The 55,653-nt window shown below is 69.5% G+C and carries 52 protein-coding genes, 1 tRNA gene and 1 pseudogene (1 of these 54 only partly in view); 23 read left to right on the plus strand and 31 right to left on the minus strand.

The genetic code is table 11. The annotated features are described in order from the left end of the window. The 9 genes from infB to pnp all read left to right on the plus strand — a co-directional run. The coding region (infB, locus tag VEB62_RS13910) for a translation initiation factor IF-2 (protein ID WP_324800868.1) at positions 1-2,527 on the plus strand (2,527 nt) is incomplete at its 5' end. Between the two features lie 68 nt (positions 2,528-2,595). After that, entirely contained in the window at positions 2,596-3,114 is a 519-nt protein-coding gene (locus VEB62_RS13915; RefSeq protein WP_324800870.1) for a hypothetical protein, read from the plus strand. 39 nt (positions 3,115-3,153) lie between these two features. Then, positions 3,154-3,828, plus strand: coding sequence for a hypothetical protein (locus VEB62_RS13920; RefSeq protein WP_324800873.1), 675 nt, complete (start codon positions 3,154-3,156; stop codon positions 3,826-3,828). Next, a complete protein-coding gene (locus VEB62_RS13925) occupies positions 3,825-4,544 on the plus strand; it encodes a DUF2459 domain-containing protein (RefSeq protein ID WP_324800876.1) in 720 nt (239 codons plus the stop codon). Before VEB62_RS13920 ends, VEB62_RS13925 begins: the two co-directional genes overlap by 4 nt. Positions 4,545-4,654: 110 nt before the next feature. After that, positions 4,655-5,113 (plus strand): 30S ribosome-binding factor RbfA, encoded by a 459-nt coding sequence (rbfA, locus tag VEB62_RS13930; protein WP_324800880.1) that lies wholly within the window; start codon positions 4,655-4,657, stop codon positions 5,111-5,113. Next, positions 5,110-5,595 carry a hypothetical protein gene (locus VEB62_RS13935; RefSeq protein WP_324800883.1) on the plus strand — a complete coding sequence of 162 codons (486 nt, stop codon included), beginning with the start codon at positions 5,110-5,112 and terminating at the stop codon, positions 5,593-5,595. The genes rbfA and VEB62_RS13935 overlap by 4 nt, the downstream gene beginning before the upstream one ends. Continuing rightward, positions 5,595-6,527 carry a tRNA pseudouridine(55) synthase TruB gene (gene truB / locus VEB62_RS13940; RefSeq protein ID WP_324800885.1) on the plus strand — a complete coding sequence of 311 codons (933 nt, stop codon included), beginning with the start codon at positions 5,595-5,597 and terminating at the stop codon, positions 6,525-6,527. Before VEB62_RS13935 ends, truB begins: the two co-directional genes overlap by 1 nt. Before the next feature lie 11 nt (positions 6,528-6,538). After that, positions 6,539-6,808 carry a 30S ribosomal protein S15 gene (rpsO, locus tag VEB62_RS13945; protein ID WP_298744151.1) on the plus strand — a complete coding sequence of 90 codons (270 nt, stop codon included), beginning with the start codon at positions 6,539-6,541 and terminating at the stop codon, positions 6,806-6,808. A 250-nt stretch (positions 6,809-7,058) separates the two neighbouring features. Then, positions 7,059-9,287: a polyribonucleotide nucleotidyltransferase gene (gene pnp / locus VEB62_RS13950; protein ID WP_324800888.1), complete on the plus strand. Its 2,229-nt coding sequence runs from the start codon at positions 7,059-7,061 to the stop codon at positions 9,285-9,287. 56 nt (positions 9,288-9,343) lie between these two features. Here pnp and VEB62_RS13955 read toward each other — a convergent pair whose 3' ends face one another. From VEB62_RS13955 to VEB62_RS13965, 3 genes are all read right to left on the minus strand, one after another. Beyond that, positions 9,344-10,690, minus strand: a complete 1,347-nt coding sequence (locus tag VEB62_RS13955; RefSeq protein ID WP_324800893.1) for an amidohydrolase family protein — start codon at positions 10,688-10,690, stop codon at positions 9,344-9,346. Between the two features lie 63 nt (positions 10,691-10,753). After that, positions 10,754-11,308 carry an ActR/PrrA/RegA family redox response regulator transcription factor gene (locus VEB62_RS13960; protein WP_324800896.1) on the minus strand — a complete coding sequence of 185 codons (555 nt, stop codon included), beginning with the start codon at positions 11,306-11,308 and terminating at the stop codon, positions 10,754-10,756. 69 nt (positions 11,309-11,377) lie between these two features. Next, positions 11,378-12,886 carry an ActS/PrrB/RegB family redox-sensitive histidine kinase gene (locus VEB62_RS13965; protein ID WP_324800900.1) on the minus strand — a complete coding sequence of 503 codons (1,509 nt, stop codon included), beginning with the start codon at positions 12,884-12,886 and terminating at the stop codon, positions 11,378-11,380. A gap of 53 nt (positions 12,887-12,939) precedes the next feature. Between VEB62_RS13965 and VEB62_RS13970 the strand changes: the two genes are divergently transcribed. The 3 genes from VEB62_RS13970 to VEB62_RS13980 all read left to right on the plus strand — a co-directional run bounded on the left by VEB62_RS13970 (position 12,940) and on the right by VEB62_RS13980 (position 15,651). Continuing rightward, positions 12,940-13,563, plus strand: a complete 624-nt coding sequence (locus VEB62_RS13970; protein WP_324800902.1) for an SCO family protein — start codon at positions 12,940-12,942, stop codon at positions 13,561-13,563. Positions 13,564-13,688: 125 nt separating this feature from the next. Beyond that, on the plus strand, positions 13,689-14,969 hold the full coding sequence (locus VEB62_RS13975) for a polyhydroxyalkanoate depolymerase (protein WP_324800904.1): 1,281 nt from the start codon (positions 13,689-13,691) through the stop codon (positions 14,967-14,969). Further along, complete coding sequence (locus tag VEB62_RS13980; protein WP_324800907.1) at positions 14,935-15,651, plus strand: M48 family metallopeptidase; 717 nt, start codon at positions 14,935-14,937, stop codon at positions 15,649-15,651. Before VEB62_RS13975 ends, VEB62_RS13980 begins: the two co-directional genes overlap by 35 nt. 186 nt (positions 15,652-15,837) lie before the next feature. Here VEB62_RS13980 and VEB62_RS13985 read toward each other — a convergent pair whose 3' ends face one another. Both VEB62_RS13985 and VEB62_RS13990 read right to left on the minus strand, forming a co-directional pair. Then, entirely contained in the window at positions 15,838-17,964 is a 2,127-nt protein-coding gene (locus VEB62_RS13985; RefSeq protein WP_324800910.1) for a transglycosylase domain-containing protein, read from the minus strand. Positions 17,965-18,081: 117 nt separating this feature from the next. Then, positions 18,082-19,035, minus strand: coding sequence for an alpha/beta fold hydrolase (locus VEB62_RS13990; protein ID WP_324800913.1), 954 nt, complete (start codon positions 19,033-19,035; stop codon positions 18,082-18,084). Between the two features lie 124 nt (positions 19,036-19,159). Here VEB62_RS13990 and VEB62_RS13995 point away from each other — a divergent pair, with 124 nt between their 5' ends. Both VEB62_RS13995 and VEB62_RS14000 read left to right on the plus strand, forming a co-directional pair. Beyond that, entirely contained in the window at positions 19,160-20,278 is a 1,119-nt protein-coding gene (locus VEB62_RS13995; protein ID WP_324800915.1) for a Rieske 2Fe-2S domain-containing protein, read from the plus strand. A 285-nt stretch (positions 20,279-20,563) separates the two neighbouring features. Then, complete coding sequence (locus tag VEB62_RS14000) at positions 20,564-22,474, plus strand: S8 family serine peptidase (RefSeq protein WP_324800918.1); 1,911 nt, start codon at positions 20,564-20,566, stop codon at positions 22,472-22,474. 70 nt (positions 22,475-22,544) lie between these two features. Here VEB62_RS14000 and VEB62_RS14005 read toward each other — a convergent pair whose 3' ends face one another. Both VEB62_RS14005 and VEB62_RS14010 read right to left on the minus strand, forming a co-directional pair. Continuing rightward, positions 22,545-23,210: a TetR/AcrR family transcriptional regulator gene (locus VEB62_RS14005; protein WP_324800921.1), complete on the minus strand. Its 666-nt coding sequence runs from the start codon at positions 23,208-23,210 to the stop codon at positions 22,545-22,547. 212 nt (positions 23,211-23,422) lie between these two features. Beyond that, positions 23,423-25,246 (minus strand): cation:proton antiporter domain-containing protein, encoded by a 1,824-nt coding sequence (locus tag VEB62_RS14010; RefSeq protein ID WP_324800923.1) that lies wholly within the window; start codon positions 25,244-25,246, stop codon positions 23,423-23,425. A 153-nt stretch (positions 25,247-25,399) separates the two neighbouring features. Here VEB62_RS14010 and VEB62_RS14015 point away from each other — a divergent pair, with 153 nt between their 5' ends. Further along, positions 25,400-27,541, plus strand: coding sequence for a M13 family metallopeptidase (locus tag VEB62_RS14015; protein WP_324800928.1), 2,142 nt, complete (start codon positions 25,400-25,402; stop codon positions 27,539-27,541). A 452-nt stretch (positions 27,542-27,993) separates the two neighbouring features. On the opposite strand, the gene hisS is transcribed toward VEB62_RS14015, so the two are convergent. The 5 genes from hisS to VEB62_RS14040 form a co-directional block, all read right to left on the minus strand. Next, the gene (hisS, locus tag VEB62_RS14020) at positions 27,994-29,499 is read right to left on the minus strand and encodes a histidine--tRNA ligase (protein WP_324800930.1); all 1,506 of its coding nucleotides are present in this window, start codon (positions 29,497-29,499) and stop codon (positions 27,994-27,996) included. 57 nt (positions 29,500-29,556) lie between these two features. Next, on the minus strand, positions 29,557-30,831 hold the full coding sequence (locus VEB62_RS14025; RefSeq protein WP_324800932.1) for a DUF418 domain-containing protein: 1,275 nt from the start codon (positions 30,829-30,831) through the stop codon (positions 29,557-29,559). Positions 30,832-30,921: 90 nt separating this feature from the next. After that, entirely contained in the window at positions 30,922-31,491 is a 570-nt protein-coding gene (locus VEB62_RS14030; RefSeq protein WP_324800934.1) for a phthalate transporter, read from the minus strand. After that, the gene (locus tag VEB62_RS14035; RefSeq protein ID WP_324800937.1) at positions 31,488-32,366 is read right to left on the minus strand and encodes a 3-hydroxybutyryl-CoA dehydrogenase; all 879 of its coding nucleotides are present in this window, start codon (positions 32,364-32,366) and stop codon (positions 31,488-31,490) included. The genes VEB62_RS14030 and VEB62_RS14035 overlap by 4 nt, the downstream gene beginning before the upstream one ends. 127 nt (positions 32,367-32,493) lie before the next feature. Beyond that, positions 32,494-32,799 carry a YggT family protein gene (locus VEB62_RS14040; RefSeq protein WP_324800940.1) on the minus strand — a complete coding sequence of 102 codons (306 nt, stop codon included), beginning with the start codon at positions 32,797-32,799 and terminating at the stop codon, positions 32,494-32,496. Positions 32,800-32,951: 152 nt separating this feature from the next. On the opposite strand from VEB62_RS14040, the gene VEB62_RS14045 reads away from it, so the two are divergent. From VEB62_RS14045 to VEB62_RS14055, 3 genes are all read left to right on the plus strand, one after another. Further along, a tRNA-Ala gene (locus tag VEB62_RS14045) sits at positions 32,952-33,027 on the plus strand. Between the two features lie 149 nt (positions 33,028-33,176). After that, on the plus strand, positions 33,177-33,434 hold the full coding sequence (locus VEB62_RS14050; RefSeq protein ID WP_324800943.1) for a GIY-YIG nuclease family protein: 258 nt from the start codon (positions 33,177-33,179) through the stop codon (positions 33,432-33,434). Positions 33,435-33,524: 90 nt separating this feature from the next. Next, entirely contained in the window at positions 33,525-33,992 is a 468-nt protein-coding gene (locus VEB62_RS14055; protein ID WP_324800946.1) for a peptidase S1, read from the plus strand. 98 nt (positions 33,993-34,090) lie between these two features. On the opposite strand, the gene VEB62_RS14060 is transcribed toward VEB62_RS14055, so the two are convergent. The 5 genes from VEB62_RS14060 to chvI form a co-directional block, all read right to left on the minus strand. Further along, positions 34,091-34,390, minus strand: coding sequence for an HPr family phosphocarrier protein (locus VEB62_RS14060; RefSeq protein ID WP_324800949.1), 300 nt, complete (start codon positions 34,388-34,390; stop codon positions 34,091-34,093). Next, positions 34,387-34,791 carry a PTS sugar transporter subunit IIA gene (locus tag VEB62_RS14065; RefSeq protein ID WP_291837378.1) on the minus strand — a complete coding sequence of 135 codons (405 nt, stop codon included), beginning with the start codon at positions 34,789-34,791 and terminating at the stop codon, positions 34,387-34,389. Before VEB62_RS14065 ends, VEB62_RS14060 begins: the two co-directional genes overlap by 4 nt. A gap of 88 nt (positions 34,792-34,879) precedes the next feature. Continuing rightward, positions 34,880-35,311, minus strand: a complete 432-nt coding sequence (locus VEB62_RS14070) for an HPr kinase/phosphorylase (RefSeq protein ID WP_324800955.1) — start codon at positions 35,309-35,311, stop codon at positions 34,880-34,882. A gap of 13 nt (positions 35,312-35,324) precedes the next feature. Beyond that, positions 35,325-36,971 carry a two-component sensor histidine kinase ChvG gene (chvG, locus tag VEB62_RS14075; protein WP_324800958.1) on the minus strand — a complete coding sequence of 549 codons (1,647 nt, stop codon included), beginning with the start codon at positions 36,969-36,971 and terminating at the stop codon, positions 35,325-35,327. Next, positions 36,940-37,644, minus strand: a complete 705-nt coding sequence (gene chvI, locus VEB62_RS14080) for a two-component response regulator ChvI (protein WP_324800961.1) — start codon at positions 37,642-37,644, stop codon at positions 36,940-36,942. Before chvI ends, chvG begins: the two co-directional genes overlap by 32 nt. 174 nt (positions 37,645-37,818) lie before the next feature. Between chvI and VEB62_RS14085 the strand changes: the two genes are divergently transcribed. Next, positions 37,819-39,537: a hypothetical protein gene (locus tag VEB62_RS14085; RefSeq protein ID WP_324800964.1), complete on the plus strand. Its 1,719-nt coding sequence runs from the start codon at positions 37,819-37,821 to the stop codon at positions 39,535-39,537. 47 nt (positions 39,538-39,584) lie between these two features. On the opposite strand, the gene VEB62_RS14090 is transcribed toward VEB62_RS14085, so the two are convergent. The 3 genes from VEB62_RS14090 to VEB62_RS14100 form a co-directional block, all read right to left on the minus strand. Continuing rightward, positions 39,585-39,923, minus strand: coding sequence for a TFIIB-type zinc ribbon-containing protein (locus tag VEB62_RS14090; RefSeq protein WP_324800966.1), 339 nt, complete (start codon positions 39,921-39,923; stop codon positions 39,585-39,587). Between the two features lie 68 nt (positions 39,924-39,991). Beyond that, positions 39,992-41,179, minus strand: a complete 1,188-nt coding sequence (locus VEB62_RS14095) for a BaiN/RdsA family NAD(P)/FAD-dependent oxidoreductase (RefSeq protein WP_324800969.1) — start codon at positions 41,177-41,179, stop codon at positions 39,992-39,994. A 59-nt stretch (positions 41,180-41,238) separates the two neighbouring features. Beyond that, the gene (locus VEB62_RS14100) at positions 41,239-42,033 is read right to left on the minus strand and encodes a hypothetical protein (protein WP_324800972.1); all 795 of its coding nucleotides are present in this window, start codon (positions 42,031-42,033) and stop codon (positions 41,239-41,241) included. Between the two features lie 426 nt (positions 42,034-42,459). Here VEB62_RS14100 and VEB62_RS14105 point away from each other — a divergent pair, with 426 nt between their 5' ends. The 3 genes from VEB62_RS14105 (at position 42,460) to VEB62_RS14115 (ending at position 46,230) form a co-directional block, all read left to right on the plus strand. Then, positions 42,460-42,702 carry a hypothetical protein gene (locus tag VEB62_RS14105; RefSeq protein WP_324800975.1) on the plus strand — a complete coding sequence of 81 codons (243 nt, stop codon included), beginning with the start codon at positions 42,460-42,462 and terminating at the stop codon, positions 42,700-42,702. Between the two features lie 98 nt (positions 42,703-42,800). Next, positions 42,801-43,880 carry an AAA family ATPase gene (locus tag VEB62_RS14110; protein WP_324800978.1) on the plus strand — a complete coding sequence of 360 codons (1,080 nt, stop codon included), beginning with the start codon at positions 42,801-42,803 and terminating at the stop codon, positions 43,878-43,880. A 97-nt stretch (positions 43,881-43,977) separates the two neighbouring features. Next, positions 43,978-46,230, plus strand: coding sequence for a S8 family peptidase (locus VEB62_RS14115; RefSeq protein ID WP_324800981.1), 2,253 nt, complete (start codon positions 43,978-43,980; stop codon positions 46,228-46,230). Positions 46,231-46,236: 6 nt separating this feature from the next. On the opposite strand, the pseudogene VEB62_RS16740 reads toward VEB62_RS14115, so the two are convergent. The 5 genes and pseudogenes from VEB62_RS16740 to VEB62_RS14135 form a co-directional block, all read right to left on the minus strand. Continuing rightward, positions 46,237-46,411, minus strand: a pseudogene (locus VEB62_RS16740) (DNA polymerase); the annotation flags it as partial. Positions 46,412-46,433: 22 nt separating this feature from the next. After that, positions 46,434-47,219, minus strand: coding sequence for an energy transducer TonB (locus VEB62_RS14120; RefSeq protein WP_324800982.1), 786 nt, complete (start codon positions 47,217-47,219; stop codon positions 46,434-46,436). Positions 47,220-47,285: 66 nt separating this feature from the next. After that, a complete protein-coding gene (gene polA, locus VEB62_RS14125) occupies positions 47,286-50,192 on the minus strand; it encodes a DNA polymerase I (protein ID WP_324800985.1) in 2,907 nt (968 codons plus the stop codon). Positions 50,193-50,237: 45 nt separating this feature from the next. Further along, positions 50,238-50,684: a hypothetical protein gene (locus VEB62_RS14130; protein ID WP_324800989.1), complete on the minus strand. Its 447-nt coding sequence runs from the start codon at positions 50,682-50,684 to the stop codon at positions 50,238-50,240. Positions 50,685-50,693: 9 nt separating this feature from the next. Then, positions 50,694-52,358 carry a thiamine pyrophosphate-dependent enzyme gene (locus VEB62_RS14135; RefSeq protein WP_324800992.1) on the minus strand — a complete coding sequence of 555 codons (1,665 nt, stop codon included), beginning with the start codon at positions 52,356-52,358 and terminating at the stop codon, positions 50,694-50,696. Positions 52,359-52,454: 96 nt separating this feature from the next. On the opposite strand from VEB62_RS14135, the gene VEB62_RS14140 reads away from it, so the two are divergent. Beyond that, positions 52,455-52,592 carry an entericidin A/B family lipoprotein gene (locus VEB62_RS14140; protein ID WP_324800995.1) on the plus strand — a complete coding sequence of 46 codons (138 nt, stop codon included), beginning with the start codon at positions 52,455-52,457 and terminating at the stop codon, positions 52,590-52,592. A gap of 51 nt (positions 52,593-52,643) precedes the next feature. Here the strand turns inward: VEB62_RS14140 and truA are convergent, their stop codons facing one another. The 6 genes from truA to VEB62_RS14170 form a co-directional block, all read right to left on the minus strand. Further along, entirely contained in the window at positions 52,644-53,381 is a 738-nt protein-coding gene (gene truA / locus VEB62_RS14145; RefSeq protein WP_324800998.1) for a tRNA pseudouridine(38-40) synthase TruA, read from the minus strand. Beyond that, entirely contained in the window at positions 53,381-54,307 is a 927-nt protein-coding gene (fmt, locus tag VEB62_RS14150) for a methionyl-tRNA formyltransferase (protein WP_324801001.1), read from the minus strand. The genes truA and fmt overlap by 1 nt, the downstream gene beginning before the upstream one ends. A 68-nt stretch (positions 54,308-54,375) precedes the next feature. Further along, entirely contained in the window at positions 54,376-54,603 is a 228-nt protein-coding gene (locus VEB62_RS14155) for a hypothetical protein (RefSeq protein WP_324801004.1), read from the minus strand. Beyond that, positions 54,603-55,190, minus strand: coding sequence for a peptide deformylase (def, locus tag VEB62_RS14160; RefSeq protein WP_324801215.1), 588 nt, complete (start codon positions 55,188-55,190; stop codon positions 54,603-54,605). Before def ends, VEB62_RS14155 begins: the two co-directional genes overlap by 1 nt. A 59-nt stretch (positions 55,191-55,249) precedes the next feature. Then, positions 55,250-55,522 carry a hypothetical protein gene (locus VEB62_RS14165; RefSeq protein WP_324801007.1) on the minus strand — a complete coding sequence of 91 codons (273 nt, stop codon included), beginning with the start codon at positions 55,520-55,522 and terminating at the stop codon, positions 55,250-55,252. Between the two features lie 99 nt (positions 55,523-55,621). After that, positions 55,622-55,653, minus strand: partial view of a sterol desaturase family protein gene (locus VEB62_RS14170; protein WP_324801010.1) — the 3' end only. It continues 790 nt past the right edge of the window; only the last 32 of its 822 coding nucleotides appear in the window; its start codon lies beyond the right edge, outside the window; its stop codon occupies positions 55,622-55,624.

Consider the following 55,653-nt stretch of genomic DNA (forward strand, 5'->3'; position numbering starts at 1 on the left):
CGCCCGCGCCGCCGCCGAGGCCGCCCGCGCCGAAGCCGCCAAGCTGACCGCCGCCGCTCCGGCCAAGGCCCCGGTGAAGTCCGCCGCTCCGACCGCTCCGGTCAAGGCTCCGGAGCCGGCTCCGGCTCCGACCCCCGCCCCGACCGAGGCCGTCGCGCCGCCGGCCGCCCCGCCCCGCCCCGCCCCGCCGGCCCGGCCGGTGGTCAATTTCGGCCAGCGCGCGCCCAAGCCCGGCGCTCCGGCCCGGCCCGCCGCCGAACGCCCGGCCTTCGGGGGCCGCTCGGCCCGCGAGACCGCCATGGGCGGCGGCGAGCGCAACTACGCCGAACGGCCGCAGGCTCCGGCCCGCCCGCAGGGCGGCGCCGCCCGTCCGGCCGAACCGGTCCGCTATTCGGCCCTGAACCCGCGTCCGGCGCCCGGCGCCGCCCGTCCGGGTCCGCGCACCGGCCCCGGCGGCCGTCCGGCCCCGAACGCGCCGCCCGCGACGCCCGATGTCGCCCGTCCCGTCCGCGCCGGCTTCGGCCGCCCCGCGGGCAGCAAGGTCGAGGAGGAGCGCGACAAGCGCTTCTCGGACGCCGGACCCGGCAAGGCCGTCAGCCGCACGCGCGGCGAGCCCAAGCGCCGCGAAGGCCGCCTGACCATCCAGGCCGTGGCCGGCGGCGACGAGGACGCCGCCGAGCGGATGCGCTCGCTGGCCTCGGTCCGCCGGGCCCGCGAACGCGAGAAGGAAAAGCGCAAGGGCGGCTCGACCGACGCGCCGAACCGGCCGCGCGAGGTCGTCATTCCCGACGTCATCACCGTGCAGGAACTGTCCAACCGGATGGCCGTGCGCGGCGTCGACATCATCAAATTCCTGATGCGTCAGGGCCTGATGATGAAGATCAACGACGTCATCGACACCGACACCGCCGAACTGGTCGCCGATGAGTTCGGCATGGCCGTGCGCCGCGTTTCGGAATCCGACATCGAGACGGGCTTCCTGTCCGACGCCGTCGACGACGAGGCGACCACGCCGCGCGCGCCGGTGGTGGCCATCATGGGCCACGTCGACCACGGCAAGACCTCGCTGCTCGACGCCCTCCGCACCACCGACGTGGCGGCGGGCGAGGCCGGCGGCATCACCCAGCACATCGGCGCCTATCAGGTGAAGATGGCCGACGGTCAGGCCGTGACCTTCCTCGACACGCCCGGCCACGCCGCGTTCAGCGCGATGCGGACGCGGGGCGCCCACGTCACCGACATCGTCATCCTGGTGGTGGCGGCCGACGACGGGGTCATGCCGCAGACGATCGAGAGCATCCAGCACGCCAAGGCGGCCGGCGCCCCGATCATCGTGGCGGTCAACAAGATCGACAAGCCGGACGCCGATCCGCAGAAGGTCGTCAACGAGCTGCTGCAGTACGAGATCATCGGCGAGGCCCTGGGCGGCGACACCCAGATCGTCGAGGTTTCGGCCAAGGCGCGCACCAACCTGGACGGCCTGCTCGAGGCCATCCTGCTGCAGGCCGAGGTCATGGACCTGAAGGCCGATCCCGAGCGGTCGGCCGAGGGCGTGGTCATCGAGGCCAAGCTGGACAAGGGCCGCGGCCCGGTCGCCACGGTCCTGGTCAAGCGCGGCACCCTGAAGCGCGGCGACATCGTCGTGGCCGGCTCGGCCTGGGGCAAGGTTCGCGCCCTGCTGAACGAACGCAACGAGCAGCTGACCGAAGCGGGTCCCTCCGTTCCCGTCGAGATTCTCGGCCTGGACGAGGCGCCGAGCCCCGGCGAGCCGCTCGCCGTCGTGGAATCGGAAGCCCGCGCCCGCGAGCTGACCGAGTACCGCGCCCGCGTGAAGCGCGAGAAGGCCACCGGCGGCATCAACCAGGTCTCGCTGGTCGACATGATGTCCAAGCTGCAGTCCAAGAAGGTCTCGGAACTGCCGGTCATCATCAAGGCCGACGTGCAGGGATCGGCGGAAGCCATCGTCGGCTCGCTGGACAAGATGGGCAACGAGGAGGTCCGCGCGCGCACCGTCATGTCGGGCGCCGGCGGCATCACCGAGAGCGACGTGCAGCTGGCCAAGTCGGCCGGCGCGCCGATCCTCGGCTTCAATGTCCGCGCCTCGAAACAGGCCCGCGACCTCGCCGAGCGCGAGGGCGTGGAGATCCGCTACTATTCGATCATCTACGACCTGCTCGACGACATGAAGGGCGTGCTCTCGGGCATGCTGGCGCCGCTGCAGCGGGAAACCTTCCTGGGCAACGCCCAGGTGCTGCAGGTGTTCGACATCTCCAAGACCGGCAAGATCGCCGGCTGCCGTGTGTCGGAAGGCGTGGTCCGCAAGGGCGCCAAGGTCCGCATCATCCGCGACGACGTGGTGGTGCTGGAGCTGGGCACGCTCACGACCCTCAAGCGCTTCAAGGACGAGGTCAACGAGGTCCCGTCGGGCCAGGAGTGCGGCATGCATTTCCAGGGTTTCCAGGACATCAAGGCCGGCGACTACATCGAGTGCTTCACGGTCGAAGAGATCAAACGCACCCTCGAGTAGGACGGGCATTGGGGACGGCGGCGCCCACGCGCCGCCGTTTCGCCTCATCCTTCACGGATCAACGCTCCATGCGCAGCCTCGTGACCGCCACCCTTGTCATCGCCGCCCTCGCCGCCGCCGGCCCGGCCGCGGCCGAGACGCGCTATCTGGCCTACGACGCCGCGGACCGGGTCACCCAGGCCCTGACGCGCGGCGTGACGCTGGAAGCTGACCGCGGCCTGTTCGGCGCCATCAGCGTGCGGCGGATCATCTCCACCTCCCAGCGCGGCGCGGCCGACATCCGCCGCGGCGGCCCCGACGCGGTGCGCCGCGCCCTTCCGGCGGGCTCCACCGAGAGCGCGGTCTACCATATCGCGCCGGAAGGCGACGGCCGCGGCCTGACCCGCGCCCTGTGTCCGGCGGCGGACGAGGCCTGGCTGGTGCTGGGCCGGGTCAGCCTGGGTCGGCCCCTGACCCTGCACGCCGTCGGCCGATGGTCGGACGGCGCCTACCGTCACTGTGTCCAGCTGTCCTATGCCTGGCGCGGCGAGTGGGCGATGCCGCCCGCGCAAGGTCCCGACGACTCCGGCGCCCCTGTCGGGCGATAGGCGTTCACCTCGCCGCCGACCCCCGCTAGGGTTGCAGCCATGACCGTCGCCACGGCTCCCTCCCAGACCGCGATGAAGCGCCTCGCCGGCGTGCTCTCGTTCGTCTGCCTGGTGCTGTTCCTGCTGGCCATCGAGCAGAAGCACACGGTGGCCGCCTGGCAGGCCGTCCGCTACGACGCCGCGCCCGCGGCGCAGAGGCTCGCGGACTGGGTCGGCCGCCTGCCCTCGGGCGGCGCCGACGGTCTGGACGGTCTCAAGGCGGCGGTCGCGGGCGACGACCGGCCGCTCGCCGCCGAACCCGGCTCCACCGCCATACTGAGGGGCGAATATGGTCCGGCCGACGACGCGACCCGCGCGGCCGCCGGCGCCCTCACCCTTGTTCGCGCCGAGCTGCGCTTCGAGACCGGCGAACGCCTGCGCACCCGCCCGCTGCGCATCGTCTCCGGCGGGGAGGCCTTCGCGCCCGGCCAGACCTTCGCGGCGCGGCTGAACGCCCCCGCCGACGCCCAGATCGAACTGCGCGAGGTGGTCGCGCCGGCGCGAGGGCGGACGATCCCGCCATCGGCCCTGTGCGGCGGCGAGCCGGCGGGGGTCGCGGCCCTGCTGCACCGCCGTGACCGCGTCGACCTGATGCTGTTCCGCGCCGGACGCCCGGTCGGACCCGACGCGCCGCCGACCGCCCTGTGCGGCGTGTGGCGCTTCACGGCCCGATGAAACGCCCGGGGAAACGCAAGGACCGCACCGGCGCGGGCCTGTTCGCAGCCGCGGCCCTGGTCGGTCTGATCGCCGCGCTGTGGACCTGGACCGCGCCGGGGAACGCCGCCCGCTGGCGGGCCGCGCCGGACGCTCCCGGCGTCGAATTGCACCTGCTCGACAACGGCTTCCACACCGACCTCGCCGTCCCGCGCGCGGCCCTGGAGGCGCGCCCGGGTCCGCTGGCCGAGGCGGTGCGCGCCCTGCCGGCCGGCGACTGGATCCTGATCGGCTGGGGCGACGCCAAATTCTATGTCGACCAGAGCCCGATGGAGAGCCGGCTGCCGGACGGGGCGCGGGCCTTCTTCCGGCCGGGCAATGCGTCCGTGATCATGCTCGACCCCGCCCAGCGCGATCCGGGGGGCCTGTTCTCTGAGGATGGCCGCCGCACCTTCCGCATCACCCCGGCGGGGTTCGAGGCCATGGCCGGGCGCATCGAGGCGTCGCTCGACCTGTCGACCGGCGCGCCGCGCGTCGCCGCCGCCCGCGCCGGGGACGACGCCCGCTTCTTCGCCAGCCGCGAGCATTTCTCGATCGGCCATCTGTGCAACCACTGGACGGCCGGCGTGCTCAACGCGGCGGGCCTGCCGGTGCGCCCGTTCCGCTCGATCACCTCGTCCGAGCTCATGGCCGCAGTCGGCCGGGCCGAACTGGACACCGCGCCTTCCGGGGACTAGACCCCGCGATCACTTTTTCTGGCGCGATCGGAAGGCTCTGCCTTCCCGACCCGACGCGCCTTTCGCTTTTTCGAGCCGGGTCCGAGCCCCGGCGGGCGACGGAGACATCCATGAGCAGCCGCAAACCCAATCCGAAGGCCGGAACCGTCAGCCAGCGCCAGCTGCGCGCCTCCGAGATGATCCGCCACGCGCTGGTCGAGGTCATGCGCGAGAACGAAATCCGCGATCCGGCCCTGACCGGCGTCTCGATCACCGTCACCGAGGTGCGCCTGTCGCCCGACCTCAAGCACGCCACCTGCTTCGTCGAGCCGCTGGGCGCCGGGGTGGATACGACCGACGTCGGCGGCCAGGTCGACGCCATCGTCAAGGCGCTGAACGCCCACGCCAAATTCCTGCGCGGCGCGCTGGGGCGGCATATCGACATGCGCTTCACGCCCGACCTGCGCTTCCGCCACGACGTCAGTTTCGAGGCCGCCGAACGGCTCAACCGCCTGCTCGACGATCCGCGCGTTCAGGCCGACGTCCATGTGTCGCCGTCCGAGGACGACGACGCGGACGAAACAGCGTGAAGGCCGCAGTTTTCGTCATTCTCGCGATCGCCGGGCTGGCCGGCTGCGCGACGGCTTCGCAGAATGGGAACGCCGGAGCCGTCGCCGACCTGCGTGATCCCGGCGTGGACATTCTAGCGGCGGACGGTGTTTGGGACGGCGGCCCCGATGGCCGGATGATCGTGAGCGGCGACCGTGTAACGGTCGAATCCGGGTGCGGAGACCTGCTGCTGCGGCCCGCGGAAGGACCGGCGCCGATCGCGGACGGGCCCGGCCGGACGTATCGCCTGGTCGTCGAGGCGTTCTCGCCCGCCGACGATCCCGACGGCCCGTGTGAGGAAGCCCAGCCGGGTGTCCATGTCGCCCTTGTCGTGCTGAGCCTTGCCCTGCATCCCGCGTTCGACTCCCCGGGAGGCTTGGTGATGCGGGTCTCGCCGATGACCGAAAGGAGCCAGGTGCTGCCTTGGCACCTCGCGATGATGTCCCTGCGGCGGATGGACTGATGGCCCGCCGCAAGAAGGGCGACATCGTCAACGGGTGGGTCTGCCTCGACAAGCCGCTGGAGATGGGCTCGACCGACGCCGTGTCGAAGGTCCGCCGGCTGTTCAACGCCCAGAAGGCGGGCCACGCCGGGACGCTGGATCCGCTGGCCTCGGGCATCCTGCCCATCGCCCTGGGTGAGGCGACCAAGACCGTGGCCTTCATGATGGACGCCGAGAAGGTCTACCGCTTCACCGTCAACTGGGGCGTCTCGACCGACAGCCTCGACCGCGAGGGCGAGATTACGGCCCGGTCCGACGTGCGGCCGTCCGTCGAGGCGGTGCGCGCGGCGCTGACGGCTTTTGTCGGCGAGATCGATCAGGTTCCGCCGCAGTACTCGGCCATCAAGGTCGACGGCCAGCGCGCCTATGATTTGGCCCGCGAGGGCGCCGAGTTCGAACTGGCCTCGCGCCGGGTGACCATCCACGACGCGGTTGTCAGCGACAGCCCGGACGCCGACCACGTCGAGCTCACGATCCGGACCGGCAAGGGCGTCTATGTGCGCTCGCTGGCCCGCGATCTGGCGACGGCCCTCGGGGCGGAGGGGCATGTTTCGGCCCTGCGCCGCGAGCGGGTCGGACCGTTCTCGACGGAAAACGCCGTGTCGCTGGATTTCCTGACCGATCTGGTGCATAGGGACGCCGCCTCGGAAGGCTTGCTTCCCGTCGCGACCGCCCTGGACGACATCCCGGAGCTGGCCGTGACGGATCAAGACGCCTTCTCGCTTCGGCAGGGACGGCCGATCGTACTGCTCCCCAGACAGGTCGAAACGTTGAAGAGCCGCCTTCGGGAGGGCTCCAGAACCGTTTCAGCCTTTCAGGGCCAGACGCTCGTCGCTCTCGGTCAGTTGCGGGCCGGCCGGCTAGAACCCGACCGCGTATTTAACCTCCAGTAGGAGCTCCCCCGATGTCGATTACTGCTGAACGCAAGCACGAAGTCATCGCCGACAACGCCCGCACCGAGGGCGACACCGGTTCGGCCGAGGTCCAGGTCGCGATCCTCTCGGAACGCATCGCCAACCTCACCGAGCACTTCAAGACCCACAAGAAGGACAACCACTCGCGCCGCGGCCTGCTCAAGATGGTCTCGCAGCGTCGTCGTCTTCTTGACCACCTGTCGAAGGTCGATCGCGAGCGCTACACGGCGCTGATCACCAAGCTGAACCTGCGCCGCTAAGGACGCCGGGGACGAGCGGAAGAGCTTTTCGAGGCGCGGGCCATGTCCGCGCCTCGTTCCGCATCCAGAACCAACCCGCGCGCCTCGGGTTTTCAGGCGCATGACGCGAGGGCTGAACACCGGTCCTCAACCACTCCCGGGTCTTCCACGATGGCGTGGCGGCCCATGGACCGAAGGACTGAACGCCCGACGCTCCACCCACTGATGGGACCCCGCGCGGAATCCGCCCGCGGGATACGAAAGACGAAACATGTTCGATATCAAACGCAAGACGATCGAGTGGGCCGGACGCCCGCTGACGCTGGAGACGGGCCGCATCGCCCGTCAGGCCGACGGCGCCGTGCTGGCGACCTACGGCGAGACCGTGGTTCTGGCCACCGTCGTCTACGGCCGCGCGCCCAAGCCGGGCCTGGATTTCTTCCCGCTGACCGTCAACTACCAGGAAAAGACCTTCGCCGCCGGCAAGATCCCGGGCGGCTATTTCAAGCGTGAAGGCCGTCCGACCGAGAAGGAGACCCTGGTCTCCCGCCTGATCGACCGTCCGATCCGCCCGTTGTTCGTCAAGGGCTTCAAGAACGAGACCCAGGTCGTCGTCACCGTCCTCCAGCATGACATGGAGAACGATCCGGACGTGCTGGGCATGATCGCCGCCTCGGCCGCCCTGACCATCTCCGGCGTGCCCTTCATGGGCCCGATCGGCTCGGCCCGCGTCGGCTACATCGACGGCGAGTACGTGCTGAACCCGACCCTCGACCAGATGCCGGACAGCCAGCTCGATCTCGTCGTCGCCGGCACCCAGGACGCCCTGATGATGGTCGAATCCGAGGCCAAGGAGCTGTCGGAAGAGATCATGCTGAACGCCCTGATGTTCGCGCATCGCGGCATGCAGCCGGTGATCGACGCGATCATCGACCTGGCCGAGCACGCCGCCAAGGAGCCGTTCGACTTCCAGCCGGACGACGTCTCGGACATCGTCGCCTCGATCCAGAAGCTGGTCGGCGAGGACATCAAGGCCGCCTACACCCACGTGGGCAAGTACGACCGCCGCTCGGGCGTCGACGTGGCCAAAAAGAAGGCCGCCGAGACCTTGGTGAAGACCGACGAGAACCCGGACGGCGTCGACGCCTCCAAATTCTCCACGGCCTTCAAGGAATGCGAAGCCCACGTCCTGCGCCGCGACATCATCGACAACGGCCACCGCGTCGACGGCCGCGCCCTCGACAAGGTCCGGGACATCGTCTCGGAAGTCGGCATCTTCCCGCGCACCCACGGTTCGGCCCTGTTCACCCGGGGTGAAACCCAGGCCATCGTCGTCGCCACGCTCGGCACCGGCGAGGACGAGCAGTACGTCGACGCGCTGAGCGGGACGTACAAGGAGAAGTTCCTCCTGCACTACAACTTCCCTCCCTATTCGGTCGGCGAGACCGGCCGGATGGGCGGCGCGGGCCGTCGGGAAATCGGTCACGGCAAGCTGGCGTGGCGGGCGATCCGTCCGATGCTGCCGTCGTCGGAAGAATTCCCCTACACCATCCGTCTGGTGTCCGAGATCACCGAGTCCAACGGCTCCTCGTCGATGGCCACGGTCTGCGGTTCGTCGCTGGCCCTGATGGACGCCGGCGTGCCCCTCAAGCGTCCCGTCTCCGGCATCGCCATGGGCCTGATCCTCGAGCCGTCGGGCGAGTTCGCCATCCTGTCCGACATCCTCGGTGACGAGGATCACCTCGGGGACATGGACTTCAAGGTGGCCGGCACGCGCGAAGGCATCACCAGCCTGCAGATGGACATCAAGGTCGCCGGCATCACCGAAGAGATCATGCGCAAGGCGATCGCCCAGGCCTCGGCCGGCCGCCTGCACATCCTCGACGAGATGGACAAGGCCATCGACGGCGCCCGCACCGAGCTGGGCGAGTACGCGCCCAAGATCGAGCAGATCAAGGTTCCGACCGACAAGATCCGCGACATCATCGGCACGGGCGGCAAGATCATCCGCGAGATCGTCGAAAAGACCGGCGCCAAGATCAACATCGAGGACGACGGCACGGTGAAGATCGCCGCCTCCGAGCAGGAGAAGATCGACGCCGCCAAAAACTGGATTTCGTCGATCGTGTCCGAGCCCGAGCCCGGCATGATCTACTCCGGCAAGGTCGTGAAGGTCGTCGATTTCGGCGCCTTCGTGAACTTCTTCGGCGCCAAGGACGGTCTGGTCCACGTGTCGCAGATCAGCCAGGAGCGCGTCGCCAATCCCGCCGATGTCCTGACCGAAGGCCAGGAAGTGAAGGTCAAGTTCCTGGGCATGGACGACCGCGGCAAGACCAAGCTGTCGATGAAGGTCGTCGATCAGGAAACCGGTGAGGACCTGACCGACAAGATCAACGCAGAGCGCGCCGAGCGCGGCGAGCCCCCGATGTCGGAAGACACCGGCGGCCGTCCCAAGCGCGAAGGCGGCGGCGATCGTGACCGCGGGCGCAGCCGTCGCTGAGACGCGGCGTCATCGCTGAACTGAAGGAGGCCCCGGTGGAAACGCCGGGGCCTTTGTCATGGCTCTCGATCGTCGCGATAGATGCGGCCGTCGCGCATGACGAAATGGACGGCCTTCAGGGTCGTGACGTCCGTCAGCGGATCGCCCGAGACAGCGATCAGGTCGGCCCGCTTGCCCGGCTCCAGCGAGCCGATCTCCTGCGACAGGCCCAGCAGATCGGCGGCGTTGACGGTGGCCGCTTCGATAGCCGTGGCCGGCGTCATGCCGTGCTGGACCATCAGCTCGAATTCGTCGGCGTTCCGGCCGTGCTTCGACACTCCGGCGTCGGTCCCGAACGCGATTCGCACGCCGGCGGGGACCGCGCGCTGCAGCGACTGTCCGGTGATCGAGATGCGCCACTGGATCTTGGGCAGGACCTCCGGTGAATAGGCGTTGGGGTCCGCGGCCAACCGTTCGCGATAGCCGTTCACCGTCGACAGCGTCGGCACATAGTAGGCGCCGGAGCGGCGGAACAGGTCGATGGTCTCATCGTCGAAGATGGTGCCGTGTTCGATCGAATCCGCGCCGAGGCGCAGGGCCAGATTGATCCCGTCGGCCCCATGCGCGTGGACGGCGACCTTCTTGCCGTACAGGTGCGCGGTGTCGATCAGCGCGCGCGCCTCGTCCTCGAACATCTGGGCGCCGAGACCCGCGCCGATGCGGCTGTTCACTCCGCCGGTGGTGGCGATCTTGATGACGTCGGCGCCCCGGCCGATCTGAAGCCTCACCGCCTCGCGGCAGCTGGCGACATCGTTGCAGACATTGTCGTGATCGGCGTGTTCGCGCAGATCGTCGCTCAGCCCCAGTCGGCCGTCCATATGGCCCGAGGTCGTCGATATGGACGTCGCCGCGTCGATGATGCGCGGTCCGGGCAGCGTATGGGCCGCCGTCGCGTCGCGCAGCGCCAGGGTGACTCCGCCGTCGTCGCCGAGGTTCCTGACGGTGGTGAAGCCGGCCATCAGGGTCTTTCGGGCGTTGTCGGCGGCGCGATAGGCGTGGGTGGGCAGATTCTCCGTCAGACCGGAAACCAGTCCGGCCTGCCCGCCGAGATCCGAAACCAGATGCACGTGGCTGTCGATGAGACCGGGCAGGACGAACTGATCGCGCAGATCGACGACGCGTGCGCCGGCCACCGCGTCGGCGCCTACGAAACCGTCGCGGATTTCGACCACACGGCCGTCGCGGATCACCACCGTAGAGGGACCCCGCGCCGCGCGACCCGGACGGTCCAGCAGGCGGCCGGCCTGAACAAGGGTGGTTTCGCCGGTCGCCGACGCGGCCGGCGCGGGCGTCTGGCTCCACGCCGACGGCGACCCGGCCAGAACCCCGGCGGCGACGGTGGCCGCGATCATGGATGTCTTCATCGGTACACTCCCTGCCCGCAAACCGTTAGAGCGCGGCGGGAGAGAACTGGCAAATCCGCCGTCCTACCGCGGCGCCCGCTTGGCCAGGATCCGCTGCAGCGTCCGCCGGTGCATGCCCAGCCGGCGCGCCGTCTCCGAGACGTTATGGTCGCACAGTTCGTAGACGCGCTGGATATGCTCCCAGCGCACGCGGTCGGCGCTCATCGGATTGTCGGGCGGCTCGGGGGCCTCGCCGGTGGCCAGCAGGGCCTTGACCACGTCGTCGGCGTCGGCGGGCTTCTGCAGATAGTCGACCGCGCCGGCCTTGACCGCCGCCACGGCGGTGGCGATGGCGCCGTAGCCGGTCAGCATGACGATGCGGGCGTCCTCGCGCCGCTCGCGGATCGCCTCGACCACCTTCAGCCCGTTGCCGTCCTCGAGCCGCATGTCCAGCACGGCGAAGGCGGGGACGGAGGCGCGCAGAGCCTCGCGGGCCTCGGCCACCGAGCCGGCCGTGGTGACCTCGAAGCCGCGGCTCTCCAGGGCCCGCCCGAGCCGGGTTCGCAGGGCGTTGTCGTCGTCGAGCAGCAGGAGGGTCTTGTCCTCGAGGGCGGCGATCCGGTCTTCGCTGTCGGGCATCATCGTTCTCCTGGACTCCAAGTCGGTAACCCCGGGGCTGCGGTCAAGGTTCAGCGGCGGGGTGCGACATCACGACGGCGGAACCTCAAGGGCGGGGCGCGGCCAGCGCACGGCGACGCGCGCGCCCCTGGGATGGCTCTTCTGCGGCTGGCCCTTCTGGGGGGCGGGCCCGCCGTCGCCCGCGCCGACCGACACCTTGCCGCCGGTCCGCTCCAGCAGGGTGCGAGCGATGAAGAAGCCCAGGCCCATGCCGCCCTGGCTGGGGGCGATGGTCTCCGGGGCCGGGCCCGCCTTGCCGGCCTTCCTGCCCTTGCGCCCGGGCGCGGCGGCGGCGACCGAGGCGGCGAGCTGGGCGGCCAGCGCCCGCCGCGCCTTGCCGTGAGGCCGGCTGGTCACATAGGGCTCGCCCAGCCGGGGCAGGATGTCGGGCGGGATGCCGGGGCCGTCGTCGACGACCTCGATCTCGATGAAGCCGGCGTCGACCAGGGCCTGCACCCGCACCCGGCTGTTGGCGAAGTCGGCGGCGTTCTCGACCAGGGTCGACAGGCCGTGCACCACCTCGGGCAGGCGGCGCACGCGCGGCGCGGCCTCTCCGGACGCGGTCCGAACCGCCACCTCGAACGCCAGGTCGAAGCCCCGGTGCGGCTCGACCACCTCCTCCAGCAGGGCCTTCAGTCCGACATCGGCGAAGACGGAATCGCCCTCCTCCGGCTGTTGCGACAGCTGCTTGAGAATGTCCCGGCAGCGTTCGGCCTGCTGCAGGATCAGGGCCGCGTCCTCGGCAGCCGCGCCGTCCCTGGCCGAGGCGCGCAGCAGTTCTCGCGCCACCACCTGGATCGTCGCCAGCGGCGTGCCCAGTTCGTGCGCCGCCGCCGCCGCCAGCCCGCCCAGCGCCGCCAGCCGCTGCTCGCGCTGCAGCACGTCCTGGGTGGTGGCCAGGGCCAGTTCCAGCTTTTCGGCGTCCGCCGCCACCCGCCAGGCGTAGGCGGCGGTGAAGACCACGCCGGTGATCAGGGCCAGACCGACGCCGAAGCGATACAGCGGCGGCAAGTCGAGCTCCGTCCCCGCCTGCCACGGCAGGGGCATGGAGAAGAAGAACAGGCCGACGGTCGCCGCCAGCACCAGCAGCCCCATCAGCGCCGCCTGCCGCCCGGGCAGGGAGGCGGCGGCCACCGTCACCGGCGCGACCAGCAGCAGGCAGAACGGGTTCTGCAGTCCGCCGGTCAGGGCCAGCAGGGCCGACAGCTGCAGGATGTCGAAGCCCAGATGGGCCGCCGTCAGCGCCCCGTCCGGCGCCGAGCCGTCGCTGCGTTTGAGCCGCGCCGTGGCGTTCAGGTTCATCGCCACGCTGGCGGCGATACAGGCCAGACAGCCCCACAGCGGCAGGTCGAAATGGAACCAGCCGACGGCCACGGCGACCGTGGCGCTCTGCCCGGCGATGGCCATCCAGCGCAGGATGACCAGCGTCCGCAGCGACAGGCCCCGGCTGCGGCGCGGCAGGTTGCGCCAACCGGCGAAGCGGCCGCCCCCGTCGATGACGGCGGACTGCGACGACAGGGGGTCTTGGGTCGGGCTCACGGCTCTTCTATAGACCAGCCGCGCCCGCAAGGCGCGTCTTGCCGGGGGTCGTGATGCCGCGCCGTTCCATCCTGCTGTTCGCCGGCGCCTGCGCCGCCATCGCCGCCGCCCTGCTGGTGGTGACCCTGGTCATCGTCAGTCGCCCGGCGGGTGGGTTGCAGCCGGGCGAGGTCGTCTCGACCGGTCAGGCCGACGTCGGCGGCCCCTTCCAGTTGGTCGACCAGGAGGGCCGGCCCGTCGACCAGACGATGCTGGAGGGCAAGTGGTCGCTGGTCTTCTTCGGCTTCACCTACTGCCCCGACTTCTGCCCGACCACGCTGCAGGCGCTCGATGCGACGAAACAGCGACTGGGCGACAGGGGGAAGGACCTGCAGATCGTCTTCATCAGCGTCGATCCGGAGCGCGACACGCCCCAGGCGCTGAAGGACTATCTGTCCTCCGACGGCTTCCCCGAGGGCGTCATCGGCCTGACCGGCACGCCGGCGCGGATCCGGGCGGCCGCCGACGCCTACAAGGCCTACTATGCGAAATCCGGCGAGGGCGAGGACTACACCATGAACCACTCGCTGACGGTCTATCTGATGGGTCCCGACGGCCGGTTCCGCACCGCCGTCGCCGAGGAGCTCGGTCCCGAGACGTCGGCCCGGGTGATCGAACAGGCGATGGCGCGCGGCTGAGGCCGCCGGCGGTCCGGGCGACAACCTGGGCCGTTCACGACAAACTGATCAGCGATAATCCTTTTGCAGTGCGGCGCATTCTATGGTGCCCTGCCATATAAGGCGGGGGCCGTCTCAGGACACGCATGCTGTATTCGCTTCACGAGCTCGCCTACGCATCGGCGACGCCGTTCCGGTTCGGGGCCCAGATGGCCCGCCAGTTCTGGAGTTCTCCGCTCAATCCCGCCGCCGACACCGCCATCGGGCGCACGGCCTATGCCTCGGCCGAGCTGTTCGAGAGCGTCACCCGCCGCTACGGCAAGCCGGCCTGGGGCCTTGAGGTCATCAATATCGACAACCGGCCGGTCCGCACCACCGAACAGGTGGTCTGGTCCTCGCCGTGGTGCCGGCTGGTGCGGTTCGCCCGGCACGTCGGCGACCTGAAGCGCATTGGCAGGTCGGCCGCCGCCCCGGCGGTGCTGATCGTCGCCCCCCTGTCGGGCCATTACGCCACCCTGCTGCGCGGCACGGTCGAGGGTTTCCTCCAGGACCACGACGTCTACGTCACCGACTGGTCCAACGCCCGGCAGGTGCCGATGCTGGAGGGGCGGTTCGACTTTTTCGACTACATCGACCACGTCCGGACCATGCTGGGCGTCATCGGCCCGCGCGCCCATGTGGTCGGGGTCTGCCAGCCCGGCCCCCCGGTGCTCGCCGCCTGCGCCCTGATGGCCGAGGACGGGGATCCCAACCGCCCGGCCTCGATGACCTTCATGGGCTCGCCGATCGACGCCCGCCTGTCGCCGACGGTGACCAACCAGCTGGCGGAAGAAAAGCCCTTCACCTGGTTCAGGTCGAACATGATCCACACCGTGCCCTGGCCCTATCCGGGCTTCGGGCGGCGGGTCTATCCGGGCTTCGTGCAGCTCTACAGCTTCATGTCGATGAACGAGGAGCGCCACGTCGACGCCCACCGCGAGTATTTCCAGGACCTGGTCGACGGCGACGGCGACGGCGTCGAGAAGCACGAGCAGTTCTACGACGAGTACCTGTCGGTGCTGGACCTGAGCGAGGAATTCTACCTCCAGACCATCGACATCGTGTTCCAGCAGCATCTGCTGCCGCGCGGCCTGCTCGAGCATCGCGGCCGCAAGGTCGATCTGACGAGGATCACGGACATCGGCCTGATGACGGTCGAGGGGGCCAAGGACGACATCTCGGGCGTCGGCCAGACCCAGGCGGCGCATACGCTGTGCACCGGCCTGCCGGACGAGCGACGCATGCTGTACGTCCACCCCGAGGTCGGCCATTACGGCGTCTTCAACGGCCGCCGCTTCCGCGACGACATCTATCCGCGCGTGCGCGACTTCATCGCCCTGAACGAGGCCCTGAGTGCAGTACCGGAACGGCCAGCGGCTGCCGCCTGACGCCGTCGGCGTCCCGGCGCGGCTGTCGGTCAACCCCCGCGCCCGGCGGCTGTCGATCCGCATCGACGGCCGCGCCGGCGAGGCGGTGCTGGTCGCCCCCTCGGAACGCAAGCTGGGCGACGTCGTCGCCTTCGCCCGCAGCAAGGCCGGCTGGATGCGCCAGCGGCTGGCCGAGCGGCCGCAGGGGTCGCCGCTTCAGCCCGGCGGGACCGTGGCCCTGTTCGGTCGCCCGACCCGTCTGGCCGCCACCGGCGGGGCCGGGGCCGCGCGCCTGACCGAGGACGCCGAGGGACCGCTGATCGTCTCGGGCGGCGAGGGCGAGGCCTTCGCGCGGCGGGTCGAAAACCTGTTCAAACGGGTGGCGAGGGAAACGCTTCAGGCGCGCACCGATTTCCATCTCCGCGCCCTTGGCCTTCGTCCCGTGAAGATGTCGATCGCCGATCCGAAGTCGCGCTGGGGCTCGTGCAGCCCGCACAACCGGACCATCCGCTACAGCTGGCGGGTGATCATGGCCCCGCCGCCGGTGATCGACTATCTGGCCGCCCACGAGGTCGCCCACCTGGTCCACGCCGACCACAGCCCGGCCTACTGGTCGGTGGTCCAGCGCCTGATCGGCGACCACCGCCCGCCCAGGAAATGGCTGAGGGACAACGGGCCCGCGCTGCACGCGGTGGGCCGGTAGGGTCCACCACCAGTTCGCGACGATTTTGGCCACGCGCCGAGCACAAAACGCGGTGCAGTTCGGCCAGTTCGACCATGCAATTTGCTGCAGAAACCGCCGAAATCTGCAGTCGACAGCTGACGGTGGAGCGGCAGGTCCTCTTTTCGCCCCGCGTCATCCTCGGTCAAGCCCGAGGATGGCGCCTGGTCAGAAGAACAGCGGGTCGGCCTTCTCCGGCGGCGGGGCCGGCTGGGGCTGCGGCTGCGGCGCGGGGGGATCCCGCTGCGGCTGCGGCTGGGTCGGGCGCAGCACCGGCTGGTCAGTGCGGTTGGGCGCGATCGGGCGCTGCGCCGGCTGCGGCTCGAGCAGCCCCTCGTCCAGCGGATCGACGCCGGTGTCGCCCGGCGGATTGTCGCCGAACAGGTCGCCGATGCGGCCGATCAGGCTCTCGACCGGGCTGGGCGGCTGCCAGCCCTCGGGCATGGCCGGGCCGTTGGGAATGGCCGGGGCGTTCAGGCGCGGCAGGGCCGCCTCCATGAAGCCGCGCCAGATGGCCGCCGGGGACGAGCCGCCGGTGACGCCGCGCATCGCGCTGTTGTCGTCCTTGCCGACCCAGACGGCGGTGACGAAGCCGCCAGTGTAGCCCACGAACCATGCGTCCTTGTAGTCCGACGTGGTGCCGGTCTTGCCCGCCACGTCGCGGCCCGCGATGGCCGCCGACCGCCCGGTGCCCGAGGTCATGACCCCGCGCAGCATCTGGTTCATATAGTAGAGGAACGGGTTCGAGATCGCCTGCACCGGTCCGGCCTCGCGGCTGGCGCGCTGGTAGATGATCCGGCCCTGCGGCGTGCGGATGCGGCTGATGCCATAGGCGCTGACGCGCTTTCCGCCGTTGGCGAAGGCGTCATAGGCCTGGGCCATCTCCAGCGGCGAGACCTCGACCGCGCCCAGCGCCATGGACGGGTCCAGCCCGATGCGCGAGGTGATGCCGAGGCGGCGCGCCGTGCGGGCGACGTTGTCGCGGCCGACCTGGTCGGCCATGCCCGCCGCTATGGTGTTGGTCGACTGGGCCACGGCCTGGGCCATGGTCATCTCGCCGCGGAAATCGCCGGTGTAGTTGCGGGGCGACCAGTTGCCGATGCGGATCGGCTGGTCGTTGACCAGGGTCTGGGGGGTGTAGCCGCTTTCCAGCGCGGTCAGATAGACGAAGGGCTTCCACGCCGAACCGGCCTGGCGGCGCGCGTCGACCGCCCGGTTGAACTGGCTGTCGGCGTAGGACGCGCCGCCGATCATGGCCCGGACCCGGCCCTCGCCGTCCAGCGCCACCAGCGCCGCTTGCTGCACGCCCTTGGACCGGTCGCGGTCGAGGATGCGGCGCACCGCCCGCTCCGCCGAGGTCTGCAGCGTCAGGTCCAGCGTCGTCTCGACGATCATGTCCTCGGTCGGCTCCCCGACCAGTTCGCGGATCTGCTTGTCCAGCCAGTCGACGAAATACTGCGCGTGCTGGCTGGCCAGCGTCCGCGACACCCGGACCGGCTCGGTCACCGCCTGGGCCCGCTGGGCCGGGGTGATCACCCCGGCGTCGACCATTTCGTTCAACACCACGGTCGCCCGGGTCGCGGCCCGCTCGCTCTCGGACACCGGCGAATAGCGCGACGGGGCCTTGAGCAGCCCGGCCAGCAGCGCCGCCTCGCCGACGGTCAGCTGTTTGGCGCTCTTGTCGAAATAGCGCTGCGACGCGGCCTCGATGCCATAGGCCCCGGCGCCGAAATAGACCCGGTTCAGATAGAGGGCGAGAATCTCCTTCTTGGAGAATTTCATCTCCAGCCAGACCGCCAGCATCAACTCCTGGACCTTGCGCTTCAGGTTCTGGTCCGGGCTCAGGAACAGGTTCTTGGCCAGCTGCTGGGTCAGGGTCGAGCCGCCCTGCACCACGCGTCCGGCGCGCATGTTGGCGGCGATGGCGCGGCTCATGCCGATCGGGTCGAAACCGGGATGGTGGTAGAAGCGCCGGTCCTCGATGGCGATGAAGGCCGCCGGAACGTAGTCGGGCAGGGCGTCCAGGTCCGCCGGCGGCGCCTGCTGGGTGCCGCGCACCGCGATCAGGGCCCCGTTGCGGTCGAGGTAGGTGATCGAGGGCTGGCGATCGACATTGTACAGGGTCGAGGTGTCGGGCAGGTCGCGGGCGAAGACGGCGAAGAAGACCACCAGGAAGATGACGCCCCAGATGGCCAGAACCGACCCCCAGTAGATCAGGCGCTGCACACGCGTACGCACCGGCTTCGGCTGCCCGTCGCCGCCGCCGCGCCCAAAGCTGAAGCCGGAACCCGCCATCAAAACCTCATCTGTCCGGTCCCGGTCTTAGCGGTTCGCCGGACGCACGCAAACGCCCCTCACGTCGTCACGGGACCGTGAGGGACGTTTCCGCCGAAACGATGACGCTTGAACGTCCTATTCTAAAAACGCGTTCACCTCGGCGGCGAATACGGCGGGCTGGTCCAGCATGATGAAGTGGGCGCTGTCGTCGATCCGCTTCAGCGTGGCGGCGGGCAAGCCGGCGAACGAGGCGCGATAGATGCCGTCGGTGATCTCGGCGGTCATCCGCGGGTCGTTGAATTTGACGTAGAGCACGGTGGTCGGCGCGGTGATGTTGGTCAGCTCGGGCCGCAGGTCCGTGACGATCAGTTCGCGGAACGCCGCCGCCGAGACCTTCTGGTCGCTGGTCCGGCTGTCTTCCAGCGGTCCGGCGCGCAGGGATTCGGTGTTGATCATGGCGGTGATCTGGGCGTCCGCCTGCTGCTGGTATTGGTCGCGCGGCGAGTTGGCCATGCCCTGATGGATCATGTCGGCCACGGGCGTGACGCTTTCGGCGGTCGGAGTCGTGCCCGGCTGGGCGAACATCGCGCCCATGAACGGCACCATGTCGACGACCATCAGCCTGCCGACGCTGTCCGGATGGCGGGCGGCCAGCATCATGCCGATCGTGCCGCCCATGGAGTGACCGATCACCGCCGGCTTCTCCAGGCCCTGCTCGCGGATATAGCGGGCGATGTCTTCGGCCACGGGCGCGGAGACGGGACCCTCGGCATTGTCCTCGGCCGGCGCGCCGGAGAAGCCCTGTACGTGGATGCGATGGACGCGGTAGCGGCCCTTCAACTCATCCGTCAGCGCATCGAACACCTCGGGCGAGGACGACAGGCCGGGGATCAGGATGACGTCGCCGACCGGGTGCTCGGGGCCGTCGACGCGGACATGGAAGCGGCCGGACTCGAAGTCGGCGTGCCGGTGGCCGTGACCGGCGGGCTGGGCGTGGGCGGCATGGTTGTCCTGGGCCAGGGCGGGGGCGGCAAGGACGGGGCTGATCAGGGCGGCGGCGGCCAGCAGGGCCGTCAGGGCGGATTTCATCGGGGTTGTCTCTCCATGAGCGTCGCGGATGGATAGGCTATTCACTTTATGACGTAAAGCACTTTTCATGATGCTCAACCCGATGGCTGGCGGCGACCCGGAAGCCCGGCCTAGAATAGCAGGCATGACGCCCCCCGATACCGCTCCCGTCGCAGCGCCCGAGACCCGTTCCGCCCCGCCACTCGCCTTCGGCAAGGGGTTCGTGCTCGACACCTGGTATTTCGTCGCCCTGTCGCGCGACGTGAAGCCCGCCTCGCTGAAGCGCCACGAACTGCTGGGCGAGCCGGTCCTGATCGGCCGCACCCGTGCGGGCGAGGCCTACGCCATGCGCGACATCTGCCCGCACCGCGCCGCGCCGCTGTCGGCGGGCCGGCTGGTCGAGAAGCCGGGCGAGGGCGAGACCATCGAGTGCTGCTACCACGGCTGGCGCTTCCGCCCCGACGGCGTCTGCGCCGCCATCCCGTCGCTGGTCGAGGACCAGGCCTATGAGCCCGGGCGGATTCGCGTGCGCTCGTATCCGGTGCGAGAGAGCCAGGGCATGATCTTTGTCTGGGTCTCGTCGGATCCGCGCAATCCGGCCGAACCCGACCATGAGCCGCCGCAGTTCCCCGGCGTCGTCGGCGGCGAGGCGAAACTGGTCGAGTGGATGGATTTCGAGGCCCATATCGATCACGCCGTGGTCGGTCTGATGGACCCCGCCCATGGCCCCTATGTGCATCAGCAATGGTGGTGGCGGTCCGCGCATTCCATGCACGAGAAGGCCAAGGCCTTCGAACCGCGCGAACTGGGCTTCGCCATGGTCCGCCACGCCCCGTCCTCGAACAGCCGGGCCTACAGGATCCTCGGCGGCGCCCCCGCCACGGAGATCACCTTCCGCCTGCCCGGTTATCGCTGGGAGCATATCCAGGTGGGCGAGAAACAGGTGCTCGCCCTGACCTGCCTGACTCCGGTCAGCGAGGCGAAGACGCGCATCACCCAGATTTTCTGGTCCGACCACTGGGTGTTCGACCTCGCCAAGCCCTTCCTGCGCATGGGCGTGGTCGCCTTCCTGAAACAGGACGGCGGCATGGTGAACCTGCAGAACGAGGGCCTGCGTTACGACCCGGCCCTGATCTGGATCGATGACGCCGACAAACAGGCGAAGTGGTACCAGCAGCTCAAGCGCGAATGGGGCAAGAGTCGCGCCGAAGGGCGGGCCTTCGCCAACCCGGTCAAGCCGGCGACGCTCCGATGGAAGAGCTGAGGCGCATCGACTGACGGGGAGAATGAGGATCCTTGTCATCCCGGACGCCGCGCAGCAGCGATCCGGGACCCCGACGTTCTCCGACTCCAGGAACCCGCAACCGCGCCTCGCAGTTTATGAGACGCAGGGTTGTGGGCGAAGGAGGCTGGCGTGTTCCCGACCCGGAAAATCCGATCGATTGCGATCTCTCTCCCAGTCTCTCTTCTCGCGCTTTCGAACAGCGTCGACGCGCAGGACCAGCCGCAAGGCCCACCCCAGGGCCGGGGCCTTGGCCCGCCGCAGCATGTGATCGACGCCCCCCGGCGAACCGGTCGTCCGCTACCCGGTCGCTTCATCGTCACGCTCGAGCCGCGGGCCGACCCCCGGGCCGTCGCCGCCGAGCACGGGGTCGAGCCGGACTACGTCTATCAGACCGTCCTCATCGGCTTCGCGGGCGGCATGTCCGACCTGGCCCGCAGCGGCTTGCTTCGCGACAATCGCGTGGTCCGCGTCGAGCAGGACGCCGAGGCGGTGATCACCCAATCGGCCAACAGCTGGGGCATCGACCGCATCGACCAGGCGTCGCTGCCGCTGAACGGAAGTTATAGCGCCACCGCGACCGGGCGGGGCGTGACGGTCTACGTCCTCGACACCGGCATCCGGTTCGACCACGCCCTGTTCGGCGGCCGGGCGGTTCGCGGCATCGACGTCATCAATGACGGGCAGAACGGGGGCGACTGCAACGGTCACGGAACCCATGTCGCCGGCACGATCGGCGGGGGGTACGGCTACGGGGTCGCGCCGGGGGTGACCCTGGCGTCCGCCCGCGTGCTCAACTGCCAGGGCAGCGGATCCATCAGCGGGATCATCTACGCCCTCGACTGGGTCGCGGCGAACGCCCGCCGTCCCGCCGTCGTCAACATGTCGCTGGGCGGCTCGAGCTCCGCCTCCCTCGACGCCGCCGTGGAGCGGATCGTCGGCAACGGGATCGCGGCCGTGGTGGCCGCGGGCAACGAAACCGCCGACGCGTGCGGCGTATCCCCGGCGCGGGCCCCGAACGCCCTGACCATCGGGGCGACCGACAACCGCGACGCCCGCGGAAGTTTTTCGAACTACGGCAGCTGCGTCGATCTGTTCGCGCCCGGCGCCGCCATCATCTCGGGATATCACACGGGCTCCACCGCCCTGGCCCAGCTGAGCGGCACGTCCATGGCCGCTCCGCACGTCGCGGGAGCGGCGGCCTTGTTGCTTGAGGGAACCCCTTCGGCCTCCCCCGCGGCGTTGCGCGACGCGCTCTACCAAAGCGCCACCAGGGGCAAGGTCACCGACGCGCGGAGCGTCAACAATCACCTGCTGTTCGTCGGCGCCGCGCCGGCTCCCGCCCCGGCCCCCGGGACGATCACGGGAACCGCCGGCGCCGACACCGTCAACCGGTCGACCACCGTGCCGGGACAGCCCCTCCCGGGCGCGGGCGCCGAACGGATCTACGGTCTGGCCGGCAATGACAACCTGCACGGGGAAGGGGGCGACGACACCCTCGACGGGGGCGACGGCGACGACACCCTCAACGGCGGTCCGGGCGCTGATGTGATCGACGGCGGCGCGGGCGTCGACACCGTCACCTACGCCGACGCCGCCGCCGCGGTGAACCTGAACCTCGGCGCGACGGCCGCCCAGAACACGGGTGGATCGGGCGTTGACACGGTCCGGAACCTCGAGCGGGTCATCGGTTCGATGCACAACGACCTCCTGCAGGGAAACAGCGCCGCGAACAGTCTCCTGGGCGGAGCGGGTCATGACCAGCTGAACGGCGTCGCCGGGATCGACACGGTGGAGGGCGAAGCGGGCTACGACATCGTCAACGGCGGCTCGGGGAGCGATCGGCTCGTGGGCGGCGCGGGCGGGGATCGGTTCCGCTTCGACTCGGCTCTCAGCGCCACGACGAACGTCGACACGATCGCCGACTTTTCCGTCGTCGACGACACGATCCTGCTCGGCCGGGCCGTCTTTCCGGCGCTGGCCCTCGGCAGCCTGCCGTCCACGGCCTTCCACGCCGGCACGGCGGCCCAGACCACGAGCCACCGGATCGTGTACGACCGCGCGACGGGCAACATCTACTACGACCCGGACGGCAGCGGGGCCGCGGCCCAGACGCTCTTCGCCAGGGTCACGGCCGGCCTCGGCCTGACGAGCGGCGACTTCACCATCGCCAACTGAGGCCGGGGGGCAAAAAATAAGGCCGCGACGGGGGGCGTCGCGGCCTTTCACAAGTTCCGTTGAGCCGTGACTACTGCCGGCTGATCGCGCCGGCCAGGATCACGTCGACCTGCTTGCCCATGCGCTCGGTCAGCTGGGCCATCGCCCAGCCGTCGTAGGCGGCGTGGCGGTAGTTGGCCAGGAAGGCGCCGTAGATCATTTCGCCCAGCAGCCGGACGTCGGCGTCCTGGCTCAGCTCGCCCTCGCGCACGCCGGCCTGGAGCGTGTCGGTGATCACCGACAGCAGCGGTTTGATCGCGGCGCGGGTGCGCATCTCGGCGGCGACCGGCTGGAACCACGAACGGGCGATCACCGCCTGCACCAGCGGCAGGTGCTCGAGCGAGTCATGGTAGCCCGAGCCGAGCGCGGCCAGCACACGCGCGCGCACCGACCCTTCCGCATCGGCGGAGGCCTTCATGGTTTCCGCCAGCCTGGCCAGATCCGTCGACAACACGGCCTCGAACAGCTCGGCCTTGTCCTGGAAGTTGGCGAACACGGCGCCGGTCGACATGCCGGCGCCCTTGGCGATGTCGCGGATGGTGGCCGGTTCGTAGCCGCGCTCGGCGAACAGCTGGCGGGCGGCGTCGAGAACCTTCTGGCGCGTGCGGACCTTGGCGGCCTGGCGGCGGTTCAGACGGGGGGTCTCGGCTTCGGTCTGGGTTTCGGACTGGGAGGGGGACAGGGCGATATCTCGCATAAAACGGGTACTCGACTAAACGGCGGCTGACGCCCGCCGATCGAAAACTGACCGCCGGAGCGATGGGGAGGAAGCGGAACGCGATGCCGTGTGTCCGCCGGGAGTCATCTACTGACGACAGGGGCAGTCATCACGCAACGATGACCAAAATGGGGTACGGAGATTAACGTGGCAATGACTGCCGGGGTTAACGCCGCGACATCTTGACCGCCTCACCCCCGTGTGGATCGCAGCGCCCGGGGCCGCCGGGGCCGCGCCTGGTTGTCGGGCATCGCCTCCTGGAACAGCGTGCGGAAGCGATCCCGGCGCTCGTGGATCGAGGCCAGCACCAGCCCCATCGGCACCCCCAGGTCGACCAGGGTGTTCTCGGCCAGCTGCAGGGCCGCCTCGGTGGTCTCGGGCACCGCGTCGGTGACGCCCAGATGATACAGCCGCTCGGCGTGGCGTTCGTCGCGGGCGCGGGCGATCAGGATCAGATCGGGCCGCAGGCCCCGCGCCGCCCGCACCACCTCGTCCACCTTGGTCGGCGCGTCCATGGTCACCACCACCGCCCGCGCCGTCGCGACGCCGCACAGCTGCAGCATCTCCGGCCGCCCGGCGTCGCCGTAGAAGACATTGGCCCCCTCGGCCCGGCCCTTGGCCACCGTCGAGGCGTTGGCGTCCAGCGCCAGATAGGACTGGCCGTGCTCGGTCAGCATTTCGCCGACCAGCCGGCCGACCCGGCCGAAGCCGACGATCAGCACCTGGTTCCCGGCGGCGGCCGGCGTCAGCGCCTCGGCGGGCAGGTCCGGTGCGGCCGTCTTCCCCCGGGTCAGCCGTCCGGCCAGCACCGCCATGGCCGGGATGGTGAAGATGCTGATCGTCGCGGCGACGAGCACCGTTCCGGTGAAGGCCGGCGAGGCGATGCCCTCGACGAGGCCCGCGCCCAGGATGACGAAGGCGAACTCGCCGGCCGGTCCCAGCACCAGCGCCGTCTCGATCGCCGCCTTGTTCTTGACGCCCCACAGCCGGGCCGCGCCGAAGATCATCGCCACCTTGACCGCCGTCAGGGCCGCGGCGAGGCCGAACACGCCCAGCGGATCGGCCACCACGACGTCGAGGTCCAGCCCGATCCCGACGCCGACGAAGAACACCCCGAGCAGCAGCCCCTTGAACGGTTCGATGGCCAGCTCGACCTCGCGCCGGAACTCGGTCTCCGCCAGCAGCACGCCGGCGATCAGGGCGCCCAGGCTCATCGACAGGCCCGCCGCCTGGGCCGCCACCCCGGCCCCGACGACGACCAGCAGACTGGCTGCGACGAACATCTCCTGGCCCTGTCCCCGCGACTTGGCCCTGGCGACGGATCGGAACATCGGCCGCAGCACCAGCCGCCCCAGTCCGACCAGCAGCGCCAGGCCGACCGCCGCCGGGACCAGCGTCAGCAACGCCGTCCGCAGCGTGCCCGCATCGATGTCGCCGCCGCTCTGGGCGAGAGCCGCCAGCACGGTCACGGTGATCAGGATCGGCGCCACGGCCAGATCCTGCGCCAGCAGGACCGCGAAGGTCGCCCGCCCCGAGGCGGTCTGCACCCGTCCGCGCTCGGCCAGCACGGGCATGACCACCGCGGTCGACGACAGCGCCAGCCCCATGCCCAGCACCGCGGCCGAGACCAGCGTCTGGCCCATCAGCATGAACAGGCCGGCCAGCACCACGGTGCAGGCGGCGACCTGGGTCAGGCCGAGGCCGAACACCAGCTTGCGCATCGACCGGAGCCGTTCCCACGACAGCTCCAGCCCGATCATGAACAGCAGGAAGGCCACGCCCAGTTCGGACAGCGAGCGGATCTGGCCGGCGTCGGAAATGGTCAGCCACGACAGCCACGGGGCGGTGTCCGCCAGCCGCGCCAGCCCGTCGGGGCCCAGCAGCACGCCCGCGGCGAGGAAGCCGAGGATGGGGCTGATCTTCAGCCGGTTGAACAGCGGAACCATGACGCCCGCCGCGGCCAGGAAGACCACCAGATCCTTGTATTCGCCGCCCGCGCCGCCGTGACCCGTCATTCGTCCTCCATAAGGCCCAGCCTACAGGCCAGGGGGGCATCCTGTCCGGGTTTCCCGCGCATCATGACAAAAAATTCAGGCGACACGCCTCCCCTCGCGCGTAGGGTCGCCGCCGACCTTCCGGAAAGCGAAGTCAAGTCGAGGGAAACCCACATGAAGAAGCTGCTTATCGGCGCCGCCGTCGGCGCCCTGCTCCTGCCCGCCGCCCCGGCGCTGGCCCAGCATTTCGCCGACGACGGCCATGACCACGCCTGCATCGATGAGGCCTGCACGGTCTTCGAACTGTTCCAGACCCCCGAGGTCGGCGCCACCGTGCTCGGCTACCAGGGCGTCGAGACGCCGAAATACGGAACCTGGGGCTTCGACCTCAATGGCCGCGACACCTCGGTGTCCCCCGGCGACAACTTCATGCGCTACGCCAACGGCGCCGCGCTGGACCGCCTGCAGATTCCGTCGGACCGCACCAGCTACGGCTCGTTCAACCTGTTGCGGGAACTGTCGGACAACCGCGTCAAGGTGATGATCGACGCCCTCGCGGCGCGCACCGACCTGGCCCCCGGCTCGGACGAACAGAAGATCGCCGACGCCTACCGCTCCTACATGGACGAGGCCCGCATCGAGGCGCTCGACGCCCAGCCGCTGCAGCCCTACCTCGCCGCCATCCGCGCCGCCGACACCCATGACAAGGCCGCCGTCTACATGGGCGAGACCCAGGGCCGCATCGGCGGCACGATCTTCGGCACCGGCATCACCACCGACCAGAAGGCGCCGACCCGCTACGTCGTTTCGACCAGCCAGTCAGGCCTGGGCCTGCCCAACCGCGACTACTATCTGGAAGAACGCTGGGCCGAGAAGAAGGCCCTGTACCGGGCCTATGTCGAACGCATGCTCGAGATGATCGGCTGGGAGAATCCCGCCGCCAACGCCGACGCCATCCTCGCCTTCGAGACCCGTATCGCCGAGGCCCACTGGACCCCGATCCAGAACCGCAACCGCGACGAGACCTACAACGAATACACCATCGCCCGGCTGGCCTCGGAGGCCCCGGGCTTCCCGTGGCAGGACTACTATTCGGCCATCGGCGTCGGCGAGGTCCCGCGCCTGATCGTCCGTCAGGACACCGCCATGCCGAAGATCGCGGCCATCTACGCCGAGACCCCGATCGAGGTGATCCAGGCGTGGCAGGCCTTCCACACCACCGACGACGGCGCGTCGCGCCTGTCGCGCCGCTTCGCCGACGCCCAGTGGGAGTTCCGCTCGCGCGACCTCAATGGCCAGCCGATGCAGCGTCCCCGCGACAAGCGCGGCATCAGCTTCGCCGAGGGCATGCTGGGCGAGGCGGTCGGCCGCCAGTACGTGGCCGAATACTTCCCCGCCGAGTCCAAGGCCAAGATGGAAGAGTTGGTCGCCAATCTGCGCACCGCGCTCGGCAACCGCATCAATACCTACGACTGGATGAGCGACGAGACCAAGGCCGCCGCCCAGGAAAAGCTGGCCAAGTTCACGGTCAAGATCGGCTACCCGAACAAGTGGCGCGACTATTCGGCGCTTGAGGTCCGGCCCGACGACCTGTTCGGCAATGCCGAGCGCGCCGGCCTGTTCCAGTGGAACTACCAGCTGAACCGCCTGAACCAGCCGGTCGACAAGGACGAGTGGGGCATGACCCCGCAGACGGTGAACGCCTACTACAACTCGACCAACAACGAGATCGTCTTCCCCGCCGCCATCCTGCAGCCGCCGTTCTTCGATCCGGACGCCGACCCGGCCGTCAACTACGGCGGCATCGGCGGCGTCATCGGCCACGAGATCGGCCACGGCTTCGACGACCAGGGCTCCAAGTCCGACGGCGACGGCGTGCTGCGCAACTGGTGGACGCCCCAGGACAAGGCCAATTTCGAGGCCCTCACCGCGCGTCTCGGCGCCCAGTACGACCAGTTCGAGCCGCTTCCCGGCTTCAAGGTCCAGGGCGGTCTGACCATGGGCGAAAACATCGGCGACGCCGCCGGCAACGCGGTAGGCCTCGAGGCCTACCACCTGTCGCTGAACGGTCAGCCGGCCCCGGTTCTGGACGGCACGACCGGCGACCAGCGCTTCTTCTACGGCTGGGCGCAGGTCTGGCAGTCGAAGTATCGCGACGACGCCCTGCGCAACCAGATCGCCACCGATCCGCACAGCCCGGCCGAATTCCGGGTCATCGGCCCGGTCCGCAACGTCGACGCCTGGTACGAGGCCTTCGACGTCCAGCCGGGCTCGAAATACTACCTCGCTCCGGAAGACCGCGTCCGCATCTGGTAGGACCGGCGGTCACATCGAACAGGGAAGGGCCGGAGCGGCGACGCTCCGGCCCTTTTTTGCGTCTTGCCCATCCTCCGGTGAGCGCAGCGAGACCGGGGGACCCAGCGGCGCCGAAGGCGATCTGTTCAGGCAGGCTGGTTCAGCGACGGCTCTCCCGGCAAGGTCGCGCTCTCGCGCGCCGCCGGGTCCTCCGGTCTGCGCCGCTTCGCAGCTCGCCGAAGGATGCGACGGCGCTGGGTTCCAGGCACGAAAAAGCCCGCCGCGGGGGATACATCGCGGCGGGCTTCTTTCGCTCTCTACGGAGCGGACGTTTCCTCCCCGAAACGCCTCCGAAAGGCCGCCACGCCGAAACATGGCGGCTCTCGAGTGACAGAAGAATGACGACATTCCGGCCGCCAAGTCAATGAAGTCGCAGTCGAAACGCCCGATTTTCATGCGTTATCAGTGATAACTCACGCATCCGTGTGCGGACGATCAGCGATCCGCCGAACGATGGCCACCAGGTCCGCGCGGGCCGCCACCACCTGCCCCGGGCGCTCGGCCTTCCAGGCCTCGTTGTCGGTGATCCCGGCGGCCAGGGCGCGGCCGGCGTCCAGATCCTTGATGGTCACCTGGCCGGCCGCGATCTCGTCGCCGCCCAGGATCACGACGGCCGGCGCGCCGCGGCGGTCGGCGTATTTCATCTGCGCCTTCATGCCCGCCCGGCCGAGGTAGAGCTCGGCCGCGATCCCGGCGTTGCGCAGCTCGGACACGGCGTCGAGGTAGTGCTGCATGTCGGCTTCGGAGAAGACGATCACGACCACCGGGCCGCGCACCGCGTCCTCGCCGCCCCGTCCGGCCGCGCGCAGGGCCGAGGCCAGCCGCGACACCCCGAACGAAAAGCCCGTCGCGGGCAGCCGTTCGCCGGTGAAGCGCGCCACCAGGTCGTCGTAGCGTCCGCCGCCGCCGATCGAACCGAAGCGCACCGCCCGGCCCTTGTCGTCGGTGGTCTCCAGCAGCAGTTCGGCCTCGAACACCGCCCCGGTGTAGTATTCCAGCCCGCGCACGATGGTTGGATCGAAGCGCACCGCGTCCTGACCGACCTTCATCGCGTTGAGGGCGGCGTCGATGGCCGCCAGTTCGGCGAGGGCGGCCTCGCCGGCGGCCCCGATGTTCCCGGACCGCGCCACCGCGTCGAGCGTCGCGGCGCGCGAGGCCTGTCCGTCCCCGGCGGAGGCGAGGAAGCCCTCGATGGCGGCGATGACCGGCGAGGGCAGGCGGGCGCCTTTGGTATAGTCGCCGGACTCGTCCAGACGGCCTTCGCCGAGCAGGGCGGCGACGCCCTCCCAGCCGAGCCGGTCATATTTGTCGATGGCGCGCAGGGCGGTCAGCTTCTGGCCCGCGTCCCCGACGCCGCCCGCCTCGAACAGGCCGTCGAACAGTTTGCGGTTCGACACCCGGAGCACGGCCTGGTCGGGCGCGAGCCCCGCCGCCTGCAGGCCCTCGCAGGCCATGGCGATGATCTCGGCGTCGGCTTCGGGCCGGTCCGACCCGACCGTGTCGGCGTCGCACTGCACGAACTCGCGGAAGCGGCCGGGGCCGGGCTTCTCGTTGCGCCACACCGGTCCGAAGGCGTAGCGGCGGAACGGCTTGGGCAGGGTTTCCCAGTTCTGCGCCGCGAACCGGGCCAGCGGCGCGGTCAGGTCGTAGCGCAGCGCCATCCATTCGCCGTTCCCCTCGGCGTCGGGGTCGTCCTGCAGGGCGAAGACGCCTTCGTTCGGGCGGTCGGCGTCCGGCAGGAATTTGCCCAGGGCGTCGGCGTATTCGAAGGCCCCGGTGTCGAGCGGCTCGAAGCCCCAGCGCTCGTAGACGGCGGACACGCGTGTCACCAGCCGGCGCTCGGCGATCAGGTCGCGGCCGCGCCGGTCGGCGAAGCCCCGGGGGCTGCGGGCTTCAGGTCGGATGGGAGCGTCGGTCATGCCGCGCGCTTAAGCCATCGCCCGCCATCGGGCAACGATCCGGCCGCGAGGCGGCGCCTAGATCGCGACCGGGTCCGCCTGCGCGGTCACGGCCGCCGTCTTGCGGATCGGCACCAGCCGTCCGTAGGTCAGGCAGCGCCAGATCCATTCGAGCGGCCCCATCTGGAACACCGACAGCCACAGCGGCGACCAGATCAGCTGCGCCACCCAGATCGCGCCGACCGCTCCCCACAGGGCGCCGGGTCCCAGGGTTCCGTACCAGTGAGGCCCCCACGGCATGTAGAACAGGCTGGTCATGATCAGCGTCTGGGTCAGATAGTTGGTGAAGGCCATCCGCCCGACCGGGGCCAGCACGGCGGTGACCATCTTCAGACCGAAGCGGGTCATCAGGACCAGCAGGCTGACGTAGCCGAGGGTGATCAGCGGCGCCGCGCCGCCCAGGGCGCTGACCAGGCCTTCCGCCGGCAGGACGCCGCCGTTCAGCTCCGTCCAGGCGTAGTAGCCGAACGCCGCCAGATTGGCCGCGCCCAGCGCCGCCATCAGAAGGTAGAGCCACACCGGGGAGCGACCGAAGAGGTAACCCGACTTGAACAGGCCCAGCCCGACCATCATCAGGGGCACGCTGATCGGGGTCAGGAACAGGCTGAAGCCCTGGATCATCGCCCAGCCCTTCAGGTTTTCGGTCATCGCGGGAATGTAGCCGGAGCGGACCAGTTCCACCGTGGCCATGACGTCCGCCGGCGTGACGCTGGGCTGATTGGCCTCGAACTGGGCCTTGAATTCAGGCCCCAGCGCCGACATCAGCGCCGGTCCCAGCAGGGGTACGGCGCTGGCGATCAGCGCCCAGAGCGCGGTGAACGATCCCCCGACCCACAGCAGCCGTTTCGCGGGCCACGAGCGCAGCAGCATCATCAGCAGGCCGGCGTAGGCGTAGTGCAGCAGGATGTCGCCCAGCCAGAAGGCCAGGCCATGGATCAGGCCGAACACGCCCAGCCAGAACAGGCGCCGCCGCAGCAGCTTGCCCCGGGCCTTGTCCGCCCGTTCGCCGCCGACGAGGAAGATCGAGACGCCGAACAGCATGGTGAAAAGGGTGCGGAACTTGTCGGCGAAGAAGACGTCGGTGACCCAGTGGCCGATCAGGTTCGCGCCTTCCATCGGGAAGGGCGGGGTCTCGGCCATCTCGGCCGACATCGGCCAGGCGAAGGCCATGGCGTTGACCGCCAGAATGCCGAGGATCGCCCAGCCCCGCAGCATGTCGAGGTTGAAGATGCGGTCCTTGGGCGCGACGGGCGCCAGCACCGGCTGCGGTTGAGGCGTATCGGCTGCGGCCATGGCGTTTCCCCCCACTCAGGCGAGGCGCAGCTTGGCCCCAATGGCGCGGCCGTCAAACTGAATTTGCTGTAACCATCCGGCCCGGCGGGCTCAGTCCGGCCCGCGTTCGCCCATCAGGCCCAGCCGGTCGCGCACCTCGGGCTGCGGCCGGAAGGCGATGAAGGCGGCGCACAGGCCGGCCCACAGGGCGTAGCTGACCCCGACCAGCACCGCGACCGACAGGCCGCCGACGCCATAGATCAGCAGCGAGGTCTCGCTGCCGCCCACCGCCTCGCCGACATTGGCCGCGCTGAACCACTGCAGCACCGCCTGGACCAGGGCGAACACCGCGCCCAGCCCCGCGGCCAGCAGGCCGCCGTAGAACATGAAGCGCCAGATCACCCCGAGCCGCGTCGCCGGCCGCCCGGTCAGCCGCCGCTCCTTGTCCAGCAGCCACAGGCCGCCGGGCACGGCCAGCAGGCCGATGAACAGCACCGTCAGGCGCCAGTCGATCTCCAGCCCCGGCAGCCAGTTCCTCGGCGGCCACAGCGGCAGGGTGATGATCAGCGGCGGCCACAGCCCCCCGAGAATCGCCGCCAGCACGATACGGTGCGGCTCGCGCCGCCACGTCACCCGGGTCTGGCCGGGAAAGTCCTCCGGCGTCTCGAGCCGGCGGATCATCGGGTCGGAGCCGGCGTCTCGCCGGAATAGTCGTAGAAGCCGCGGCCGGACTTGCGCCCCAGCCAGCCGGCCTCGACGTATTTCACCAGCAGCGGGCAGGGCCGGTATTTGCTGTCGGCCAGCCCCTCGTAGAGCACGTTCATGATCGCCAGCACGACGTCCAGCCCCATGAAGTCGGCCAGCTCCAGCGGCCCCATCGGATGGTTGGCGCCCAGCTTCAGCGCCTTGTCGATCGACGCCACGTTCCCGACCCCCTCGTAGAGGACGTAGATCGCCTCGTTGATCATCGGCACGAGAATGCGGTTGACGATGAAGGCCGGGAAGTCCTCGGCGTTGGTGGTGGTCTTGCCCAGGCTTTCGGCGAAGGCCACGGCCGTGTCGTAGGTCTCGGCCGAGGTGGCGATGCCGCGGATGATCTCGACCAGCTTCATCACCGGCGCCGGCTTCATGAAGTGCAGGCCGATGAACCGGTCGGGCCGGTCGGTCGCCGAGGCCAGCCGGGTGATCGAGATCGACGAGGTGTTCGAGGCCAGCAGGGTGTCCGGCCCCAGATGCGGGACAAGATCGGCGAGAATGGCCTTCTTGACCGCCTCGTCCTCGACGGCCGCCTCGATGACCAGATCGGCCTTGGCCGCCTCGGCCAGGGATTTCGCCGGACGGATCCGGGCCACGGCCGCGTCGGCCTCCCCCTGGCTGGTCAGTCCGCGCGCCACCTGCCGGGCGAGGCTGGCGGCGATCGCCCCCTGGGCCTGCGGCACGCGCTCGGGCGCGGCGTCATGGAGCAGCACGTCGTAGCCGCCCGCGGCGACGGCCTGGGCGATGCCCGCCCCCATCTGGCCCGCGCCAACGATGGCGACTGATCGGATCGTGGTCATGAAGTCCGGTGAACTGGCGGGCGCGAGGCCCGAACGGAGCGGCACCTTAGGACGGTCGCCGCGCCACGCAAGCGCCGTGCGCCGCGCGGCGTCCCGGGCGGCGCGTCCTGTCGCCCGCGGGCCACGCTCAGCCGAGCATCTGGATCAGGAAGGGCGCGCTCATCCGGTTGAACAGGATACGCAGGAAATGGATCGCCAGCAGCGCCACGATGGGGCTGATGTCCAGCCCGCCCAGCGGCGGAATGACCCGCCGGAACGGCGCCAGGATCGGCGCGGTGATGGCGTCGAGGACCGTGGCGATCTGGCTGACGAACCGGTTGCGGTGGTTGATCACGTCGAAGGCGAACAGCCAGCTCATGATGGCCGAGATGATAATGGCCCAGGTCATGAGCCCGAGGACGGTGTTGACCAGCCAGACGATGGCGTAACCCATGAATCGATCGCTCCCGAATATTTCCGACTTCTAGCGTGCGTCGCGCGAGCCTGTCCAAGGATTCGCGGCGCCCGGAGCCCGATCGGCGTCGAACACCGTTGACACCACCGGGCCCCCGCTCGTATGTCGCGCCCTCGCCTGAACCCGGAAACGGGGCCGTAGCTCAGTTGGTAGAGCGCGTCGTTCGCAATGACGAGGTCAGGGGTTCGACTCCCCTCGGCTCCACCATCCTGCTTCGCGCTGACGCGCTTCGCAGGACAGGTCCGGTAGCGCGAAGCAGGATGCCCTCCGAAGCCTTGGCGAAGGAGGGCTGCTCCACCTTGAGGATTGGCAGGCATCCCCCCGTGAAGCAGGATGTGCTTCGATGGGAGGGGCCCATGCACTACGTCTATTTGATTGAGGGCCGGGACGGACAGCGCTACGTCGGCCTTACAACGGACTTGCCGGCCAGGCTGGCCTCTCACAATGGCGGCCAATCAAAACACACCTCGAAGTACCGGCCTTGGCGACTCGTCACCTATGTGGCGTTCAGCGACGTTTCGCAGGCAACGGCGTTCGAGCGTTACCTGAAGTCTGGCTCCGGCCACGCTTTCGCGCGGCGTCGGCTCTGGGCCACACCTTCCCACGAAACCTGACAACGCCGTTCTGTCAGCTTGACGAAGGTCCGGGATTGGCGTGCAGTCGATCCCGGGCTGAGCAACACGAACTCAATCGGGGGAATCACCATGAAACGTCTCATCAGCGCGCTGGCGCTCACCGCCGCACTCGCCGCGCCCGGCCTCGCGGTCGCCCAGAACGCCGGCCTGACCGCCAACTTCGGCGAGATCCGCCTCAACGTGGGCTTCACGCCGGATCCCCACCGGGTCAACCTGACCGCCGGCGGATCGATCGACGCCTACAAGGACACCAACCTGCCGGCCGCCTGCGTGGGGGACATCTCCGACGCGCCGGACTATGAGGTCACCTACAGCGCCGGCTCGCTGCCGCTGGTGTTCCGCACCCGTTCGTCGACCGACACCACCCTGATCATCAACGGCCCGGACGGCCGCTGGTACTGCGACGACGACAGCTGGGGCGACGGCGACGCCGAGGTCCGCTTCAACCAGCCGTCCAGCGGCACCTACGACATCTGGATCGGCACCTTCAGCGGCGGCACCGCCGCGGCGGCCCTGCTGATCACCGAGACGCCGTAGGATTCTTCCGGGACGCCAACGCTCGCGACGCGGTCGCTCGCTTCTTGAGCGCGCGACCGCCCGTCATCCCCGACCTGATCGGGGACGGGGCGTTTTCGTCACTGATCCTCGTCGAAACGCCGCCCGACCAGGTCGGCCAGCGCCGCTACCGCCGCCTCGGCTTCGGGCCCCTCGGCGACGATCTCGATGCCGCAGCCGTTGCCGGCCCCCAGCATCAGCAGGCCCATGATCGACAGGGCGTTGACGGTGACGCCGTCGCGGGTGACGTGGACCTCGGCGTCGAACCCCGAGGCCAGTTTGACGAATTTGGCGCTGGCCCGGGCATGCAGCCCCCGGGTGTTGCAGATGTTGGCGGTCGCCGCCGCCCGTCCCGCCCCGTCGCTCGCCGCGTCGCTCATTTCTCGCCCTGCAGCACCCAGCTGGCCACCGAGATATATTTTCGCCCCGCGTCCTGGGCGTGGGCCACGCAGGCCTCGAGCGGCTCGCGGCCGCGCACGCTGGCCAGCTTGATCAGCATCGGCAGGTTCAGGCCGGCGATGACCTCGGCGTGGGTCTCCTCCATCACCGAAATGGCCAGATTCGACGGCGTGCCGCCGAACATGTCGGTCAGCAGGATGACGCCGTCGCCGTCGTCCACCGCACGGGCGGCGTCGACGATGTCGCGGCGGCGGCGCTCCATGTCGTCTTCCGGCCCGATGCAGATGGCGGCGACGCCCCGCTGGGGCCCGACGACGTGCTCCATGGCCGACAGGAATTCGGAGGCCAGACCCCCGTGGGTGACGATCACCAGGCCGATCATGCAGGCTTCACCAAGCTCGCGCCCCCGCGTCCCGGCCGTCCCATGGACAGGCCGCAAGCCGCGCGGAATAGCCCAACTCGGTCCCGGGTTAAAGCCGGGCGAGCGCCGCCGCGACCTTTTCGACCGCCGAAGCCTCGAATCCGTTCAGGCGCAGCACCGGCAACGCCACGCCATCCACCATGCGCGCGGCGGGCTCAGGCAGCCGTTCGACCGGCTCCTCGACCAACTCGACGGCCAGCACCACGCGCGTCAGACCGCGGGCGCAGACGGGGACGATGGCCAGGCCCCGCACCTCCATCCGGCCGGCGATCGTCTCGGGCGGGACCGCGTACAGGGCGCCGCCCGAGGCGGTCACATGGGCGTAGTCGTCGGCCACAAGACGCCATCCGCGCCCGATCAGCCGCAGCGTCAGGTCGCTCTTGCCCGCGGCCGATGGTCCGGTGATCAGCACCGCGCGCCAGCCCACGCCGGGCGTCCAGCGCGCCGCGACCGTGCCGTGCAGGGGCTGGCGTCCGCTCAAGACAAGGCTCCCGTCATGGTCGCCGTCCCGTCGGGGCGGCCGGCAGGGCGACCTCGAAGCGAGCCCCCGCGATCTCGCCATCCGGTCCTTGCCGGTTCTCGGCCCAGACCCGGCCGCCATGGGCCTCGACGATCTGTTTGACGATCGACAGGCCGAGACCGGAGTTGGTCCCGAAGGCCGTGCCGCGCGGCCGCGAGGTGTAGAAGCGCTCGAAGACCGTCTCCAGGTTCTCGGGCGGGATGCCCGGCCCGTCGTCCTCGACCCGCACCCGCACCGGTTGGTCGGGATCGATATCGTCGCGCGACAGCGTCACCCGCACCACGCCGCCCGGGGGGCTGAACGAGCGGGCGTTGTCGATCAGGTTGCGGAACACCTGTCCCAGCGGACCGTCGCGGCCCCGGATCATGGCGTGATCGGTCGCCGGGGCGGCGAAGGTCACATGCACCCCCCCGTCCGGCGTGATGGCGGCCTCGTAGACGCCGACGATCTCGCTCAGCAGCACGGTCAGGTCGACGACGCGCGGCCGGTCGCGGTTCAGCTCGGCGTCCAGCCGCGAGGCGTTCGAGATGTCGGTGATCAGCCGGTCCAGCCGCCGCACGTCCTGCTGCAGCAGCGCCGTCAGCTTTTCGCGCTGCGCCTCGGTCCTGACCAGCGGCAGGGTCTCCAGCGCCGAGCGGATCGAGGTCAGCGGATTCTTGATCTCGTGGGCCACGTCGGCGGCGAACCGTTCGATGGCGTCCATCCGGTCCGACAGGGTCTCGGTCATGGTCTCCAGCGAGCGGGCCAGATCGCCGATCTCGTCCTTGCGGTGATCGAGGTCGGGCAGGGAGATGGCCCGGGCCCGCTGCAGCCGCACCGCGTCCGCCGCCGCCGACAGCCGCATCACCGGCCGCGCCACGAACAGGTGCAGCAGCAGCGAGCCGAGCAGGTTCACGAACAGCGCCACCAGGGCGAACGGCATCAGCGCCAGCCGCTGCGCCGCCAGGGTCTCGTCGACGTCGGCGGCCTCCAGCGTCAGCACGCCCAGGACCTGTTCGACATGGCGCACGGGGATGGACACCGACACGACGCGGTCGCCGCTCTCCGACATCCGCAGGGTCGCGGACGACCGGCCCTCGAGCGCCGTCTCGACTTCCTCGGCCAGGGCCCTGCGGGCCTGCTCGATCTCGCGGGCGTCGCGCACGGTTTCCCGGGCGTCGGGAACAGCCGGCGGGCTGCCGGCGGGCAGGGCCGGGGGCAGCGGCTCGCCGGGAATGGCCTCGGTCACCAGGTAGCTGTCGGCCACCACGATGCCGTCGACATCGAACAGCCGGGCGCGCTGGCCCTCCGGGATGAAGTTGTCGCGCAGCCAGCGGCTGGCCTCGATGGGATCGAGATAGGGCGTCGGCTCGCCGCGGGTGACGCCGATCTGGGGTTCTCCCAGAACCTGCACCAGCAGCTCCGCCTGCGCCTCCAGCGTCTCCTGGCGCGCCTCGATCAGGCCGCGGCTCCATTCGTTGAGCACCAGCGCCCCGACGAACAGGATCAGCAGGCTGAGCAGGTTGAGCGCGAGGATGAACCCGCCCAGCCGCGAGCCGCCGAACCGCTTGGGGCGGCGCGGGCGGTCGTCGTCGGCCGGATCGGCCGGCTCAGCTTTCGCGGTATCGATATCCGACGCCATACAGGGTCTCGATCGCGTCGAACTCGGGATCGACGACCCGGAACTTTTTACGCATCCGCTTGACGTGGCTGTCGATGGTGCGGTCATCGACATAGACCTGGTCGTCGTAGGCGGCGTCCATCAGGTTGTCGCGGCTCTTCACGAAGCCGGGCCGCTGGGCCAGCGCCTGCAGCAGCAGGAATTCCGTCACCGTCAGCTTCACCGGCTTGCCGTCCCAGGTGCTTTCGTGCCGGGCCGGGTCCATCGACAGCTTGCCGCGCTTTATGGCCTTGGTCGAGGTGTCGCCCGAGGGCTCCGGTTCCCCCCCGTCCGCGCCGGTGCGCCGCAGCAGCGCCTTGACCCGCTCGATCAGCAGCCGCTGGCTGAACGGCTTGTGGATGTAGTCGTCGGCGCCGAGGTTGAAGCCGAGAATCTCGTCGATCTCCTCGTCCCTCGAGGTCAGCATGATGACCGGAATCTGCGAGGTCTGGCGCAGACGGCGCAGCACCTCCATCCCGTCCATCCGGGGCATCTTCACATCGAGGATCGCCAGATCGGGCGGATTCGACTCCAGCGCCTCCAGACCGGTCGCGCCGTCGTGCCAGGCGGTGACCTTGTGCCCATGGCTTTCCAGCGCCAGCGAGACGGACGCCACGATGTTTTCGTCGTCATCGACCAGGGTGATGTTGGCCAAGGCGCTCTCCTTGCAGGCTTCGCATTCCCGCACTCAACGCGCGGCAAGCGTAACCGTTCTAAATCAACTGGGTGAGATTACGGCGATAAAATGGGCCGCCGCGCCTGAATGCGCAATGAAACCCGCCCTTAAAGCCTTGCTGTCATGATCGGGGTTCATCTGTGCGAGCGTTTCATGGCCGGCCCCGTCCATTACGAAGTCTATATCCGCAAGACAGCGCCCGCGCCCTGGAGCCTCCAGATGGCGACGGAGGACCGCGCCAACGCGATCGAGACGGCCGAGGAACTGCTGAGTGACAACCGGGCCGCGGCCGTCCGCGTCACCAAGGAGACGCTCGACCCCGACACCATGGCCTTCAACAGCGTCACGGTCCTGACCCGCGGCGCGCCCGAGGTGCAGCGCAAGCGCGTGGTGTCCGACGAGGACGCCGGTCCGCGCTGCGGATCGCCCCAGGACCTCTACGCACCCGCGGCGCGCGAGCTGATCAGCCGCGTGCTCGAGGACTGGCTGAACCGCCAGGGCGTGACGGCCTTCGAACTGCTGCACCGGCCGGATCTGGCCGAGAAGCTCGAGGCGTCCGGCGTCGAACTGCAGCACGCCATCCAGAAGGTCGCCGTGCCCGAAAGCCAGGCCGTGGGCCAGCCGGTGCACGATCTGGTCCGCCACTACCAGAAGCTCGCCGACCGCACGATCGAGCGCCTGCTGTTCGCGGGGCGCAAGAACCAGTTTCCGGATCTCGAGAACCATTCGCTCGCCGATCTGGCCCACCGGCTGGCCGGCCAGTCCGACCGCGCCTTCATCATGGGCGGCGTCGTCTCGGGCGCCCTGAAGGGGGTGCGCGGCGGCCGGGCCCGGCTGGATCGCCTGATGGATCTCGCCGAGCGCGCGCCGATGGACGGCCCGCCGCACGCCATGGTCATGGTGCCGATCGAACAGGTGATGTGCGAGCTGTTCGCCGCCCGGACCAACCTGGCCGACGTGCTCGGTCCGGCCCTCGACCAGGGCGCCTCGCTCGCCGCCGTGGTGCGGATGGTGGCGCCGCGCGAGGTCACGGCCCTGATCGCCCAGGACCCCCGGCTGGCGCTGCAGGTGCCGGTCGTCGACGGGCCCGCCGCCCGGCTGGGCGAGCGGGTGGCGTCGGGGCAGTTCCCGCTGCTGTCGGCCTCGCTGGCGCGCATGGTGGTGCGCGAGCTGATGAGCCCGCGTCGCCTGCGCCCCAACGACGCCGCCGGCGAGATCGACATCCTGCGCACCCTGGCCATGACGTTGACGGCGACCGCCGGACGCCTGCTGACCCTGGAAGAGGTCCAGTCGGCCTTCAACGAACGCTCCAAGGCGCTCGTCACCGCCGATTTCGTCGCCGCCTATGTGAAGCCCTGCACCACCGTGCTGTGCGAGGCCGAGGCCCTGACCCGGCTGTGCGAGAACGTCACCGGCCTGGCCAACAAGCGCGCCGCCGCCCGGTGGCTGTCGGCCTGCGTCGGTTCGCTGCGCTTCGAGAGCGAGATGCGCGCCGCCTCCGCCGACCAGACCGCGGCCCAGAAGCTGGGCGTGCTGGCCGGCCTGGTCCGGGCCGTGCGCGGCTGCGGCCTGTCCGAGCGCGACGAGGCCGAGATCGTCACCGCCATCGGCTCGGTCGGCGGAGCCGTCGAGGCCGAGGCCCGGATCACGGCCATGCTGGCCCGCTCGCCGGCCCCGCTGCAGCAGAAGTTGGCGGTGCTGCTGCGCATGGCCGCCGGCGAAACCGCCCCGCAGGGCCCCGCCGCCGACCGGGCCCGGGTCGAGGCGGTCAAGCTGTTCCGCGCCCCCGACAACCGCGCCGCCCTCGCCGCCGCCCCGGAAACCCTGGCGCCGCTCCGCGGACTGATGAAGGCGGCCGGTCTGGCGGCCTGATCAGGCCGCGTCAGGTCGGGAGGACCCGAAGGGGCGCCGATCGCGGCCTAGTCAAAAATGTCGAAGATGCTGTCGCGCTTCTTCTTGCGGTATTTGTAGTCGTCGTCGCGGTAGCGCGGCGGCTCGCGATAGCCCTGCTGCGGCGGCGGCTGCTGGCCCCACGGCTGCGGCGGCGCGGCCTGCGGCGGATAGGGCTGGGGCGCGGGCTGCTGCGGGGCGGGGGCGGCCGAGGCGCGGCCCTCGGCGGTCGCCGCCTCCATCAGCTTCTCCAGCTCGCCGCGGTCCAGCCAGACGCCGCGGCAGTTCGGGCACATGTCGAACTGGACGCCGCCGCGCTCCAGCGTCTGCATGGCGGCGTTGTCGTTGGGGCACATCAGCAGCGGCATGGGCGTCTCTCTCTGGTGAAGCTGATCAAGAGCTATGGCCGCCCGGCGGTTCCCGCAAGCGCGACAAATCAGCAGACCTGCCCCGCGGCCCAGCCCGACGACCACGCCCACTGGAAATTATAGCCGCCCAGCCAGCCGGTCACGTCGACCGCCTCGCCGATCACATACAGTCCGGGGACGGATTTCGCCGCCATGGTCTGCTGGTCCAGCTGGTCCGTCGCCACCCCGCCCAGGGTCACCTCGGCGGTGCGGTAGCCCTCGGTCCCCACCGGCTTGACGCTCCAGCCGTTGACCGCCGCATCCAGCCGCCGCAGCGCCCTGTCCCCGATCTCGGCCAGCTTGCCCTGCACCCCCTCGCGCTCGCAGACGCTCTCGGCCAGGCGGCGCGGCACGATATGTCCCAGCGCCGTGTGCGCCATCTGCTTGCCGTTCTCCTCCTTGGCCGCCTTGAGCCGTCCGTACACGTCCTCGCCCGGCGCCATGCTGACCGTGATCGCCTCCCCCTCGCGCCAGTAGCTCGAGATCTGCAGGATCGCCGGCCCCGACAGCCCCCGGTGGGTGAACAGCATCGCCTCTGCGAAACTGGTCCCGCCGCCCCTGACCACCGCGTCCACCGCCACCCCCGCCAGCGGCGTCAGCCGCTCCAGCAGCCCGGCCTCGAAGGTCAGCGGGACCAGCGCCGGCCGCGTCTCCGTGACCCTCAGCCCGAACCCCCGCGCTGCCTCATAGGCCCAGCCCGTCGCCCCCATCTTGGGGATCGACTTGCCGCCGGTGGCCAGCACCAGCGACGACGCCCGCACCCCCGACCCGTCCGACAGCGCCGCCTCATACCCGTCGCCCACGCGTTCGACCCGCTCGACCGACACCCCCAGCGACAGCCGCGCCCCCGCCTCGCGCAGGTCGTCCGTCAGCATACGGATGATCTGCTTCGCGCTGTCGTCGCAGAACAGCTGGCCCAGCGTCTTCTCGTGCCAGGCGATCCCCGCCTTATCCACCCGCCTGATGAAGTCGTGCTGGGTGAACCGCTTCAGGGCCGAGGTCGCGAACCGCGGATTCTCCCCCAGAAAGTTCGCCGGTCCGGTCCCCAGATTGGTGAAGTTGCACCGCCCCCCGCCCGAGATGCGGATCTTCTCCCCCGGCGCCCGCGCGTGGTCGATCAGCCGCACGGTCCGCCCGCGCCGCCCGGCCTCGACGGCGCACATCATCCCGGCCGCGCCCGCCCCGACGATCAGCACATCCACGTGTTCAGCCTTCATGGGCGGCCCTTAGCACTCTCCCTCCCCCGATGGGGAGGGCGGCCGTCGCGCCGCGGGCGTCAGCGCCGCGCCCACAGCTCCCCGTCCCGAAAAATCCGCTCCGTCTGTCTCAGCAGCCGCTCCAGCTCGCGGAAGTCGTCGTCGCGCTGGTCGTACATCGCCCGCAGCATGGCGTTCAGGATCGACCCATAGGTCGCCGTCGGATCGTCGGGCTTGAACTCGAAGCTCATCTCCGGCCGCGGCCCGCGCCTCCTCGCCGCCTTCAGCCCCGCCGCCCGCCGCATCCGCCTCAGGGTCAGGAAGTCCGCCGCCCGCCCCTCCCTCGCCGCCGCCGTCTCCAGCGCCGTCAGCGCCGCCGCGCTGGCCAGCGGGTCGTCCGGGTCCCAGTCGAACGCCAGCCCCGCCCGTCCCGCCGTCGCCACCCCCGTCCCGGGCGCCGCCGCCGTCGGCCCGCGCGGCCGGTACACCGCCTCCGGCCGGTCCATCTTGCGCATCCCCCGCTCCTCCGCCTGGCGCGAGATGGTCGCCTCCGCCACGCCATATTCCAGCGCCAGCGCCTCGATCGCCTCCCCGGCCACATAGCGCGCCAGCAGTTCGTCCCACCGCCGCGGCGTCATCCGGGCGCGGCCCTGATGGAACACGTGGTCGGCCGGCCAGCCGCCCTCCGGCCGCCGCCGCCGGTCCACCCACCCCGGCGTCACCCCGCGCTTCAGCCCCCGCTTCTTCGCCTGCCAGTTCATCGTGCTGAGCGACACCCCCAGCTCGACCGCCAGATCGCCCCGCCGCGCCCCCGCCTTCTCCCGCTCGAAGGCCGCGTCCCACGTCTCGTCTGAATGTCTGCTCGGCTTGCCCATGCGCGGGAGTCTGCGCCCGCCGCTTCCTGCGGCGGACAAACCGCGTCCAGAAAAGGCGAAGCGACGGGAAAGCTGGAAGAATATCCCCCCAACCCGACTATAATCCCCCGGATTGCCGGCACAGCGTCACGCTCACCTCCCCATCGGCGAAGGCCGATGGGGAGGACAGACCGCGCAGCGGTCAGGAGGGGGCGGCGCCGGCCGAGGGTGATTGGCGCCCGACGTCCCGCCGCCTGCGCCGCCCCCTCCTGATCGTCGCCGGCGCGCCGATCTGTCCTCCCCATTCGCCTGACGCGAATGGAGAGGTGACCCCCGCGCTCACCCCCCTGTGGATACCCTGAACAAACCGCGAACATCCCCTTGCCCCCGCGCCCCCCGCGGGGCTAACTCCCTCCCGGGTCGGCCATCAGTTCACGGAGTTCCCTCATGCCCCTGCCGCCGCCCCGGCCCCCCGAAGCCGACCCCGCCGCCCGCCTTCTCGCCGCCCGCCTGCTGGAGGGCCTCCAGGGCCTCGACCTGACCAGCGCCGACGGCCGCGCCGGCATCGGCGCCCTTCTGGCCGAGATCGAGCGCCTCTCCCCCGGCGCCATCCTCCAGCAGGCGGCGCGGATCGAGCTGAGGCGGGTGGGGTGGCCGTCCTCTCCGGGTCGTTCAGATCCCTGTAGGTAACCGCCGGAGGCCGCGAGTTCGTCGTATGGAATTTGGCGCGGTCAGGCTAAACTCTGGCGGGAACAACCCATCAACCTTTGTTCTGTTAACCTCGATCTATGGCCTCGGCACAGCAACTTATCGGGCTCATAAAGAGTCATGCGGAAGGTGATGAAGCGCGCTTCTTCGACCTCGCGATTCAGCTCGCCGCTGCTGAAGAGCAGAAGGGTCATAAGAAACTTGCCGATCAGCTACGAGCGTGGGCAGACGCGGGCCGAACGCCACCGCCCCCTGCTACTGATCGAACGCCTTTGCTCGCGACACCTAGAGGTGAACTCGCTGAGCTAATCGGCGCGAGTTACCCAAAGACACGTCTGGCAGAACTCGTACTGCCCCATAATCTTCAAGACGAGTTGCGGCATATCATTGTGGAAACGCGTCAGCGAGATCGATTGGAGGCGCGCGGGCTGCACCCTCGCCGGCGGCTCCTTCTTGCCGGCCCTCCGGGCACGGGCAAGACCATGACCGCTGCCGCCTTGGCCGGCGAGTTAAAGTTGCCGATGTTCTCGGTGCTCCTCCACGGCTTAATCAGTAAGCACTTCGGAGAAACCGCTAGCAAGCTCAGGTTGATATTCGATGCAATCCGAACTACTCGAGGGGTGTATCTGTTTGATGAGATCGATGCGCTAGCCGGCGCACGCACGGGAGGAAACGACGTAGGGGAGGCAAGGCGGATTCTGAACTCTTTCTTGCAGTTCTTAGAGGAAGACCCCGGTCCGTCACTTTTGATCGCCACGACCAATCTGCCCGAGCTGTTGGATTCCGCCATCCTCCGTCGGTTTGACCTAGTGCTTCGGTATGAACAGCCCAGCGATGAACATATTGTTGAAACCGTCCGTCGCCGCCTCAGAAGCTTTGACACAACTCAAGTCCGTTGGACTGAGATCGCAGAGAACGCTCGTGGGCTGTCCCCCGCCGATCTCGTCCGCGCCACTGAGGACGCGGCGCGTCGGACAGTGTTGTCTGGCGCAGATGAGATTTCCCCTACAGTGCTGCTCGAGTCCTTCGAGCGTCGGCGCGCACTACAGCTGATCGGCACTCCAAATGGCTCCAAGAAACCTCCCGCATCTCCTCGTCCCTCTCAGCGGGGAAGCTCAAAGGTTTCGACCGGTTCAAACCGGCGGCGGACGACGTCCTAGCGATGTTCTAAATCGACGGGCCCACGCGGCGTCGATCCTCCAGAATATCGATGACCTCACACCCGCCAGGGACTCAGCCGGGGTCTATATCTCCCTCGTGGGTCGTCCAGGCGAAGTCATTGACGCGGAAAAGTTCAATAAGTCCGGGCTAACGCTCCTTAGCGTCGAACCATCTTCCTCACGACCTGACGATGCGCCGAGCCTCGTCTTTTTTGCCCCTCGGGATGGGTTGGCAAAGCTGAAAACCAAGGTTGAGAAGTTCCGCGACGAGGACACAAGAACCGGACGTCCAAAAAACGCGGACCTAGCGCAGAGTATCGCTAGGCTTGAGCGCGCGACACTTCGCGCCCTTTGGCGAGGGTCAAGAGCGAAGTTTCCGGAGACTGCAGCGGCAGTCGATTGGGAGGTATGGGTAGCCAATGACGGTGTTGAGGCTTTCGTTGTTTCCGCTGGTGCCGCAGGCGTTCATGTAGCGGCTGACCGATTAGATTTCCCAGAGCAGACCGTTCTGCGGGTAACAGCCAGCCGAGCAACACTGGCTCCTTTAGTTGCGTCATCACCGCATGTTCGAGCCCTTGCAAAGCCGGCGACCACCAGCGACTTTTTCGACAGCCTGCCGGTTCCCGAACAGGCGGATTGGGCAGACGAGCTCTTGGAGCGAGCCCAATTCGACGATGATGCGGCACAGCCCTACGTAACGCTTTTGGATACCGGAATCAGCTTGGGGCATCCCTTGCTCGCCCCGGTTCTCTCAGGCACCGATCGGCACGCCGCAGATCCCGCTTGGGACTTAGGCGATCTTAACGGGCACGGAACCGGCATGGCCGGAATTGCGACATTTGGCGATCTGTCGATAGCGCTCCACAGCGTGGGACCTATTAGCGTCAAGCACCGGCTGGAGTCGGCCAAGGTAATCCCTGATGCTGGCGTCAATCATCATCATCTGCTTGGTGCGATCACGCGCAGAGGCGTGAACGCCGTTGAAGCCGCTAACCAGCGTCACCGCGTCTTTACGTTGGCTTCCAGCACGGCTGACGACCATCCGCACGATGGGGCACCGACGTCTTGGTCGACCGAACTTGATCAGCTTTGCTCCGGTCGCTCTGGAGATAGGAAAGCTGGACGACTGTTTGTGATTGCCGCCGGTAACGTCAAATCCGATCAGCATGTTACCGCCAATTATCACGCCGTCTGCGACGGAGAGGCCGAGGAGCTTGAATCTCCGGCGCAAGCTTGGAATCCGATCACCGTCGGCGCCAGCACGGACAAATCCATTCTCGGTCCAGACATGGCAGGGGCTCCCTTGGCACCCGCTGGAGAGCTCTCGCCATTCAGCAAAACGGCTTCCTGGAATTCGACTTGGCCTCTAAAGCCAGACATCGTTCTTGAAGGTGGCAACCTGGTCTTGGACAATCTGCCTCCGGCTTTGTCCTGTGCCGATCTAAGCCTGCTGACGACGCATAACCAACCAGCGGAGCGATTGTTCACGACTTTTGAGGCAACTAGCGCGGCTTGCGCGCTAGCAGCGCGTATGGCCGCGACCGTATGGTCGGACTACCCGGACCGATGGCCCGAGACGATCCGCGCGCTGTTAGTCGCGTCAGCACGCTGGACCAATCCAATGCTTTCTCATTTGCCGGCCGAACCGGCAAAAGGAGACTTTGAGCTTCTGTTCAAACGATACGGATACGGCGTTCCAGATTTGCAAAGAGCATTGAAGAGTTCACGGAGCGCAATCACTTTGATCGCGGAGGATCGGATTACCCCGTACGCCCATTCAGAAACGAGAGGCGCCCCTGCGGTTCATAACGAGATCAAGCTTCATCAGCTTCCGTGGCCCATGGAAGAACTTAGGCGGCTAGGCAATCACCCAGTTACCCTTCGTATTGCGCTATCCACTTTCGTGGAGCCCAATCCAGCGGAAGCGGCAAGAGGGCGTAAGCTGCAGTATGCCTCGCATGGCCTTCGGTTCAAATTGAACCGTGCCAACGAAGGTCCCCAAGACTTTTCAGTCCGTATAAACGCAGCAGCGCAAGTCGATGATGGTCAAACACCGCTTGCGGGTGGGGGTGATGATGACGGCTGGCGTTTCGGCAGTCGAAGGCGCGATGTCGGATCTCTGCACATCGACGAACTGACTTGCCCGGCAAGTGACCTCGCGCGTCGAAGCATTGTTGCGGTTCACCCTGTTGCTGGATGGTGGAAATCCAAGCTTCGGCAAGATGACGCTCTACCCCGAGCCCGTTATTCGCTGATCATTGAGATCGACGCAGGGGACGCTGAGGTAGACCTGCATGCCGAAGTTTCAGCGACCATCGCAGCCCAAATTGACGCTGCGGTGATCATCTGATGCTCGCTAGTGCGCCTCGTCCCAATTCCCCGCCGCCCGCGCCTCCACCACCAGCGGCACCGTCAGCGCCACGGCCGGTTCCGCCGCCCCCTCCATGACCCGCATGATCCCCGGGATGGCGCGCTCCGCCTCCCGTTCCAGCCTCGAACACCCGTTCGTCGTGGACCTGCAGCGGCGCCCGCGCGACCTCGGTCGCCCGCCCGTCACCCGACCGGCGCCATCGCATCCACCCCGCACTCGTACCGCTCACAGTATCGTCGCCGCAGCTCTTCCATCGCGGCCAGGTCGGCCGGGGTGGGATCGGGGCAGGCGGCGAGAAATTCCGCCTCCGACGGCCAGTCGACCGGGGCGCCGGCGCGGAGGCGGCGCAGCTGCGCCTCATCGAACAGGCGCGCCATCTGGATGGCCATCACGGCCTTCTCGCGCGCCGCGTCGCGGGGGAACAGTTCGTCGAGCCACGGGGTCACGACCGCCCGGCGGTCATGGTCCAGCCCGTCAAGCATCTGCTCGCGATAGACCGGCGGCAGCCCTTCGGCGCCCACCCTTTCCTCGACCATCTCCCGCGCCAGCGCCAGGGTGGCGGGCGTGGGTTCGGGGCCCGTCCAGCCGCCATAGGGCGCGCGCCGGTCCGGCATCCGGAAGCGGACCGCCGTCTGGATCCGGCTGGGGACGACCACCCCGTCACGGCGCGCCGCGCCGACTTCGGCGCTGGCCACCACGACCCTCGCCGCCGCGCCGAAGCCCAGTCCGCGCGGCGCCTCGTCGACGACCTCGCAGAGATACGGATGGCCGTCAGCCTGGATGGGACACAGCAACCTCACGCGGCCGCTCTCCCCGAGCAGGGCCGCGAAGCCCGGATAGAGTTTTCCGGCCAGGTCCTGCTGCACGGGACTGGACCAGTAGGGATTGGACTGCTCCTGCGCCGCCGCGGCCCCGCCGACGGCCGTCAGTATCGCCGCCAGCCCCAAAACCGTCGATGTTCGCTTCATGGCGTCCCCCGTCCCGAAAGGCATCCGACCACGCGGACGGGCGTAAGTCCACGGCGGCGCAGAACCTCAGTGCGCCTCGTCCCAGTTCGCCGCCGCCCGCGCCTCCACCACCAGCGGCACCGTCAGCGCCACGGCCGGTTCCGCCGCCCCTTCCATCACCCGTTTGATCACCGGGATGGCGCGTTCGGCCTCCCCCTCCGGAGCCTCGAAGACCAGTTCGTCGTGGACCTGCAGCAGCATGCGGGTTGAGAGGCCCGCGGCCTCCAGCGCCCCGGGCATGCGCACCATGGCCCGGCGGATGATGTCGGCGGCGGCGCCCTGGATGGGGGCGTTGATGGCGGCGCGTTCGCCGAACTGGCGCTCGGCCCCCGACTTGGAGTGGATGGCCGGGATGTGGATGCGGCGGCCGAAGCAGGTCTCGACGAACCCCTGCTCGCGCACCAGGCCCCGGGTCCGGTCCATATAGGCGCGGATGCCGGGGAAGCGCTCGAAATAGGTCTTGATGTAGGCGCCGGCCTCGCCCTGGTCGATGTTGAGCTGGGCGGCCAGGCCGAAGGCGCTGATGCCGTAGACGATGCCGAAGTTGATCGCCTTGGCGCGGCGGCGGGTCTCGGGGTCCATCTGGTCGACGGGGACGCCGAACATCTCGCTGGCCGTGGCGGTGTGGATGTCGATGCCGGCGGCGAAGGCGCGCTTCAGCTCGGGGATGTCGCCGATGTGGGCCAGCAGGCGCAGCTCGATCTGGCTGTAGTCGGCGCTGATCAGCACATGGCCGGGGGCGGCGATGAAGGCCTGGCGGATCTGGCGGCCGGTCTCGGTGCGGATCGGGATGTTCTGCAGGTTGGGGTCGCTGCTGGCGAGGCGGCCGGTGGTGGCGGCGGCCAGCTGGTAGCTGGTGTGGACGCGGTCGGTCTGGGGGTCGGCGGCCTCGATCAGGGCGTCGGTGTAGGTGCCCTTGAGCTTGGCCAGCTGGCGCCAGTCGAGCAGGACGCGCGGCAGTTCGTGGGTGAGGGCGAGTTCCTCGAGGACCGAGGCCTCGGTGCCCCACTGGCCGCTGGCGGTCTTCCTGCCGCCGGGCAGGGCCATCTCGCCGAACAGGATGTCGCCGATCTGGCGCGGGCTGCCGACGTTGAACGGGCGGCCGGCGAGGGCGTGGGCGCGCTGTTCCAGCTCGGCCATGCGCATGCCGAACTCTGACGACAGGCGTTTGAGCTTGCCGGGGTCGACGCGCACGCCGGCCCGCTCCATGTCGGCCAGCACCGCGGGCAGGGGGCGCTCCAGGGTCTCGTAGACCGTGGTCAGCCGGGCCTGCGCCAGCCGGGGCTTGAGGATGCGCCACAGGCGCAGGGTGACGTCGGCGTCCTCGGCGGCGTAGCAGGTCGCCGGTTTGAGCTCGACGTGCTTGAAGGATTTCTGGGCCTTGCCCGTCCCGGCCACGCTCTTGAAAGCGATCGGCTCGTGCCCCAGATGCAGCCTGGCCAGCTCGTCCATGCCGTGCCCGTGCAGCCCGCCCTCCAGCACGTAGGACATCAGCATGGTGTCGTCGATCGGCGCGACGCGAATGCCCCGCTGCGCCATCACCGCCAGATCGTACTTGCCGTTCTGCACGACCTTCAGAACCGCCGGATTCTCCAGAATTCCCGCTAAACGTGTAAGCGCCTCGGCCTTCGGGATCTGGGTCAGGGGCTCCCGCTGGTCGGTCTCCCCCCCGAAGTCCAGCCCGCCCGCGCCGGCCATCGGGGCGTGCTCATGGGTCAGCGGCACATAGCAGGCGTCGTTCGGCCCGATGGCCAGCGACACCCCGCACAGCCCGGCATGGGTGGCGGACAGCGCGTCCGTCTCGGTGTCGAAGCCGACCACCCCGGCCAACGTCGCCCGGGCGATGAAGGCGTCGAGCTCCTCCAGCGTCTGGATGCAGCGGTAGGCCTCGGGATCGAAGCCCTGGCCCTCGACCGGGGCGGTCGGCGCGGCGGGGGCGTAGCGAGGGCTGATGACCGGGGCCGACAGGGGTTTCGGCCGGGCGACGAAGGCGGTGCCGTCGCGGGCCGGGGCCTTGCCGTCGCCGACGCGGGTGCGCAGCGAACGGAACTCCATCTCGTCGAGGAAGGCGGCGAGGACCTCGGGATCGGGATCGCGGACGGCGAAGTCGTCGATCGGCTCGGGCGCGGGGGCGTCGCAGGTCAGGGTCACCAGCTCGCGGCTGAGCAGGATCTGGTCGCGGAAATTGATCAGGGTCTCGCGCCGCTTGGGCTGTTTGATCTCGCCGGCGCGGGCCAGCAGCGTGTCCAGATCGCCGTATTCGTCGAGCAACTGGGCCGCGGTCTTGGGGCCGATGCCGGGGGCGCCGGGGACGTTGTCGACGCTGTCGCCGATCAGGGCCTGCAGGTCGATCATCTTGTCCGGAGTCACCCCGAACTTCTCCATGACCGCGTCCTCGGCCAGGCGACGATCCTTCATCGGATCCCACATGACCACAGAGGGGCCGATCAGCTGCATCAGGTCCTTGTCGGACGAGACGATGACCGCCTCGCCGCCCGCGTCGCGGGCCTTGCAGGCATAGGTGGCGATCAGGTCGTCGGCCTCGTAGCCGGGCAGTTCGACGCAGTGGACGCCGAAGGCGGCGGTGGCGCGCCGGACCAGCGGGAACTGCGGGATCAGGTCCTCGGGCGGGGCCGAGCGGTTGGCCTTGTACTGGTCGTACAGGGTGTTGCGGAAGGTCTTCTCGGAGTGGTCGAAGATGGCCACGAGATGGGTCGGACCGTCGGCGCCCTTCATGTCGCGGATCAGCTTCCACAGCATGTTGCAGTAGCCCTGCACCGCGCCGACGGGCAGGCCGTCCGACTTGCGGGTCAGGGGCGGCAGGGCGTGGTAGGCGCGGAAGATGTAGGCCGAGGCGTCGATCATCCACAGCCGCAGCGCGGGGCCGTCCTGGGTCAGCGGGCGGTCGGGGGATTCAGCGGCGGTGTCGGTCATGCGGCGAACATAGGCGGGCGCGCCGCCTGCGTCACCGCCCGTGCGCTACGAGATCCAGGTGTTCTTGCACTCGCCGACGGTCCAGCCGGCGAAGCCGGAGATGACGCGGCATTCGTAGCCCATGCCGGCGAGCGGGCCATGCAGGATGCCGGTCTCGATGACCGCGCCGCGGCCGTCGTAGCGGGGCTGTTTGAACGACACCCACTGGACGCGCTGCGGCTGGGGCCGGTCGTCGGGATCGAACGTCGTGGGGAAGCTGAGCCCATGGCGGCTCCAGTCGCAATTCGGCGCCCACCCCGAGCCCTCGCCGTCCAGCCACAGAGGCGGGGGGACGTTGTCGGCGGCATTGAAACGATAATGCTCCTTCGCCACGGCCGCGATGACGGCGCAGTCGTTGCCGTTGTCGGCCGTGGGCGGCGGCGGCGCGTCCGGCGTGGCGCAGGCCGTCAGAGGCAGGCACAGGGCGGCGGCGAGGGGGGCGAGGACGCGCATGACGGCTCCTTATCGGGATCTCAGGCCGGTGATGGTGCGGTTCGGTGCGATATCCTCGGCCGAGGTTATCAGGTGAACGAGCGCCGGGCACCCGGCGTTCCGCGCCGCCGCCAGCGCGGCCGGGAAGTCCTCCGTCCGCTCGCAGCGCACGCCGAAGGCGCCGAACGCCTCGGCGTATTTGACGAAGTCGGGGTTCCTCAGGTCTGTGGCGATGACCCGGTCGGCGCCCGGATAGTGGCCCTCCTGGTGCATGCGGATGGTGCCGTAGGTCCCGTTGTCGACCACCACCACGACGACGTTGATGCCGTACTGGACCGCCGTGGCGATCTCCTGCCCGGTCATCAGATAGTCCCCGTCGCCGGCGATGCAGATGACGTCGCGGTCGGGGTGGACGCTCTTGGCGGCGAGGGCGGCGGGGTAGCCGTAGCCCATGGCCCCCGAGGTCGGCGCCAACTGGGTGCGGCAGGCGCGGTGGCGGTAGAAGCGGTGCAGCCAGGCGGCGAAATTGCCCGCCCCGTTGGTGACGATGGCGTCGGCCGGCAGCACCTCGGCGAGGTGCGCCATGCACTCGCTCATGTTGACCGCCCCGGTCACCGGCACGGGGGTCGAGAAGGCGTGGTAGTCGGCGTGGGCCGCCGCCGCCTCGTCATGCCAGGTCCGGCCTGGGTCGATCCCGGCCAGCGCCAGCGCGGCCAGCGAGTTGTCCGCCGTCGCGCTCATCAGCGGCGTCCACACCCGGCCCAGTTCCTCGGCGCCGGGGTGGATGTGGATCAGGGTTTCGGCGGTGCGGGCGCGCTCGAACAGGGTGTAGCCCTGCGTCGGGTTCTCGCCGAGCCGCGCGCCGACCGCGAGGATCAGGTCGGCGTTCTTCGCCCGCGCCATCAGCTTCGGATTGCAGCCGAGGCCGAGGTCGCCGGCGTAGTTGCTCCGGTCGTTGGAGACCAGGTCCTTGCGCCGGAACGACAGGGCCAGCGGAAGACCCAGCCGCTCGGCCCAGTCGCCGAGGGCGGCGGCGGCGTCCTCGCTCCAGCCGGAGCCGCCCAGCACCAGCAGCGGGCGCTCCGCCGCCGCCAGCCGCTCCCGCACGGCTGTGACGAAGGCCGGGTCCAGCGCCGCCTTCGCCGGCGTCACCGGCCGGACCGGGGCCGGGCCGCCGTCGGCGTGCAGGATGTTCTCGGGAAGGGCGATGACCACCGGCCCCATGCGGCCCTGCAGCGCCGTGGCGAAGGCGCGCTCGACCACCTCGACGGTGCGCTCCGGACTCTCGATCTCGGTGGCCCATTTGGCCAGGCCGCCGAAGACCTCGCGATAGTCGACCTCCTGGAAGGCGCCGCGTCCCCGGTCGGTCAGGGCGATCTGGCCGACAAACAGGATCATCGGCGTGGAATCCTGATGCGCCGTGTGCACGCCGATCGAGGCATGGGTCGCTCCGGGGGCGCGCGTGACCATGCACACCCCGGGCTTGCCGGTCAGCTTGCCGTAGGCCTCGGCCATGTTGGCGGCGCCGGCCTCGTGGCGGCAGGCGATGACCTGGATGCGGTCGCGCACGTCGGCGAGCGCATCCAGGACCGCCAGATAGCTCTCGCCCGGCACGCAGAAGACCCGGTCGATCCCGTTCATCACGAGGGTCTCGACCAGGCGGCGGGCGGCGGTATTCTGTGGCTGCTGGGTCATCCCGGCGGGTTAGCAGACGGCTCCAAACTTGGCCATGCAACCCCACGGCCACGCTTGGCGTTCGAGCGGAGGCATTCAACGTCGAAGGGGATTCCCATGAAGAAGATCATCGCGCTCGGCCTCGTCGCCGCCGCCATCGCGGTCTCGGCCTGCAACACCATCTCGGGTATCGGTCGTGATGTCCGCGCCGCCGGCGACGCGGTGACCTCGGGCGCCGAGAGCGCCAAGAACTAGACGCACGCCGTCCCGGATCGCCGCCGCGGCGTCCGGGCGTCGCGACGGGAGCTAGTAGCTGACCCCGGTCAGGTAGAGGCCGTCCGACGGCGCCACGGTCCCGCATTCGGACCGGTCCCTTGCCTCCAGCGCCCGCGCCACGTCCTCGACGGCCCAGCGGCCCTGCCCGACTTCCGCCAGCGTGCCGGTCATGGACCGCACCTGGCGATGCAGGAAGCTGCGCGCCTCGAACACCAGATGCACCTCTTCCCCGACCCGCTCGACGCGGGCGACGTCCAGCGTCTTCAGCGGCGATTTCGACTGGCAGCCGACGTCGCGGAAGGTGGTGAAGTCGTGCAGGCCGACCAGCGCCTGCGCCGCCGCCTGCATGGCCCCGGCGTCGAGCGGTTTCCTGACATGCCAGACCCGGCCCCGGTCCAGCGCCGGGCGCCCGGCCCGATTCAGGATGCGGTAAAGGTAGCGCCGCCCCGTGGCCGAGAAGCGGGCGTGCCAGTCCGGCGCCGCCTCGACACAGTCCAGCACCGCCACGGCCTCGTCGACCAGGTGGGCGTTGAGCGCATTCATCACCGTTTTCGCCGGCCACGCCTTCTCCAGATCGACGCCGATGACCTGCCCCGTGGCGTGCACGCCGGTGTCAGTGCGCCCGGCGGCGGCGATGCGCACCGTCTCGCCGCAGAAGGCGGTGATCGCCGCCTCGACCGCGCCCTGCACCGTCGGCTGGTCAGTCTGGGCCTGGAAGCCGTTGTAGCCCGAGCCGTCGTATTCGAGGGTCAGCCGGTACCGGGGCATCAGGCCAGCACGGTCCCGGCCGGAATGGCGAAGCCGCGCAGCATCTCGTCGGCCGGCTGCGCCGCCTTGCCCGGGCGCTGGACGGTCAGCAGCCGCACGACGCCTTCGCCGCAGGCCACGCGCAGGCCGCCGTCGAGCACCTCGCCCGGAGCGCCCTCGCCCGGCCCGGACACCCGCGACATCAGCGCCTTGATCCGCATCGGGTCCTCGGGCCCGGGCGCCTCGAACCACGCTCCGGGGAAGGGGGACAGGCCACGGATGTGGCAGTCGATCTCGGCCGCCGGACGGGTCCAGTCGATCCGCGCCTCGGCCGGGGTGATCTTGCGGGCGTAGGTCGGTTCGCCGGTCTGGGGCACGCCCTCGACGCCGCCGCGCCCGATCGCCGCCAGGGCGCGGGGCCACAGGCTGGCGCCGATGTGCGACATCCGCTCCGCCAGGGTGGCGGCGGTGTCGTCGGGGCGGATGTCGAGCACTTCGGACAGCAGGATCGGCCCCTCGTCCAGCCCCTCGGACATCCGCATGATCTGCACGCCGGTCTGCCGGTCGCCGGCCATGATCGCCCGCTGGATCGGCGCCGCGCCACGCCAGCGCGGCAGCAGGGATCCATGCAGGTTGAAACAGCCCAGGCGTGGCGCGTCGAGCACCTCCGGCTTGAGGATCTGGCCGTAGGCGACCACGCAGGCGGCGTCGACCTCGAGGCTGCGGAAGGTCTCGATGGCTTCGGCGGCCTTCATCGAGGCGGGGGTGAACACCGGCAGGCCCATGGTCTCGGCGAAGGCGTGAACAGGCGACGGCGTCAGCTTCTGGCCCCGGCCCCGCGGCTTTGGCGGCTGGCTGTAGACAGCCACGACCTCATGGCCGCTGGCGATCAGCTCGGCCAGCGACGGCACGGCGAAGTCGGGGGTTCCCATGAAGGCGAGGCGCATCAGTGCGGGTCCGGAAGCAACAAACCGCGCTCAAGTAGCGCGAAGCGCGGTAGCGCCCCAGCAGAGATTTAGTCCCAGCGGGTGTGAACGCCGCCGCCCTCGTCCCACTCGCCGCCGGCGTCGAGCGCGTCGTCGAAGCTCAACAACCGGTCCAGCAGGACGCCGGCCACGACACCCACGGCGGCGACGCCGACCAGCGTGATCAGGCTGGCCACGCCGACCCTCTCGTTGCGGGTCAGCCGGCGGCGGCCGGTCGGGTCGATGATGCGGTCGCCGTTGCGCTTGAGACGGGCCATCAGGCGGCCAGCCTCGCCGCCTTCTTGACGCGGGCGATGGCGCGCTCGCGCTTCAGGCGGGAGAGATGGTCGATGAACAGCACGCCCTCGAGGTGGTCCATCTCGTGCTGGATGCAGACGGCGTAGAGGCCGTCGACCTCTTCCTCGACCGTCTCGCCGGCGTAGTTCAGGTAGCGGATGCGGACGCGGGCCGGGCGTTCGACGGCGTCATAGATGTCCGGGACCGACAGGCAGCCTTCCTCGTACTGGAACAGCTCGTCCGAGGCCCACAGAATCTCGGGATTGACGAAATAGCGCGGGTTGCGGCGGGCCTGTTCGTCGGCGGCGCGGGCTTCGTCCGACGCGTCCTCGTCCGGGCCGTCGCCGGCGACCTCGCGGTCGCCGAGGTCCATCACGATAACCCTGCGCAGGTCGCCGACCTGCACCGCCGCCAGGCCGATGCCCGGGGCCGCGTACATCGTGGCCAGCATATCGTCCATCAGGGCGCGCAACTCATCGGTCACCGGACCTTCGACCGGGCGGGAAACCTGCTTCAGCACCGCCAGATCGGCGGCGTTGTCGATGGTGAGGATGCGACGGATGGCCATGGCGGGGAGGTAGGCGGACATGGCCCGAACGTCAAGATTTCCCAGTGTCGCACTGGGTTTTACAGGGCCGCCGGCAGGGTCGCCTGCATCACCGAACGCACCACGCCCAGCGCCAGCCAGCCGAGGCCGATCGCGATCGCGAGCCCGCCCAGGCCCATGGCCTTCCAGCGGTTGCGGCAGAGCGCCGCGAACCGTTCAGGGTCGACCGCCCGCTCCACCCGCTTGCGGCTGTGGCCCCGGGAGTAGATCACCCCGCTGGCTTGCGCGTTGAGAAGCGGGATCAGTTCCTTGAGGATCAGTACGACCCCCGCGATCATCAGAAAAAACGGCATCTTCCCCCCATTCGCCAGGCGGCACCCTGGCAGTCGATCCCGCGCCCGGCAACGGCTCGCTTCCGGCGGCCGCTGATCGCGACAACGGATGCGCGCGCCTCATTCGCCCGATGCGATAGCCCGTGCGGTCG

The organism is Brevundimonas sp. (genome assembly GCF_035626975.1).
In the GTDB taxonomy this organism is placed as follows: Bacteria; Pseudomonadota; Alphaproteobacteria; order Caulobacterales; family Caulobacteraceae; genus Brevundimonas.

Excerpts from the sequence above, each read along its gene's own strand:
- VEB62_RS14105 (WP_324800975.1), top strand. The coding sequence starts at position 42,460 with ATGCCCCTGCCGCCGCCCCGGCCCCCCGAAGCCGACCCCGCCGCCCGC.
- polA (WP_324800985.1), bottom strand. The coding sequence starts at position 50,192 with ATGACCGACACCGCCGCTGAATCCCCCGACCGCCCGCTGACCCAGGAC.
- VEB62_RS14025 (WP_324800932.1), bottom strand. The coding sequence starts at position 30,831 with ATGGCCGCAGCCGATACGCCTCAACCGCAGCCGGTGCTGGCGCCCGTC.
- fmt (WP_324801001.1), bottom strand. The coding sequence starts at position 54,307 with ATGCGCCTCGCCTTCATGGGAACCCCCGACTTCGCCGTGCCGTCGCTG.
- VEB62_RS14035 (WP_324800937.1), bottom strand. The coding sequence starts at position 32,366 with ATGACCACGATCCGATCAGTCGCCATCGTTGGCGCGGGCCAGATGGGG.
- VEB62_RS14030 (WP_324800934.1), bottom strand. The coding sequence starts at position 31,491 with ATGATCCGCCGGCTCGAGACGCCGGAGGACTTTCCCGGCCAGACCCGG.
- VEB62_RS14040 (WP_324800940.1), bottom strand. The coding sequence starts at position 32,799 with ATGGGTTACGCCATCGTCTGGCTGGTCAACACCGTCCTCGGGCTCATG.
- VEB62_RS13960 (WP_324800896.1), bottom strand. The coding sequence starts at position 11,308 with ATGCCCGACAGCGAAGACCGGATCGCCGCCCTCGAGGACAAGACCCTC.
- VEB62_RS14130 (WP_324800989.1), bottom strand. The coding sequence starts at position 50,684 with ATGCGCGTCCTCGCCCCCCTCGCCGCCGCCCTGTGCCTGCCTCTGACG.
- VEB62_RS14050 (WP_324800943.1), top strand. The coding sequence starts at position 33,177 with ATGCACTACGTCTATTTGATTGAGGGCCGGGACGGACAGCGCTACGTC.
- rpsO (WP_298744151.1), top strand. The coding sequence starts at position 6,539 with ATGTCGATTACTGCTGAACGCAAGCACGAAGTCATCGCCGACAACGCC.
- pnp (WP_324800888.1), top strand. The coding sequence starts at position 7,059 with ATGTTCGATATCAAACGCAAGACGATCGAGTGGGCCGGACGCCCGCTG.
- VEB62_RS14165 (WP_324801007.1), bottom strand. The coding sequence starts at position 55,522 with ATGCCGTTTTTTCTGATGATCGCGGGGGTCGTACTGATCCTCAAGGAA.
- VEB62_RS14010 (WP_324800923.1), bottom strand. The coding sequence starts at position 25,246 with ATGACGGGTCACGGCGGCGCGGGCGGCGAATACAAGGATCTGGTGGTC.
- VEB62_RS13990 (WP_324800913.1), bottom strand. The coding sequence starts at position 19,035 with ATGAAATCCGCCCTGACGGCCCTGCTGGCCGCCGCCGCCCTGATCAGC.
- VEB62_RS13925 (WP_324800876.1), top strand. The coding sequence starts at position 3,825 with ATGAAACGCCCGGGGAAACGCAAGGACCGCACCGGCGCGGGCCTGTTC.
- VEB62_RS14085 (WP_324800964.1), top strand. The coding sequence starts at position 37,819 with ATGGCCGGCCCCGTCCATTACGAAGTCTATATCCGCAAGACAGCGCCC.
- VEB62_RS13955 (WP_324800893.1), bottom strand. The coding sequence starts at position 10,690 with ATGAAGACATCCATGATCGCGGCCACCGTCGCCGCCGGGGTTCTGGCC.
- truA (WP_324800998.1), bottom strand. The coding sequence starts at position 53,381 with ATGCCCCGGTACCGGCTGACCCTCGAATACGACGGCTCGGGCTACAAC.
- VEB62_RS14060 (WP_324800949.1), bottom strand. The coding sequence starts at position 34,390 with ATGAGCGACGCGGCGAGCGACGGGGCGGGACGGGCGGCGGCGACCGCC.
- VEB62_RS14100 (WP_324800972.1), bottom strand. The coding sequence starts at position 42,033 with ATGGGCAAGCCGAGCAGACATTCAGACGAGACGTGGGACGCGGCCTTC.
- truB (WP_324800885.1), top strand. The coding sequence starts at position 5,595 with ATGGCCCGCCGCAAGAAGGGCGACATCGTCAACGGGTGGGTCTGCCTC.
- VEB62_RS14110 (WP_324800978.1), top strand. The coding sequence starts at position 42,801 with ATGGCCTCGGCACAGCAACTTATCGGGCTCATAAAGAGTCATGCGGAA.
- VEB62_RS13915 (WP_324800870.1), top strand. The coding sequence starts at position 2,596 with ATGCGCAGCCTCGTGACCGCCACCCTTGTCATCGCCGCCCTCGCCGCC.
- rbfA (WP_324800880.1), top strand. The coding sequence starts at position 4,655 with ATGAGCAGCCGCAAACCCAATCCGAAGGCCGGAACCGTCAGCCAGCGC.
- VEB62_RS14095 (WP_324800969.1), bottom strand. The coding sequence starts at position 41,179 with ATGAAGGCTGAACACGTGGATGTGCTGATCGTCGGGGCGGGCGCGGCC.
- hisS (WP_324800930.1), bottom strand. The coding sequence starts at position 29,499 with ATGACCGACGCTCCCATCCGACCTGAAGCCCGCAGCCCCCGGGGCTTC.
- VEB62_RS14055 (WP_324800946.1), top strand. The coding sequence starts at position 33,525 with ATGAAACGTCTCATCAGCGCGCTGGCGCTCACCGCCGCACTCGCCGCG.
- VEB62_RS13975 (WP_324800904.1), top strand. The coding sequence starts at position 13,689 with ATGCTGTATTCGCTTCACGAGCTCGCCTACGCATCGGCGACGCCGTTC.
- VEB62_RS14090 (WP_324800966.1), bottom strand. The coding sequence starts at position 39,923 with ATGCCGCTGCTGATGTGCCCCAACGACAACGCCGCCATGCAGACGCTG.
- VEB62_RS13995 (WP_324800915.1), top strand. The coding sequence starts at position 19,160 with ATGACGCCCCCCGATACCGCTCCCGTCGCAGCGCCCGAGACCCGTTCC.
- VEB62_RS13920 (WP_324800873.1), top strand. The coding sequence starts at position 3,154 with ATGACCGTCGCCACGGCTCCCTCCCAGACCGCGATGAAGCGCCTCGCC.
- VEB62_RS14155 (WP_324801004.1), bottom strand. The coding sequence starts at position 54,603 with ATGGCCCGTCTCAAGCGCAACGGCGACCGCATCATCGACCCGACCGGC.
- VEB62_RS14015 (WP_324800928.1), top strand. The coding sequence starts at position 25,400 with ATGAAGAAGCTGCTTATCGGCGCCGCCGTCGGCGCCCTGCTCCTGCCC.
- VEB62_RS14135 (WP_324800992.1), bottom strand. The coding sequence starts at position 52,358 with ATGACCCAGCAGCCACAGAATACCGCCGCCCGCCGCCTGGTCGAGACC.
- VEB62_RS14005 (WP_324800921.1), bottom strand. The coding sequence starts at position 23,210 with ATGCGAGATATCGCCCTGTCCCCCTCCCAGTCCGAAACCCAGACCGAA.
- VEB62_RS14140 (WP_324800995.1), top strand. The coding sequence starts at position 52,455 with ATGAAGAAGATCATCGCGCTCGGCCTCGTCGCCGCCGCCATCGCGGTC.
- VEB62_RS13985 (WP_324800910.1), bottom strand. The coding sequence starts at position 17,964 with ATGGCGGGTTCCGGCTTCAGCTTTGGGCGCGGCGGCGGCGACGGGCAG.
- VEB62_RS14120 (WP_324800982.1), bottom strand. The coding sequence starts at position 47,219 with ATGAAGCGAACATCGACGGTTTTGGGGCTGGCGGCGATACTGACGGCC.
- VEB62_RS14065 (WP_291837378.1), bottom strand. The coding sequence starts at position 34,791 with ATGATCGGCCTGGTGATCGTCACCCACGGGGGTCTGGCCTCCGAATTC.
- chvG (WP_324800958.1), bottom strand. The coding sequence starts at position 36,971 with ATGGCGTCGGATATCGATACCGCGAAAGCTGAGCCGGCCGATCCGGCC.
- VEB62_RS13970 (WP_324800902.1), top strand. The coding sequence starts at position 12,940 with ATGCCGCGCCGTTCCATCCTGCTGTTCGCCGGCGCCTGCGCCGCCATC.
- def (WP_324801215.1), bottom strand. The coding sequence starts at position 55,190 with ATGGCCATCCGTCGCATCCTCACCATCGACAACGCCGCCGATCTGGCG.